Origin of the sequence: uncultured Thiohalocapsa sp. (assembly GCF_913063425.1) — a bacterium.
Classification (GTDB): domain Bacteria; phylum Pseudomonadota; class Gammaproteobacteria; order Chromatiales; family Chromatiaceae; genus Thiohalocapsa.
This window is the reverse complement of the sequence record NZ_CAJXYK010000003.1, coordinates 1-57,671: the sequence shown is the minus strand read 5'-3', so window position 1 is coordinate 57,671 and position 57,671 is coordinate 1. Positions and strand designations below refer to the sequence as shown.

The following is a 57,671-nucleotide window of genomic DNA, read 5'->3' as shown; positions in this document are numbered from 1 at the left end:
GGCCGGATGAGCGCCTGGGGCTGGCGGAAGAGCCGGCGCAAGAGCGAGTCGCAGTCAGTGCGGGCTGGCGAGCGCTTGCGCAGTGGCGCGCTCTGCACGCAGCGGGTGGTCCTGGGGATGCGACATCTTCGGAACCCGCGGCATGATCAGCTGCGACGCGACTGTGCCACAACCCTGTGTAGGTCGGGTCAGCGCGCCGTAACCCGACGCGGGGCTCGCGCAGTGCCGAAGTCATCGAACCTCTGCCGGTGTTGCGCAGGATATCGGTTATGTGTCCGAGCAGGTGGCCTTGCGCGGGCGGATGGTCCGCACAGCGGACCCTACGGGTGTCGTCTTGACCTTGCCGCGCAGGCGGCCAGGCCGCAGTGGTGCGCTTGCCTGGGGTGCTGCCGGAGCCAGGCGAGGCACGAGCTGGACGCTGCCGGCATCGCCGTTCGAGATGTCGACCTCTTCACCGGCTTGTGCGGCGTCGATGAGGGCCTTGCGACGGGTCTCGCCGGTGCGAAGGCCGCGGTCGTCCTGTCGCCTGCGCCGTTCTGGGGTCGCCGACGGCGGGGGCAACTCCGGCTGCAACGCCAGCAGCGGCGAGTATTGCGGCATGGGCGGCATGGGGATGATGTAAGCTCTGCGCTCTGGCGCCGCGCTCGCGGCGCTTGAGCCGAGTCCGGTACGGATGCTGGCCAAGAAGCCCCGCTTCGGCGGTCCGTCTGTTTTCGCTGAGCTCAGTCACGGAGGCGCTGCCATGACCGATTCCGAGTCGGCACAGGATTGTTACTTCTGCCGTGTCATTCGCGGCGAGACCGACCCGTTCATGTTCGAGAATGCCTCCTTCGTGGGCGTTTTCGACACCCATCCCGTGAATCCGGGCCATGCACTGCTCATCCCGAAGCGGCACGTCCTGTCGATCTTCGATCTCGATGACGCGGAGCAGGCGGACTATTTCGATGCGCTGCGGGGCGTCAGGCGCGTGATCGAAGCAACCGACCTGCGGGGTCTGTACCAGGAAATGCTTGGCCGGGATTACCTCAGGGACAGGCCCAAGGATCAGATCGAAACGGTCCTGGGGCTGGATTTCCTGGCGCGCAGGCCGGACGCGTACACCGTCGGCAACAACGATGGCAGAGCCGCGGGCAGGAGCATCGACCATCTGCACGTGATCGTCCTGCCGCGCTACCACGGTGACGTCGAGAATCCGAAAGGCGGCATTCGCAACGTGATCCCTGAGCGCGCGAGCTATCCGCGGCGCTGAGGCCTGTTTCCCTGCGCGGCGCTCGATTGCCGAACAGGCTCAATGACAACAAATCGGGTGAAGAAATACGGTGACTGAAGAAATACGGTGACGGTAACCCTATTTGTTGTCGATCGAGCACGCTGCCCCACAGCCTCCTGCCGCCGGCCCCAGGCTTGAGCGGGGCCGTTGGGGCAGTGCAGCTTAACGCCGTCAGCCGAGCACGGGCGTGCTCGGCCCCACCGCGATACGCGCGGGCTCCAGGGGCTTGCCGCTGTCGAAGGTCTCATCCATGAACTTAAGCGCCCGGTCTTTGGTGCGGATGAAGTGGGTCTCGTCCAGCAGGTGGAACATTCGCCCGCGGCGCAGGGTGTCGTAGACCTGGGCCTTGAGGCTTGAGAAGTAAATCTCCACGCCATTGTCCCGGAAGGTCTCGATGACATCGCGCAGGCGCTCTTCGCCGGTGACGTCCACGTCGTTGATGCTGCTGCCGTCCACCAGCACGGCCCGGGCCTGCGGGTTCTTGGCGCGGGCCTCCAGCAGCACGTCCTCGAAGCGCGAGGCGTTGACGAAGTTAAGGGAGCCGTCGAAGCGCACGACGATGTAATTCTGCCCGATGGGCGCCACGTCGTTCATGCTGACGCCGGCGAGGCGCCCTTCCGCGTCCAGGCCCAGAATGTCCGTGCGCGGCTTCATGGTGCGCACCAGGAAGAGCACGATGGCGAGCCCGGCACCGAGCAGAATGCCGTTGGCGAGCTGCGGCGCCATGGCCAACGTGGCGACGAAGGTGATGACGCCGACGATGGCCTCCTGCCGCTCGATCTCCCAGGCGCGCACCAGCGCCCGCACGTTGATGAGTCCGAAGACGGCCATCATCACGATCACCGCCAGCACCGCCTGCGGCAGGTGGTAGAGCAGCGGCGTCAGGAAGAGCAGCACCAGCATGACGCCGACGGCGCTGAAGATGGCGAACATACCGGTCTTGGCGCCGTTCTTGGCGGCCACGGCCGAGCGCGAGAACGACCCGCTGACCGTGTAGCTGCTGAAGAAGCTGCCGACGATGTTGGCGAGGCCCTGGCCCACCAGCTCCTTGCTGGTGTCCACCCGCTCCTTGGTCTGGGCGGCGATGGCCTTGGAGATGGAGGTGGCCTCCATGAAGCCGATCAGCGCCATCACCAGCGCCGACGGCAGCAGGGTCCAGAAGAAGTCCATGCGCAGCTCCGGCAGCTGGAAGCTCGGCAGTCCCGCTGGGATGGCGCCCACCACGGCGCCGCCGCCCATCATCTTCACCTCGTCGCCTGCGACCTGACTGATGCGCCAGGTGCGCCCGTCCGCGTCCAGGTTGGCCGGCACGTCGCCGCGTGGATAGAAGATGTCCTGCCCGTCCGCGGTGACCGCGTGCTCGAAGCGCAGATTGTGCAGCGCTACCTGCCGCTCGTTGTTGGCGCGCTTGCGTTGATCCAGCTCGCGGTTCAGCACCCGCAGGTCCGCCTCCAGCAGGGCGCGCTCGGCGAAGTGCTCCGGCTCCCCCGCGGCCTTGAGGCTGCGGATCTCCTGGTTGAGCCGGGCGGTGGTGCTGCCCAGCGTGTCGATGGCGCGGACGGTGCCGGCATAGTCCTGCGCCAGCTCCCGGGCCTCCTGGTCCTGGATGGCGCTGACGGGTACCGTCGCATTCCGCTCGAAGCCGATGGCCCAGCTCACCAGTGTCGTCAGCACCACCGCCAGCAGCACGCCGGGCACCTTGGGGATGATGCGGCGGGCGCCGAGGATGATGGCGAAGGTGGCCACCGCGAACAGCAGCGTCGGTAGGTGGGTCTCCGGCAACTGCTCGACGACGTTCCAGAGGTCCAGCACGAAGTTGTCCGTGCGCGGGAAGGGCACGTTCAGGAGCTTGCTCAGCTGCGACAGGCCGATGATCAGCGCCGCCGCATTGGTGAAGCCCACGATCACGGGGCTGGAGAGGAAATTCACCAGGATGCCCATGCGCAGCAGCCCGAGCAGCAGCCGCAGCACGCCGACCATCAGCGCCAGCATCACGGACAGGACGATGAAGTCCTCGCTCCCGAGCGCCGCAAGCGGCAGCACCGCCGCCGCCGACATGAGCGACAGCATGGCCACCGGCCCCGTGTGCAGCTGCGGCAGCGAGCCCCACAGGGAGGCCACGATCACGGGCATGAAGGAAGCGTAGAGGCCGTAGACCACCGGCAGGCCCGCGAGCTGCGCATACGCCATGCTCTGGGGCACCAGCACCAGCGCCACGGTGATGCCGGCGATGAGATCGCTGCGCAGCTTGTCCCCGGACAACGGGAACCAGCGCAGGAAGGGAAACAGGGTCGTCAGCAGGTTCGCGGGCATGATGGGTCTCGCGGCGCGTTCCTTGAAGAAAAACCCCAATGTTAGCGGAGCAAAACCTGACACGGCATTGATGATGCCGCTTTGTGCGATCGAGAATCGTCTATGGGTATGGCTGAAGCCTCGCGGGTCAGCGGGACTTGCGTCGCTGATGTCAGGCCATCCCGGCAGTCCGGCCAGGCACAGGCAAGCCCGCGCGCTGTGGCGCGAGCGGGCTCGGGCTGTCGGAGTCCGGTGCTGGGACCGTGATCAGAACCTGGTCACCACGACGTTCACACCGTCTTCGGCGCCGAGGTCGAAGGTGTTACCGGATACCTGGTTGATGGTGCCGATCTGCTCGACGACGAAGGCCGGGTCTGCGGCGGCGTTGATGACCAAGCCGTTGTCGGCGCCGTCGCTGACCACCAGGGTGGCCGCATCCGGGCGCGTTACCGAGATCCCTTCGGACGGCGACAGGATGGTGAGATTCGCGTTCAGGAAGCTCACCTGAAGCGACGACGGATCGCGGTTCGCCTCCACGAAGGACGACGCCGCGCCCACGGCGCCCGTGCGGACCTTCTCCACCAGGCTCGACGCCGTGGTCCTGGCCGTGGTCGCGATCTCCCGCGCCCGCTCGCTGTCCGCGGCCTCTTTGATCGAGGCGATGGCCTTGTCCAGTTGCTCTTTCCAGTTCATCGGTGACCTCCAGTTGGCTCTTGTGATGCGCAGGGCGCGCACCCTGCGCAGTGTAGTGCCTGCCGCAACGGCCGGTATCGGACGGAAGCTGATTCGCCGGATTTCCGGAAGACCGGTGTCACCGATGGCAGACCTGGCGAGCGCTGCGTCGGCGCCGAGCGCCTCTGCGCAGCAGCCGCGCGGACGCGGGGCCGAGCCGCAGCATTCCCGGCGCTGTTGCCCGGCCCGCAGGCTGCGTCACCCGTGCTCGGCGACCTCAGTCATCGTCGTCATCGTCGTCATCATCATCATCGTCGTCGTCATCATCCATCTCGCCGCAGCCGCCGACGGCGCCGGCGACGAAGACGGCGACCGCCGCCTGCGACACCCGGGTCAGGAATGCACGGCGATCAGCGCTACCGGCCACGTGCTGCTGGTGGGCCGGCGGGCTCTGTTCAGGCTTGGTCTCGGCGTTGGACATGATCAACACTCCACATGCGTTGGAATAAGGAGTCGTGCGGAACCGGGAGATTGCTCCGGGGCTCCTGAGTATGCCGCCGGCAAATACGACGTTGCAGCATGGCAACAGGGGCCTTATCGCATCCGCCGGCGTGCGTTCGCTGACTTAGCGCCCATGCGCCTTCGGCACCTGAATGCGCCGCCACAGGCGCCCGTCGCGCTTGAGCAGATCGCCGGCGGCGGGCGGTCCCCAGGTGCCGGCGGCGTAGTTGGGGAATTCGCGGGGCGGCAGGGCTGCCCAGACGTCAAGCACGGACTGGACGATCTCCCAGCCCTTCTCCACCGTGTCGGCGTGCTTGTACAGCGTCGCGTCGCCCTTCATGCAGTCGTAGATGAGGGTCTCGTAGCCGGTGGCGGGCTTGTTGCCGAAATAGTCCTCGTAGCAGAAGTCCATGTTCACGGCGCCGATGCGCATGGTGGGCCCTGGGATCTTGGCGCCGAGGCTCATCTGGATGCCCTCGTTCGGCTGAATGCGCAGGACGACCATGTCCGGCTCCAGGTCGTCCACCTCGGTGTCCTGGAACATGATGGTGGGCGCCTTCTTGAATTGAATGGCGACCTCGGTGTACTGCGCCGTGAGTCGCTTGCCGGTGCGTAGGTAAAAGGGCACCCCGGCCCAGCGCCAGTTGTCCATGCCGAGCTTGAGCGCGGCAAAGGTCTCCGTGTGGCTGTTCGGGTCGACCCCAGGTGAGGCGCGATAGGCCGCCACCTGCTCACCGCTCGGCATGGTGCCGGCACCGTATTGCCCGCGCACCGCGTGGGTCAGCACCTGTTCCGGGGTCAGCGGGGTAATGGCGTCCAGCACCTTGTTGACCTCGTCGCGGAGCGCCGTGGCCTCGAAGGAATTCGGCGGCTCCATGGCGAGGAACCCGAGCAGCACCAACAGATGATTCGGGATCATGTCGCGCATGGCGCCGGCTTCTTCGTAATAGGCGCCGCGGTGCTCGACACCGACGGACTCGGCGACCGTGATCTGCACATGGTCGATGTGATTGCGGTTCCACAGCGGCTCGATGAAGCCGTTGGCGAACCGAAACACCATGATGTTCTGGACGGTCTCCTTGCCCAGGTAATGGTCGATGCGGTAGATCTGGTCCTCGTCCAGGTTCTTGTGCAGATGGTTGTTGAGCGCGATGGCGGAGTCGAGATCCCGACCGAAGGGCTTTTCGATAATGACGCGTCGCCAGTCCTCTTCTGTCTCGTGCAGCAGGCCCACATCGCCGAGGTAATCCGCCACCCTGGAGAAGAGGCTCGGCGGGATGGCCATGTAGAAGAGATAATTCCCCTCGGTGGCGCGCTCGGCGTCGATGCGGCTCAGGCGCTCGCAGAGCCGCTCGTAGTCGTGTGGGTCCAGCATGTCGATCTTCATGTACTGGAGCCGCTCGCAGAGCTGATTCCAGACGCTGTCGTCGAAGACCTCCCCCACATGGTCACGGATCTGCTCCCCCATGAGGTTGCGGAAGGCGTCGTCGTCCATGTCCAGCCGATCGAGCCCAAGCATGACGAAGCTGTCCGGCAGCAGCTTGGCATTGCAGAGGTGGTAGAGCGCCGGCACCAGCTTGCGCTTGGTCAGGTCGCCGCCGGCGCCGAAGATGATCATGACATTCGGCGGCGCCGGCGGGGCCTCGGTGTAGTCGGTCTGCATCAGGGACATGGTGCGGGTCCTTGGGGTGTCTGGTTGGCGCTGCGCAAGCGCGCTTATCGGGCGTCTCGGTGTCAGTACGCAGGAGTACGAAGTGCGGAGTACGGTACGGCCGAGTCGGAGTGCGGCGGGTCAGCGTTGATTTCCAAGTGAGGAGTCGTGCGGCGTACACAGCCTGCAATGCCGAAGCCGCGCAGCCTCCGTACCCGTGCCCCGTACTCCGCACTACTTACGCCTCACTCTGAATCCCCGGTCCTCATCCGCAATCAGCACCACAATACCAAGCCCTCAGGACTCCGCTTTCTCATGATGCCCACCAAACTGGTAGCGCATGGCGGACAGAATCTTGTTGGCGAAGTCCGCCTCGCCGCGGGAGGTGAAGCGCTCGTACAGCGCGGTGGTCAGCAGCGGCGCCGGGGTGCCGGTCTCGATGGCGGCCTGGCAGGTCCAGCGGCCCTCGCCGGAGTCCGACACCCGCCCGCCGAAGCTGCCGAGGTCGTTGTCCTCGTGCAGGGCGATGGCGGTGAGGTCCAGCAGCCAGGAGGCCACCACGCTGCCGCGGCGCCAGACCTCGGCGACGTCGGCGAGGTTGAAGTCGTATTGATAGTGCTCGGGGTTGGCGAGCGGCGCCGTCTCGGCGTCGATGACCTGGTCCTCACGGCCGATGCCGGCATGCCTGAGGATGTTCATGCCCTCGGCGTAGGAGGCCATCAGCGCGTACTCGATGCCGTTGTGCACCATTTTGACGAAGTGCCCGGCGCCGCTCGGCCCGCAGTGGAGGTAGCCCTGCTCGGCGGGGGTGGGCTCGCCGCTGCGCCCGCGGGTGCGCTCGATGTCGCCCATGCCGGGCGCCAGATCTTTGAAGATGGGGTCGAGTCGCTCGACGGCATCGGTGTCGCCGCCGATCATCAGGCAGTAGCCGCGCTCCCGGCCCCAGACGCCGCCGGAGGTGCCGCAATCCAGGAAGTGGACCCCGATGTCACGCAGGGATTGCTGGTGGCGGATGTCTTCCTGGTAGTTGGAGTTGCCGCCGTCGATGATGGTGTCGTCGGCCTGCAGGTGCGGGCGCAGGTCGTCGATGACTTTATCCACCACCGCCGCCGGCACCATGATCCACACCGAGCGCGGCGGGGTGAGCTTGGCGCAGAGGTCCTGGATGCTGTCCGCACCCGTGGCGCCGTCCTGCGTCAACGCCTGCACCGCATCCGGATTCATGTCGAAGACGACGCAGTCGTGCCCGGCGGCCATCAGCCGCTGGACCATGTTGGCGCCCATGCGCCCGAGGCCGATCATGCCGAGTTGCATCTGCTTGGCTCCTCTAGTTGCCGGAGGTGAATGGAATCGGGCTGTGCGTGCGCAGGCGCTGGGTGGACGGCTTGCTTGCCGGGCGCTCTCGATGAGCCGATTCTTCGGCTCTATGCTCAGCGCCCTTCCAGCACCACCACGCTGCGCGGTCCGACGCGATAGCGCCCATTGTGCACGGCGGGCTGCTGCTCGGGTGCGTGCACCGCGGGGGCGCGCCCCGTATCCACGGCCAGGAACCAGCCGCGGCCGTCCAGCGGCGGCAGCGCGAAGTCCAGCTCGCCGTCCCACATGTTCAGCATCACATGCAGGTGCGGCTCGTCCTCGGCGAGGCCCGCCAGCATGAAGGCGAGGGTGCGGGTGTTGCCGTCGTCCCAGCCCGGGTCGTCCAGCCTCACGCCGTGCCAGCTGATGTCCGGCGGCGCACCCTCGCGGTCCGGCTTGCCCGTGAGGAAGCGGCGGCGGCGCAGCGTCGGATGGCGCTTGCGAAAGGCGATCATGGCCCGCGTGAAGTCGAGCATGTCGCGGTTGTCTTCCGCCAGGCGCCAGTCGATCCAGGACAGCTCGTTGTTCTGGCAATAGGTGTTGTTGTTGCCCTGCTTGGTGCGCAGCAGCTCGTCGCCGGCGAGGATCATGGGCACGCCCTGGCTCAGCAGCAACAGGGCCATCAGGTTCTTTGCCTGGCGGCGGCGCAGCGCGTTGACCGCCGGGTCGTCCGTCGGCCCCTCGACGCCGCAGTTCCAGCTCAGGTTGTGATTGTGGCCGTCGCGGTTGTTCTCGCCGTTGTCCAGGTTGTGCTTCTTGTTGTAGGCGACCAGGTCGTAGAGTGTGAAGCCGTCGTGGCAGGTGATGAAGTTGATGGAGTTGGCCGGCAGTCGCGCACGGTGCTCGTAGAGGTCGCTGGAGCCCGCGATACGCGTGGCCACCTGCTGCACCAGGTCCGTGTCGCCGCGCACGAAGCCGCGCATCACGTCGCGGTAGTGACCATTCCATTCCGCCCAGCGGAAGCCCGGGAAGTCCCCCACCTGGTACAGGCCCACGGCGTCCCAGGCCTCGGCGATGATGTGCGCGCGCCCGAGCTCGGGTGAGAGCTCGACTGACCAGAGCACCGGCGCGTGGTGCTCCGGCTCGCCGTCTTCGCCGCGGGCCATGGCGCTCGCCAGGTCGAAGCGGAAGCCGTCCACGTGCATGTCATGCGCCCAGTAGTGCAGGCTGTCGATGACGTAGCGGGTCACCAGCGGGTGGTTGCAGTTCACCGTGTTGCCGCAGCCGGTGTAGTCGCGGTAGCGGCTTTTGTCGCCGAAATCCAGGTGATAGAAGATCTCGTTGCCCATCCCCTTGAACGAGATGGTCGGTCCATCGGCACCGCCCTCCGCGGTGTGGTTGTAGACCACATCCAGGATCACGCCGATGCCGGCCTTATGCAGCGCCTTCACCATGTCGCGGAACTCGTCCCGCGCGTGCTTGGGATCGGTGGCGTAGTGCGGATGCGGCGCGAAGAAGCTGTGGGTGCTGTAGCCCCAGAAGTTCTCCAGGCCCAGCGAGGCCGTCTTGGGCGGCACGTCCTGAAGGTCGAAGGCCATCACCGGCAGCAGCTCCACGTGCGTGATGCCGAGGTCCTTGAGGTACGGGATCTTGTCGATGACGGCGCTGAAGGTGCCGGGGTGGGGCGTGTCCGCGGACGGGTGGCGCGTGAAGCCGCCCACGTGCATCTCGTAGATCACCGCCTCCGTCAGCGGCACGTGCAGGTGGCTGTCACCCTCCCAGTCGTAGTCGTCGCGCACCAGCTGCGAGCGCATGGCCGTCGCCAGGTTGTCGCCCGGGCGGCTCGCGGCGTCCCGGTCCCAGAGCCGGTCGTCCACGGCCACGGCCCAGGGGTCCAGCAGGAGCTTGTCGCGGTCGAAGCGGCAGCCGCTTGCAGCGGTGTCCGTGGGGCCGTCCATGCGCCAGCCGTAGCAGGTGCCGTCGGGGAGGTCTTCCACCAGCACGTGCCAGAAGAAAAAGGTCTTGTGGACGCGGGGGTCCAGCTGGATGACCTGGAAGGGCTTCGGGCTCGCCGGCCCGTCGAACAACAGCAGCTCCACGGCCGTCGCGTGCCGTGAGAAGCAACAGAAGTTGACGCCCCCGTCAATGAACCTGGCACCGCTCAGGTCCCAGGTGCCGGGTTGGGTGCTGTAGCTGCGTTTGGGCATGGGGCTCCGTGGCCTGGTCTGCTGTGGATGGGCGGGCCGCTTGAAACCGGCTGCCGCGCGGCAGGGGCCGACGGAGGCCGGCTGCCGCGAGGGGTTGGGGGCACTGGCCCGCGCTGCCGTGCGGCCCCATGTTAAGGCGCCTTGGACTGGACTGCATGTCCATTCGTTGACGACATCAGACGACGCGAGGCCGGCACCCGCCGGCGGCTGGAGGCGAGACGCAGATGAACTATTGCAGCCACTGCGGCGAGGCGGTGACGGTGCGCGTGCCCGCGGGTGACAACCTGCCGCGGCACGTCTGCGACGCCTGCGGTGCGGTGCACTATCAGAACCCGAAGATCGTTGTCGGCTGCATTCCGGAGTGGGACGACCGCATCCTGCTCTGCAAGCGCGCCATCGAGCCCCGTCTTGGCCTCTGGACCCTGCCCGCGGGCTTCATGGAGAACGGCGAGACCGTGCAGCAGGGCGCCGCGCGGGAGACGCTGGAAGAGGCCCGCGCCGAGGTCAGCGTCGGCGCGCTCTACGCGCTGTTCAATCTGCCGCACATCAACCAGGTCTACATGCTGTTTCGTGCGCGGCTGAAGAACCTGGACTTCGGGCCTGGTGCCGAGAGCCTGGAAGTCGAGCTGATGCGCGAGGAGCAGATCCCCTGGGACGACATCGCCTTCCCCGTCATCAGCGAGTCGCTCCGGCTCTACTACCGCGACCGCAGCGCCGGCCGGTTTCGGCTGCGCAGCGGCGCCATCGAGCGCCTGCCTGTCCCGGAGCGGCGCTACCAAATCCATGTCTATGACGACGACGCCCGCTGACCGCAACGGAAACCCGTCGGCCGCCGAGACCCACGCGACGACGGGACAGGGAACTTGCCGCCCGGCAAGGCCGCGGACTGCGGCGGGAGGGCGCCCGGCTCGGGTCCTTGTGAGTCGCGAGTCCGGCGTCGCGGGCAGTGGGGCAGGTTGCGGGCAGGTTGCGACGAAGACAGCTCGCCACGTACACCCACCCTCGGCTGCCTAAGGTCGATGGCGCGCGTGACCTGTGCGCGCCGCCGCGCCGGCGGCGGGCCGTTTCGTCGCGCGGCTTGAGCCCGTCAGGCGCTGGGTCAGGCGCTGGGTCAGGCGGTCTCGGCCTCCCGCTCGCGCAGCTCGGCAAGCCAGGCGCGCTGGGCCTCCCGGCGGCGTCGCTTCTCCAATGCCGCGCGGATGCGGTCCTTGACCTGCGGGAAGGGCAGGGCGCGGGCGGGCTCGATGCACTCACAGAGCAGGATGTGGAAGCCGAGCTCGGACTCCACCGGGGCGCTGACGGTGCCTGCATCCAGCTCGAACAGGGCGGCATCCACCTCCGGGTAGAGCCGGCCGCGGACGAGGTCGCCGAGCTTGCCCTCTTCCATGGCTGTGGGGCACTCCGAGTGGCGGCGGGCGAGGCGGGCGAAACGCTGCACCAGGTTGTCGGTGCCGCCCTCGTGCAGCTTCGCTGCGAGCGCGTCGGCGCGGGCGCGCGCGGCGTCGCGGGTGTTCTCGGCGTAGTCGGCGTTGACGGTGATGAGGATGTGCCGGGCGCTGCGGCGCTCGGGGGACTGGAAGCGATCCGCGTGGAGCTCGTAGAAGAGGCGGGCGTCGGTGTCGTTGACGGCGGCGTGGCGGGCGCCGACGCGCTGCATCACGGCGTCGAAGGTGAGCTCGCGGCGCAGGGCGGCGCGCAGCCCGTCGGGGGTGAGGCCGTTACGGGCGAGGTCGGCCTCGAATTCCGCCGGGTCGTCGAAGCGACCGGCGACGGCGTCCAGGCTCTGCTGGAGGCTGGCGCTGGGGATGACGATGTCGGCGGCCTCGTCGGCGCCCAGCACCAGGGTCTCCAGCGCGAAGGTCTGGTCCGCCTGGGCCGCGGCGGCGGCGCGCTGGGTCGCGTCGAGCGCCGGGATATTGCACTGGAAGCGCTCGGTGGCCGCGCGCAGCAGGTGGTAGCGGTAGGCGGCTTCGGCCTCGGTGGCGGCGGGGTCGGCTTTGCTCATGCGGCATCCTCCTGGGCGGCTGGGCCGTCAGCGGGCGGCGGAGCGTCGCCGACTGCTGTCGGTGGCGCGTCCAATGCGGATTCCGGCACCTGCAGCGTGTTACAGCCGGGGAAGTCCACATAGTAAGCGACATCGCCGGGGCTGCCGTCCGGGCGCGGGGCACCACGCAGCACCCGGGCGATCTCGCCGACGGTGCCGGGCTGCACCAGCACCCGGCCGCCGGCGCCGAGGGCCACCCGGGCGGCGACCTTCTCGCGGGCCTCGAACAGGCTCGGCGTCCAGGGCTCGGCGGCGGGCTGGAGCTCTTCCTCGCGGCAGCCGACGATGCGGTCCTGCTCCAGGAAGTGCACCGTGTAGATGATCTGGTCCTGCAGGAAAGTGCCGACGTCGCGCACGAAGCCGGTGCTGCCCCGGCGCACCAGCAGTGCGCCGGTGGCCGCGCCGGGGAAGGTGCCGTCGTTGCGCACATTGCGCAGGACGCGCACCTCGGCGCCGTAGTCGAACTTAGGACGCATGATCGGCAGTGCCCTCGGCGGCGGGCTGGAGCGGGGTCTGGGCCGGGGTTGGGGCCGGGGTTTGGGGCCGGGCCGCGAGCAGCTCGTCGAGGCCGACATTCAGGCTGCGCGGCTCGTGCATCCGGAACACGGCGAAGACCTTCTCGGTGCGGGCGTCGGAGCTGACGAAGTCCTGGTAGGCGGCGGTGAGCAGGGCGGCGTAACGCTCGAAGCGGGCGTTGGGGTCCGCGGGCGCGTCGTCCTCGGCATCCAGGTAGTCGTGAAAGCGCTGCAGGATGTGCAGGCGGTTCACATGCACCACCGCGGGGTCGAAGGGCACGGCGAAGAAGGTCAGAAAGTCCTCGGCGCTCTCCAGCTCGTCGAGGGCGTCGTCGAAGTCGTCCAGGGTCTCGGGCGGCGTGATGCTGGGCATGGCGGTTCTCCAGGCTGTGGTTGGCGGCGGGGGTGACTGGCTGTGGCCGCGGGCTGTGCTCAGGCGTGGGCGTGATGGGCCTCGGGTCATGAGGACGCGGGCTCCGGGCTGTCCGATGGCGCCGCGGCGCGGATCCAGCGCACCTTGTTGCCGTGCGCGGCGGCCGCCTCGCGGCCGACGGCGTCCTCGGCCCAGCGCAGCAGCACGGCGGCGCCGAGGCGGTCTTTGCTGTCGAAGGCGACGGCCTTGGCGAGACGCTCGCGGGCCGCGGCGGGCCGGTCCAGGCGCAGCAGCAGGTAGCCGGCGCCCTTCAGTGCCATGAGCAGAAAGCGTGTCAGGGGCATGGACTGCTGCACGGCGTGGCCGAAGCGGGCGTCGTCGAGCCGGCGCCAGTCGGGGTCGATGCCGAGCTCGCGGGCGGCGACGACGATGCAGCGCTCGGCGATGTCCAGCGCGGCCTCGCAGCGGTGACGATAGAAGAAGAACCGGTACAGGGCCACCAGCACGGTGAGGTGGTCCGGTACCAGGAGCTGCGCGCGCATGAGTCGCCGCTCGGCGGCAGCCGGGTCCTCGGCGTAGAGGTCCGCTGCCTCCTCGATGAGTGCGGCCACGGTCGCCGGCAGCGGCCGCTCGAAGTACATCTCATCGACGGTGATGTCGAGCAGGTCCATGGCGCCTGGGTCGGGCTCGGAGCGCTGAATGGGGACGCGCCGGCGCTCAGGCCGGGTCTGCCGCGGTGGCGGTGGTCGCTGCGACCGGCACCGGCGCACTCGCCGCCAGCTCGTCCAGGAAACGGCGCAGGTCGGCACCCTCCGGTGCATGCTTGGTCTGCGTCACGAAGCGGCGCACCAGCGGCAGCAGCCGTTCGGCCTGGGCGTCGTCGATGACCGTGGCCAGCAGCGAAGCATAGGCCATCTGCACCGCATGCCGGCCGGAGTGCTTGCCGAGCACCATACGGTGGCTGCGGCCCACCTCGGCGGGGTCGATGCCCTGGTAGTTGTGCGGATCCTTGAGCAGGCCATCCACGTGGATGCCGGCCTCGTGGGTGAAGGCGCCGTCGCCCACCAGGCTCTTGTGCCAGGCCACAGGGTGGCCGGAGGCGGTGGCGACGAGCTTGGACAGGGCCTCGAACCGGGTCAGGTCCACGCCGGTGTCGAGCTGGTGCACGTGCCGCAGGCCCACGACGACTTCTTCCAGCGCGGCGTTGCCGGCGCGCTCGCCCATGCCGTGGACGGTGGTGTTGACATGCGTGGCGCCGCCGCGCACCGCCGCCAGGGTGTTGGCGGTGGCGAGGCCGAGATCATCGTGGGCATGCATCTCGATCTCGCAGCTGCAAGCACTGGCGAGGTCGCGGATGTGCTCATGGGTGCCGAAAGGGTCCAGCAGGCCCACCGTGTCGGCGAAGCGCACCCGGCGGGCACCGGCGCGCTGGGCGGCGTCGGCCACCTGCTTGAGGAAGTCCGGGTCGGCACGGGAGGCGTCCTCCATGCCGACACCCACGCTCAGGCCGAGGTCCAGCGCCGTGGGCACGAGCCGCGCGATCTGTGCCAGCACCCAGTCCCGGTCCCGGCCGAGCTTGCGGGCGATCTGCTGGTCCGACACCGGCATGGACAGGTCCACCAGGCTCACGCCCAAGTCGCGGCAGGCGGCGATGTCCGCCGGCAGCATGCGCGCCCAGACCATGAGCCGGGCGCCCAGGCCGAGATCGGCCGTGGCGCGGATGGCCTCGCGCTCTTCCTCGCCCATGGACGGGATGCCGATCTCCAGCTCCGGCACGCCGAGGGCATCCAGACCGCGGGCGATGGCAAGCTTCTCCTCCACCGAGAAGGCGACACCGGCCGACTGCTCACCGTCGCGCAGCGTGGTGTCGTTGATGGTGATCAGCGTCCGCAGCGGGCGGTGGACGGCGGCGGCTGGGGTCTGCATCGGCCTGCTCCACGAAGGGGTTGCAGGGAGCTTAAGCAAGCCCTGGGCCAGCCGGGGAGAGCCCATGGAATCAGCGGCTTAGCCTGATGGAGCGGAGGTCGGTGGATGCTTTGCGACAGTGCCGGCGGGCCGTTGTCGGGGATGCGACGTGGGGCCTGTCAGGTCCGGCACGGCATCAATGCGGCAGCCAGTCCGGGGCGAGGATCTGATCAAGGCTCCAGGGGCAGGCGTCGGGCAGCTCCTCGAGCCCGGTGTCCGCAAGGGCCTTGACCACGGCGTCATCCCAGGCATCCGTCCACCAGTCCGGATCGCGCAGGGAGGTCTTCAGGCTCGGCGTGCGCAGCAGGCGCCGCTCGATGCCGCGGCGCTGGTTGCGGATGGTGAGCCGCCAGCTTTTGCCGCGCCGCTCCGGCTGATGCTGCCACTTGATCAGATGCGCCAGCAGCACCGCCATCCGGCTCGCCAGCTCCCGCTGCTCACTCCTGGCCACGTCCTCGATCTCGTCGGCAATGTGCTCGATGTCCAGCTCATCGAAGCGCCCGGCACGCAGCAGAGCCGCCTGGCGGTGGGCCCAGGCGATGACGTCCGCGTCGTGCTGCGCGGCTGGATCGCGGGGCTGGTCGGCGATGCGATACTCGGGCTTCATGGCCAGGCTCGGTGGCACCAGAAAGGTCAATCACAAGCGCAAGTGTAGCGAAAGCCGGACAGGGCTTCAGCGGCCTGTCCATTGTGCTTTCGCGGCCGAGCCTGGGCATGGACACCGATCACGCGCAAGCCCAGCACGATGGACTACGCTTGCTTTAGTCGCCGGCGGGGCCTCGCCCCCGTTGACTTCAAGATGACACAAGCACGGCTGGGCAGGTCGCAGATGTACGCAAGACTGACCGGCGAGGACATCGCCAACCGGGTGGATGGGCCGCTCCTGTTCCTGCGGCGCACCGTGGATGTGGGCCTGAACGAGGCCGTGGAGGTGGAGGACGCCGGTGGTGCCGTGCGCCTCGGGCGCATTGCCGCCCTGGATCAGGACAGCGTCACCGTCGAGATGCTGGACGATACTGCTGGCCTGCGCATCGACGGCTCGCGCGTGCGCTTCTTCGGCGAGCCGCTGCGCTTCCATGTCGGGCCGGGGCTCCTCGGGCGCATCTTCAACGGTGTCGGCAAGCCCCTGGACGGCGGCCCGCCCCTGGCGGCGGAGCGGGCCTATCGCGTGGACGGTCTGCCGCTGAAGCCGTCCGCCCGGCAGGCGCCGAGCGAGTTCCTGGAGACGGGCTTCACGGCCATCGATCTGATGAACTCGCTGGTGCGCGGCCAGAAGCTCCCGCTCTTTTCCGGCGGCGGCCTGCCGCATGACCGCATCGCCGTGGACATCGCCTGCAATGCCCGGCTGCCGGGTGCGCAGCGCGAGCGCGGCGCGGCGGATGCGCGCGGCGACGACGACTTCGCCATCGTCTTCGCCGGCATCGGCATCCCCCACGGCAGTGCCGAGTTCTTCCGCAGCACGCTGGAGCAGAGCGGGGCGCTGGCGCGCACGGTGCTGTTCCTGAACCTGGCCTCGGACGCCAGCGCGCAGCGACTGCTCACACCGCGCTTTGCGCTGACGGCAGCGGAGTACCTGGCCTTCGAGGAAGGCAAGCATGTGCTGGTGATCCTGACCGACCTCACCAACTACTGCGAGGCGCTGCGGGAGGTGTCCGCGAGCCGCGGCGAGGTGCCGAGCCGCAAGGGCTATCCGGGCTACATGTACTCGGACCTGGCGACGTTGTACGAGCGCGCCGGGCGCATCCGCGGCGTGCCGGGGTCCGTCACCCAGGTGCCCATCCTCACCATGCCCAACGACGACATCACCCACCCGATTCCGGACCTCACCGGCTACATCACCGAGGGCCAGCTGGTGCTCGACCGGGAGCTGCACCGCCGCGACCTCTACCCGCCCATCAAGGTGCTGCCGAGCCTGTCCCGGCTGATGAAGGACGGCACCGGCAAGGGGCTCACACACCCGGACCATCCGGCGCTTGCGGCGCAGCTCTATGCCGCCTATGCCCAGGCGCAGCAGACGCGGGTGCTGGCGAGCGTCGTGGGTGAGGAGGGGCTCTCGGAGACAGACCGGCTGTATCTGAGCTTCGGCGCGCGCTTCGAGACCGAGGTGGTCGCCCAGAGTGGACGGCGCAACCTGCACCAGAGCATGGAGGCCGGCTGGCAGGCCCTGCGCGGGCTGCCCGAGCAGGAGCTCACCCGGCTCTCGGATGCGCAGATCCGCGAGCATCTGCGCGACGGCGCCGCCGCCGCGGGCACGCGTTCGGCAGCACAGGTGTCGGCGGCCGCCGCACCGGCCCCCGCCTGAGGGCGCGGCGGGTGCTTTCAGGCCGAGGAGCAGTGCCATGACCGACCGCGAGCTGGTGCCCACCCAGAGTGCCTACCTGGAGCTCAAGGCGGAGCGCGCCGGCATGCAGGAGGGCTACCGGTTTCTGGACGAAAAGCGGCTCATCCTCGCCGGCGAGATCCTCGCCAACCTGCGCGACTACGACGCGACCATGGCCCGCTGGCGGGAGGCTGAGGCTGCGGCGCGGACAGCGCTGCGGGCCGCCGTCGGGCGCCATGGGCTGGATGAGCTTGGCGTCTATCCGCCGGCCGCCGCGGATTGCGGGCTCGTCACCACCAGCCGCTCGGTGCTGGGCGTGCGCGTGGAGGTGCCGGCGCGGGCGGGTGCAGAAACCGCGGGCGTCCAGGGCAGACCCGATGGCGCTGCTGCTGCCGACGGCGATGCCGATGACGGCAGTGACAGCGATGCCGGCGCTTCGGCTGAGCCCTGCGCCATCCAGAGCCCGGAAGGCGAGGCCTGCCGCGCGGCCTTCTCGGCCCTGCTGCCCATTGCCGCGCGGCTTGCGGTGCTGACGGGCAACCTGGAGCGGCTGCGGGTGGAATACCTGCGCACCTCGCGCCGCGCCCGGGCGCTTGAGGACGTGCTGCTGCCGGAGATCGACGCGCGCCTGGGCGTCATCGACACCGCACTGGAGGAGCTGGAGCGGGAGGAGGCGGTGCGGATGCGCCGCGGGCGCGGCGGACCCGGCTGAGCCCGCGTCGTTCCGGATTTTGTCTCACGCAAAGGCGCAAAGGCGCAACGGCGCAACGGGCGAACGGGGCCACGACCGAGCCGTTGCGAGCGTTGCGGCGCGGCGTTCGTTGCGCCAGACCCGGGTCCAACCTATACCGGATGCTTGCTTACTGCTGTTGGGCGGATGCGCCGTCGTCCTCGGCCCGCGCGCGCGCCATCGCCTGGCTGCGGGCGTAGCGCTGGTAGTTCCAGCCGCGCTCGTAGGCGCGCTCGGCGACGAAGCCGATGCTGTTGTGCATGCGGCCCAAGAGCACCACGGCATCGGTCTCCAGCACGCGGCGGCCGTCCGTGGCGAAGAAGGCGAGCGCCGGCAGCTGGGTGAAGCCGAGCGCTGCGTACCAATGCTGCGGGTTGGTGCGCTCGCCGTCCGGCGTGAGCACCGGGGTGGCGGTGTCCCCCGCATCCAGACGCACGATGTCGAAGCCGTCGAGCTTGGCACGGATGTCGGCGTCGCCCAGGACTTCGTCATGGAACCGCGGGCAGCGCTCGCAGTCGCCGCCCTCGAACAGTACCAGCAGCGGGCGCTCCGCCGGCATGGCCGCGCTGCGCACCAGGGCATGCGGCGGCGGCTCGAACAGGGGGTCGTCCGGCAGGGTCCAGCCGGCGGCGCCGTCGGCGTCGGTCTCGGTTTGGGCCAGATACTCCCGCAGGCCCACACGCGCATGATGGCCGTCCACCAGATAGTCCAGCACCCGCGCGAAGCGCTCCGGCCCGTAGTAGCCTGGCAGCTTCACCAGCGGCTTGCCCTGGGTGTCGTAGAAGATCATGGTGGGCGTGAACTGCACCCCCTGATCCAGCGCGAACTGCTTCACGCGGGTGGCGTCGCCGTCGAAGTCCGTCAGCTCCGCATCCGAGAAGACTTCCAGCCCCAGGGCATCGAAGTGCTCGCGCAGGCGCCGGGCAATGGCAGGGTCCCCCAGGCTTGCGTCGATGAACAGATGGCAGTAGGAGCAGCCCTGGGTGGTGAAGAAGATAAACAGCCCCTGCTTGCCGGCGTCCGCTGCCATGGCGGCGTCGTCCGGCAGATCGAGGAAGCTCTGCTTGAACCAGTCCGGGTAGTGCACCGTCATCACGTCCCTGTCGTCGAAGGCCGGGTCCATGGCAGCGGCGCTGCCCGGCAGCCCGAGCAGCAGGGTCAGGCGCGCAGCGAGTATGACCCCTGCGATGCGGTGCTGCGGTTGGGGCCGGGCGCAGCGGCGTTGCGGACCGGGCCGCAGCGCCGGTCGGAGGGTGGGGCGTCGGCTGGCGGATGGGGTTCTTGGCATGGCGTCACCTGTGCTTGGCCGGAGCTGGGGGCGGCAAGGCGGTACGGCTGCCCTGTGCTGGACATGGTGCCGGATTTGTGGCGCGCGGTCGCGGGGAGCCGCACTCGGACGCGATGCTCCGCGGTGGGGGAGGCGACTGAATGCACCGGACGCCGCACAGCGCAGCACGACGTCCGAGAACGCGCGCTCGCCCGGATGGCTGATTGCGTGACGTCCACACCCCGCGCCAGTGCACCACAGGGGCGCCGGGTCGTCAGCCGGTGGCGCGGTCGTCCTCGCGCACCACGGCGGTGGCCGGCTTGTCGCGGCGCAGGCCCAGGAAGCGCGGATGCCGCAGGCGGCCGTCCCGGGTCCACTCGGTGAAGGCCACCTCGCCCACCAGCTCGGGGTCCACCCAATGCACGCCCGCATCCGGCAGCTCGCCGCGGTCGAAGGGGGGATCGTCGCGGGTGTGTCGCTCCAGCTCCTCGCGCAGCTCGTGCAGGGTCTGGGTGTCGAAGCCCGTGCCCACCTTTCCCGCGCACACCAGGGCCCCGTCTTCGTAGTAGCCGATGATCAGGGCGCCGAAGCCTGGGCGACTGCCGCGGGGCTCGGTGAAGCCGCCGATGACCAGCTCCTGGCGATGCTCACACTTGAGCTTGAGCCAGTCCTCGGAGCGGCCGATGTGATACGGGGCATCGGCGCGCTTGGCGATGAGCCCCTCCCAGCCGGCCTCGCAGGCCTCGCGCAGCAGGTGCTCGCCCTCGGCGTTGCGGTGGCTGGTGAAGCGCAGCGGGTCGGCGAAGTCCAGCGCCCGGCGCAGCAGCTCCTTGCGGGTGCGCTGGGGCAGGCGTCGGCAGTCCTGACCGAGCAGGCAGGGGATGTCGAACAGGTACAGGAAAACGGCGACATCCACATCATCCGCGTCGCGGCGCTGCATGCGCTGCTGAAGCTTGCGGAAGCTGGTGCGCGGTCCGTCGAAGGCCACCACCTCGCCGTCCACGACGAAGTCGTCGCAGGCCTGGGCTGCGAGTGCCTCCACCAGCTCCGGGTAGGTGCCATTCAGCCGCTGCCCGCTGCGGGAGCTGAGCCTCACGTCGCCACCGCGGCAGATGGCGATGCAGCGCTCACCGTCCAGCTTGCGCTCGTAGACCCACTCGGGTCCGGTTACGACGTCGTGGGTGAGGGTGGCGAGCATAGGCCCGTGCGGGCCGGTGCGGCTCGGGTCCACCGGGCGGGGGGCATCCGGGTCCAGCGCCGTGAGATCGGCGCGCTCGGCGGTGTCAAGAAAGTCGAAGATCGGGTCCATGGGGTGTGCCTGCGCAGCACCGGCTGCAGCCGGTGGATCCGTTAGGGGAAGGGCGGCGAGCCGCCCGGGTCCGGGCCGAGCAGCAGAACCTCTGGGTGCCGTTCGGCGATCTGCGCCTCCACCCGCGGCAGGGCGGACTCCTCCAGGTCGGCGATGATCATGAGCTCGCCGCGGCGCAGTGCCTGCGCCTGGGCGGCCAGGGGCTCGCGCCCGCGTGGGCGCAGGCTGAGATGCCAGCCCGCACCGACGGCGGCGCCGACCAACGCGAACATCAGCCCTGAAAGGGCATCGAGGCCGCCGTAGAGTCCAATGGCCAGCGCAGGCAGCAGCAACGCGCCCACCAGCGCCGGCACAGCGAGCCGGGTCGCCGGCGGGCGCCAGCGACTGAATGCCACCGGCAGGTCCGCCGGCGCCCGGCGTCCGACGACCCGCAGGCGCGTCGGGTCCGTGCCCAGCTGCAGCAGCTCGCGCACGACACGCGCGCCGTTGTCCGGGTCGCGGGCACGGATGTAGATACTGGTTGTCATGCAGGACTCCTCGCGCTGCGGGCTGCCTGCGACCGCCTTGGTGCGACGCGGCGCCTCTGCTTTTCTCTGAGAGTTAAGCAACGCATATGCCGTGGCGTCGGCTGCTGTCGCCGCCGTGGCGACCGCCGGCAGCGTTCATCTGCCCATCGCACAGACCTGCACGGGCCGGCGTGCCAGGTCCCGGATGCAGGGGTCGGTGGACCGATTGACGGTCGTATCAGGGTGATGAGGTGGGTCGCCGATGGATTTCCTGGTGCCGGGGGATGACTTCCCGGTGCCCGGGGGATATCGTCCGCCGGCCTGCGTACCGCACCGTTGCCCGACTCCGAGCACGGCGTGTGACTGCACGGAGGCGCGCAGGCCCCGGCGCTGCGCTGCATCACTGCAGCGGCCCGCAACTGCGGTATCGTAGGCGGCGGGTCGCGGCGTCCGCCGCGCTGGACTCATGCATCGCTCCCGGAGGACTGTCCATGCGAGAGCTGACCTGGGACAAGACGCTCAGCGTCGAGGTGCCCGAGATCGACGAAGACCACCGCCGGCTCGTGGACCTGTACAACATCCTCAATCATGCGGTGGCCGAGGCCGAGTCCCAGGCCTACATCGACGCCGTGACCGAAGAGCTCATCGCCTGCACCCGCTGGCACTTCTGCCACGAGGAGCGGCTGATGCTGAAGCACGGCTACGACGGCCTGGCCGAGCACAAGGCCGAGCACGATGAGCTGATTGCGAGTGCCGAGGCACTGCAGGCGCGCCTGCGCGGCGCCGGCAAGGCCGTCTCCACCGACGAGGTGGAGTTCCTGGAGCGTTGGCTGATGGGGCACATCTACGGCGCCGACATGCAGATGGGCGCGTATCTGTCGCAGGCCATGTAGCCGCGGTATGGCCTGGATCTATCTCGTCGCCGCCGGCCTGTTCGAGTGGGGCTGGCCGGTGGGCCTCAAGCTCGGCACGAGCAATGGGGATCTGCACTGGGGCTGGATCGCCTTCTCCATCGGCTGCATCGCCGCCAGCGGCACCCTGCTGCTGCTGGCCCAGCGGACCATCCCCATGGGCACGGCCTATGCGGTGTGGACCGGCATCGGCGCGGTGGGGACCTTCCTGCTCGGGCTGCTCCTGTTTGGTGAATCGGCGACCCTGGCGCGGTTCTTCTTCGTGGGGCTGATCGTGGTGGGAATTGTGGGGCTCAAGCTTGCCTCGCCGGAGTGAGCCTCTGCGCCCGTCGCGCTGAGCGCGCCTCCAGACAGCAGAAAACCGGGAAACGGCGCCCGTTTCCCGGTTTCCTGTGCTGCCAGCCGGCCATCAGGGCCGGCGATGCGCTCCAGCGTCAGCCGCCGAAGTTCGCGGCAACGAAGTCCCAGTTGATCTTGTCCCAGATCGCGTCAAGGTACTTCGGCCGGGCGTTGCGATAGTCGATGTAGTAGGCATGCTCCCAGACGTCCACGGTCAGCAGGGGCGTCAGGCCCTCGGTGAGGGGGTTGCCGGCGTTGGAGGTGTTGTGGATGTCCACGCCGCCCTCCGCCGTCTTCACCAGCCAGGTCCAGCCGGAGCCGAAGTTGGTAGCCGCGGACTGGCTGAAGGACTTCTTGAATTCGTCGAAGGAGCCGAACTTGGCCTTGATGGCCTCGGCCAGCGCGCCCGTGGGCTCGCCGCCGCCGTTGGGGCTCAAGCAGTTCCAGTAGAAGGTGTGATTCCACACCTGGGCGGCGTTGTTGAAGACGCCGCCGGAGGCGTTCTTGATGATGTCCTCCAGGGACATGCTCTCGAACTCCGTGCCCGGAATCAGGTTGTTCAGGTTGTTGACATAGGTCTGGTGGTGCTTGCCGTAGTGGTACTCGATGGTCTCCGCGGAGATCACGGGCTCGAGGGCGTTCTTCTCGTACGGCAGGGCGGGGAGCTCATGGGCCATGGTTCGCCTCCTGGTTGACGTGTGGGTGAGACATCGGCGGCAAAGCCGGTGCTGTCGCTCGCTGCGGCAATCTTGTGCCCGCCATGGGGTATCTCAAGCCGCCCGCGCCCCGCCGCCGGCACGACCCGTACGGCTTTGCCGCGGGGCGGGCGACGTGTGACGATAGCCGCAGGTGCCATGCCGGTGCCGCCTTGTCCGCCACGCCCGAGGCCGCCGTGAACGCCATCCAGCTGAGCCTCTTCGTCAGCCGCCTCACCGCCGTCTGCGACGAGATGGCCGCGGTGCTGCGCAACGCGGCCCTGTCGCCGAACATCCGTGATCGTCTGGACTTCTCCTGCGCCGTCTTCGATGCCGACGGCGCCCTTTGTGCCCAGGCGGCGCACATCCCCGTGCACCTCGGCAGCATGGCCTATGCCATGGCGGACCTGGTGGCGCGCTTCGACTGGGCCGACGGTGACATGGTCATCGTCAACGATCCGTACCTCGGCGGCACCCATCTGCCGGACGTAACCCTCATCGCACCGGTGTTCGCCGCCGCCGGCAACGGACGGCAGACGCTGCTGGGCTTCGTCGCCAACCGCGCCCACCATGCGGACATCGGCGCCAGCACCCCGGGCTCCATGCCCATCTCCGCGCGGCTGGAGGAGGAGGGCGTCGTGATCCCACCGCGGCTGCTGGTGCGCGCTGGCGTGCCGGATGCGGAGGTGCTGGCCGAGATCACCGGCGCCACGCGCAGCCCCCAGCATGCGCGCGGCGACTTCTTTGCGCAGATTGCCGCCAACCGCGCCGGGGTGGCCCGGGTCGCGGCGCTGGTGGATGCCGCCGGCATGGACGCGTTCCGCGCCGGGCTGGGCGCCATGAACGACTATGGCGAGCGCCTGGCCCGGGCCGCCGTGCGTGCCATCCCGGACGGCCGCTACGCGTTCGAGGATATGCTGGACGACGACGGCCGCGGGCAGCAGGACATCCCCATCCGGCTCGCACTCACCATCGCCGGCGACAGCGCGCTCTGCGATTTCACCGGCACCGCCCCACAGGTGCAGGGCAACGTCAACTGCCCGCTGGCGGTGGTCGCGGCGGCGGTGTTCTATTGCTTCCGCTGCCTGATGCCGCCGGAGACGCCCGCCTGCGCCGGGGCACTGCGCCCGCTGGCCCTGCATGCCCCCGAAGGCTCGCTGCTCAACGCCAGGCGGCCCGCGGCGGTGGCGGCGGGCAATGTGGAGACCAGCACCCGTATCGTTGACGTGGTGCTGGGGGCCCTGGCGCAGGCGGAGAACGGCCACTGGCACGGCCGCATCCCGGCGGCGAGCCACGGCAGCATGAACAACCTCGCCATCGGCGGGGTGCGCGACGGTGCCGCCTGGGACTACTACGAGACCATCGGCGGCGGCATGGGTGCGGGCGCCGTGGGCGGCGGCCTGTCGGCGGTGCAGACCCACATGACCAACACCCTCAATACGCCCATCGAGGTCATCGAGTCCCGCTTTCCGCTGCGGGTCACCTGTTACGCCATCCGGCGCGGCTCTGGCGGTGCGGGTGCAAGACCCGGCGGCGACGGCCTGATCCGGGAGCTCGAATGCCTCGCGCCGGCGCATGCAACACTCATCGGCGAGCGCCGCCGGCATGCCCCTTGGGGCATCCAGGGGGGCAAGCCCGGCCAGCCCGGCGCGCAGTGGCACAACCACCGGCCGCTGCCCGGCAAGATCGCCTTGGATCTGGCGCCCGGCGACCGGCTGCGCATCGAGACGCCGGGTGGGGGTGGCTGCGGCGCGGGGTCCTAGGGAAACGCCGAAGTCTTCGGCGTTTCCCGTGCGAGATCGGTACGTCGATCCCAAGCCCCTGTTTTGTTAGCCTTGACGCAGCGCACCAGCCGAGGCAGAGCCATGCCCCCCACCGCCATCGCCGACGCCCCGACGGCGCCCATCCCGGACCCGGAAAGGTCCGACACCGGGGACTCCGCGGACGGCCGCATGGTGTCCGAGGCCGAGTACTGGCGCGACTGGTACCACGTCTCGGACATCACCTACGAATGGAACAACGGCCGCTTGGAGGAGAAGCCGGTGTCGGAGTTCGAGACCCTGCTCGTCTACAAGTGGCTCCTGTTGCTGCTGGAGCACTTCCTGGCCGAGCGGCCCATCGCCGCGTCGTTGCCGTTGGAGATGGGGTTTCGGCTTGCACTGCCCACGGGCACCGTCATCCGCCGGCCCGACCTCGCCGTGGTCCGCCACGACAACCCCACACCCATCTCCGGGCGCGACTGCTCCTACCGGGGCGTCTACGATCTCTGCATCGAGGTACTGTCCGACACCAAGCCCAGCCACATGGCCCGGGACACGGTCAACAAGAAGGCCGAGTACGCCGCCGGCGGCGTCAACGAATACTGGATCATTCACCGCAGCCGCGAGCGGCAGGCCTTCTACCGCCGCACTGCGGACGGCCGCCACCTCCCCATCCAGCCCAGCGACGGGGTGATCGAGTCCGTGGTTCTGCCGGGCTTTCGCTTCCGGCTCGACGACCTGGAGCGCCAGCCCAGCTGGATCGCGCTGCGCGACGACCCCGTCTACGCCGATTTCGTGCTGCCGCAATGGACCCGTGACCGCCAAACAGCGGCGGCCGGTGCGGCGCGTGCGCTCGCGGCGGAGACCCGCGCAGCGGAGGCGGAGGCGCGTGCGGCAGACGCCGAAGCCCGCGCCAACGCCGAGGCCGCGGCGCGCCGAGCGCTTGAAAAGCGGCTCGCGCGGCTCGAGGCGGCGCGGTCGGCCGATGACGGTCCCCGGGACGACTGAGCGAGACCGCTGCCCTGCATGCTGAAGGCCTTGGCCGCGCATGCAGGCTTGTGCGGGCCCGGCGCACCACTGGAGCGATGCCGCGACGTGCCTAGGTTGGAGCCGGGAGGCGCGGCAAGCGGGGATGCATTAGTCTGTGGTCGTCGGTCGTCGGTCGTCGGTCGTCGGCCCTGAGCGAGGTCTGCGCCCCGGACAGGCTATACAGCCGGCCGCGTCCCAACCCCACCAAGGAGACCTGCCATGTGCGGCATCTGCGGCGAGCTGCGCCTTGACGGCGCCCCGGCGGACCTGACGGCCATCGGCCGCATGCTCGGGCCCCTGGCGCGGCGTGGGCCGGACCATGGCGGCAGCTACAGCGACGGGCCGCTCGGCTTCGGACATCGGCGGCTCAGCATCATCGATCTCTCGGTGCGGGCCAACCAGCCCATGGTGGACCAGGGACTCGGGCTGGCGCTGGTGTTCAACGGCAGCATCTACAACTACCCGGAGCTGCGCCGGGAGCTGATCGGGCTCGGTTACCAGTTCTTCTCCGACGGCGACACCGAGGTCATCCTCAAGGCTTGGCACGCCTGGGGCGAGGACTGTGTGGCGCGGCTGCACGGCATGTTCGCCTTCGCCGTCTGGGACGCCAACCGCAAGTGCCTGTTTCTGGCCCGGGACCGCTTCGGCATCAAGCCGCTCTATTGGACCGAAAGCGCCGAGCGCATCCGTTTCGCATCCAATACGCAGTCCCTGCTGGCGGGCGGCGGCGTGGATACCAGCATCGACCCGGTGGCGCTGCACCATCTGTTCACGCTGCACGCGGTGGTGCCGGCGCCGCGGACGGTGCTGAACGGCGTGCGCAAGCTCCCGCCCGCCCACTGGCTGCGCATCGACGCCGACGGGCGCCGCACCGAGCGCGCGTACTGGCAGCTGGACGCCACCCGGCCCGCGCCGGGCTCGGGCTGGCCCGAGTCCGATGAGGCATGGGTGGAGCTGATCCACGAGCGCCTGCAACGGGCGGTGCAGAAGCGGCTCGAGATCGCCGACGTGCCCGTGGGCGTGCTGCTCTCGGGCGGGCTCGACTCCAGCCTGCTGGTGGCGCTGCTGGCGGAGCAGGGCGCCCGGGACCTGCACACCTTCTCCGTCGGCTTCGAGGACACCCCGGAGGAGGCGGGCAGCGAGTTCGAGTACTCGGACCCGGTGGCCGCCCGCTACGAGACCCGCCACCACCGTTTCCGGGTGCCGAACAGCCAAGTGCTGCGCCGCCTGCCGGAGGCCGTGGACGCCATGGCGGAGCCCATGTTCGGGCAGGACGCGGTGGCCTTCTATCTGCTGGCCGAGCAGGTGTCCCGCGACATCAAGGTGGTGCAGTCGGGGCAGGGCGCCGACGAGGTCTTCGGCGGCTATTTCTGGTACCCGCGCATCGCCGCGGATACCGCGGGCAGCCCGGCCGAGAAGCTCCGCCGCCACTACTTCGACCGCGACCACGACGAGTACCTGCAACTGGTCACGGACACCTATGCCGGCCCCGACCACACCGGCGCCTGGGCGGCGGACCGGCTCGCCGAGCCCCTGGCGGACGAGGTCATCGACGCGGTGCTGCGGCTCGATGTCACCACGCTCATCGTCGATGACCCGGTGAAGCGCGTGGACAACATGACCATGGCCTGGGGCCTGGAGGCCCGCGTGCCCTTCCTGGACCATCAGCTGGTGGAGGCCGCCGCGCGCTGCCCGCCTGCGCTCAAGCTGCGCGATGAGGGCAAGTGGCCGCTCAAGGCCATCGCCCGCGGGCGGCTGCCGGATGCGGTCATCGACCGGCCCAAGGGCTACTTCCCGATGCCGGCGCTGAAATACGTCCGCGGCGAGTTCCTGGACTTCATGCGCGACATCCTGGAGTCCACCGCCTGCCGCCAGCGCGGGATCTACCGCCGGGAGTACGTGGATACGCTCCTCGCCGCACCGGACCAGCACCACACCCGCATCCAGGGCAGCAAGCTCTGGCACCTGGCGCTGTTGGAGTATTGGCTCACGCGGCAGGTGGACGGGCGCTCCGGCTGAGGCCCGCTCGCCGGCTTGCCGACGCCGGTCGCGGCAGGGATGCCGCTCCCACAAGCGCACTGGCCGTCGGAGCGGCTTCCAGCCGCGACAGCGCCGCACAGGCCGAGGAAGCGGCTTCCAACCGCGCTGATCCGCCGGCCAGCCCATGACCTGAACGTCGCCAGGCGTCACCCACGCGCGCAACCGGCGAGCGACGCTGACTCCACCCGCGATGGTATCAGCGCTTTTTACAGTCTCTGCTTCAGGCGATTCGCTGTCTTTCGCCTAGGGGAGGAACAGTGTTTGCATCAGTCGAGGCGCTCAGCAGCGCAAAACCCCTGTCTGTAAAAAATGTTGACACCGGCGCAAGTGCCGCGCCCGCAATCGAGAGGATAGACAAGCCATGCAAGCCTCGCTGAAACAACGCCTTGCGATGACCACCGGCGCCGCCGCGGCGGCCTTCGGCCCGGCCGCGGTGCAGGGCGCTGTGGTTTACAACAACACGAGCCCGATCACCGCCACCTTTAACACGGCGGACAACAGCCACGACTGGGATGTGGACGGCGACAATCAAGCGGACTTCAGGCTGGTCGGATCTCGATATGGGTACACCACGAGTTACTACGACTCGGCGGCCGGTATCAAATATTACTCCGCCGAAGCGGATGCCACCGTCCGCCTGAACTCCGGGGGCGCCCTCGTCCGTCAGGGCGGATTGGCCGCCGACTTCAGGGCGCTGACGGCGGGCCTGACGGTCGGCCCGCTCTTGGCCGGCGGGTACACTTGGGGCGCATCCAATACTCAGCGAATCGTCGTGTCGGATGCCACTCGCGTTACCGATACGAACGCTATTCCTATTCCTTATGACAACCTGTCCGGGTCTATCGGGAACAATTTCCAAGCCGGCGGCTTCGGCAACAACTTTATCGGCTTTCGCTTCGACATCTCCGGAGCGACCCACTACGGGTGGGCGGAGCTGCTCGTCGACGACGGCACCGGCACCGGCGGGCGCGGCGATGTCACCATCACCCGCTGGGCCTACGAGGACACCGCCGACTGCGCCATCGACGTCGGCCAGACCAGCGGCGACAACTGCGCCAATGACGTCCCCAACCCCGGCACGCTGGCGCTGCTCGCCGCCGGCGCCGCCGGGCTGCGGCGCTGGCGCGGCAGGGCCAAGGCGGCCTGATCCCCTGACCGCACGCCGACCGCGGCCGGAAGCCGCTCCCACCCCGACCGCCCGAGACGCACCATGAACAAGACACTCTTGATCGGCTGGGACGCCGCGGACTGGAAGGTGATCCACCCCTTGATGGAAGCCGGCGAGATGCCGAATCTGGAGCGCTTCGTATCCGAAGGCGCCATGGGTAACCTGATGACCCTGCAGCCCATCCTCTCGCCCATGCTCTGGACCAGCATCGCGACAGGCAAGCGGGCGCACAAGCACGGCATCCACGGCTTCTCCGAGCCGGACCCGGCCTCCGGCGGTGCGCGGCCCGTGACCAACCTGGGCCGCAAGGTGCGCGCGATCTGGAACATGCTCCAGCTGCATGGGCTCAAGTCCAACGTGGTGGGCTGGTGGCCGTCCTTCCCACCGGAGCCCATCAGCGGTGTGATGGTCTCGAACCACTTCCATACGGCGCCGAAGCACCACCAGGCGCCTTGGCCGGTGCCGACGCAGCAGGTGCACCCGCAGCGCCTCGCCGCCCCTCTGGCCGAGTTCCGCATCCGCCCGGAGCAGCTGACCGCCGAGCAGCTCCTGCCCTTCGTGCCCAGGGCCGCGGACATCGACCAGGACAAGGACAAGCGCTTGTTCAGCGTGGCCAAGATCCTCGCCGAGACGGCCACCGTGCACGGCGCCGCCACGGCGCTGATGCAGCTGGAGCCCTGGGACTTCATGGCCGTCTACTTCGACGCCATCGACCACTTCGGCCACGGCTTCATGAAGTACCACCCGCCGCGGCAGGCGTGGATCGACGCGCACAGCTTCGAGCTCTACAAGGACGTCGTCGCCGGCGCCTATCGCTTCCATGACATGATGCTCGGCACCTACATGCAGCTGGCCGGGCCGGACACCAATATTCTCATCTGCTCCGATCACGGCTTCCACCCGGACCACCTGCGCCCACGGGAGCTGCCGAACGAGCCCGCCGGGCCTGCCGCGGAGCACCGCCAGTTCGGCGTCTTCGCCGCCTGGGGGCCGGACATCGCCCAGGATCGGCTGGTCCATGGGGCCTCGCTGCTGGATATCACGCCCACCATCCTGCAGCTCTACGGCCTGCCCATCGGCCGCGACATGGACGGCAAGCCACTTTTGGCTGCCCTGCGCGCACCCGGGGAGGTCGAGCTCATCGATTCCTGGGAGGACCTCCTGGGGGACGACGGTCGCCACCCGGCCGACGTCAGCGTGGACCCGGTGGACGCCCGCGAGTCGATGCAGCAGCTGGTGGATCTGGGGTACGTGGAGGCGGTGGACGAGGACCGCGACCAGGCCGCCCGCCAGACCGTGCGGGAGCTGCGCTACAACCTGGCCCGCGACCTGATGGACGCGCACAAATGGGTAGACGCGGCCGAGATTCTGCATGAGCTCTGGGAGGCCGAGCCCGCGGAGGTCCGCTTCGGCGCCAAGCTCTTCGACTGCCGGCTGGCACTCGGCGACACCGCCGCCGCGCGCGCGACGCTGGACCTTCTGATACAGCGCAAGACCGAGTCCGCCAAAGCCGCGGGGGAGGAGCTTGGGCAGATCCGCGCGGGCTGGGAGCAGGACGACGCGGGCCGCGCCAAGGCGCCGGAGGACCTGCCGGAGGGCGAGCAGCGGCGCCTGCGCAAGCTGCGCAAGCGCGCCGGCGTGAACCGCAGCACGCTGGCCTTTTTCCGCGGCCGGCTCCTGCGCGCCGAGGGGCGCCATGCCGAGGCACTCGCCGCCCTGGAGCAGGCCGCCGGTGCCCAGATGCACAATCAGCCGAGCCTGCTGCAGACCAAGGGCGAGCTCTTGCTGCGGCTGCATCGCCACCAAGAAGCGGAGCGGGTGTTCCAGGAGATTCTGGACATCGACCCGGTGAACGCCCGGGCGCAGTTCGGTCTCGCGCAGAGCTGTCTCGGCCGCAGGGGGCTGGAGGCGCCGGCGTTGGCGGCGCTGTCCGCGTCGTTGGCGCTGGTCTTCCACAATCCGCGCGGGCATTACCTGCGCGGCGCGGCGCTGATGCGCCTGAAACGTTACGAGGAGGCCATCAATGCCTTCGAGACCGCAGTGGCGCAGAACAGCGTCTATCCCGCCGCCCACCGCCGGCTCGCCCGGCTGTACCAAGGCTTGCGACAAGACCCCGAGGCCGCCGAGCGGCAGCGAGCACTGGCGCGCGCTGCCTTACAGCGCCTCGCCGAGCACCGCGCCGGCGTGCCGCTGCCGAGCAGGAGCGAGTCGGCGCTGGCGCCCGTCGCCGCGGGCGATCTGGCGTCCCTGGCCGACCTGAGCACCCGGGAGGCGCTGCCGGCCATGGCGGCGGAGACGGTGGTCATCGTCTCCGGGCTGCCGCGCTCCGGCACCTCCATGGCCATGCAGATGATCGCCGCCGGCGGCCTGCCGGTGCTCACCGACCAGGAGCGCCCGGCAGACGAGGACAATCCCAAGGGCTACTTCGAGTACGCGCCCGCCAAGGCCACGGCCAGCTCGCCCGACTGGCTGCTTGCGGCCCGAGGCAAGGCCGTGAAGCTGGTGGCGCAGCTGCTGCCGCGCATCGGCGCCAACCTGAAGTACCGCATCGTCTTCATGGAGCGCCCGCTGAACGAGGTCATCGCCTCCCAGCGGGTGATGCTGGATCGCGCCGGCAAGCAGGGCGGGCGGCTCACGGACCGGCGCCTGGCACAGACCTATCTGAAGCAGCTCGCCGGCGTGCGTGCGGTGCTGAAGCGCTGGCCGGAGCAGGTGGCGCTGTTGTCGGTGAGCTACCACGAGGCCCTGGCGGACCCGGCAGGCACCGCCGGGCGGGTCAATGCCTTCCTCGGCGGCGGCCTGGGCGAGGCGGCCATGGCCGCCGCCATCGATCCGGCGCTGCGTCGGCAGGGCATCGAGAGCGCGGCCGACGAGGCGGCATGATCGGGGCCGATGCCGCCGCGGCACCGTTGGGCGCGGGCGAGGCGGCCTTCCGCGGCTATCGGCTGACGCCCGTGTATCTTTGCATCACCGACGCCGAGCGGGCGGAGGTGATCGCGATGTGGCGGGATGCCAATGCCTTGCGCAACCTGGACGTCGCCGAGCAGCGCAGCCGCGAGGTCGTGCTCTTGGTGCGTCACGCGGCGAGCGGTGTGCTGGCGGGGGTCTCGACCGTGGGGCTGAAGCCGCGCCCGGCGGACGGGCGGCTGCTCTATCACTACCGGATGTTCGTCCGACCGGAGCATCGCCAGCCGCATCTGATGCGCGCCGTGACCAACGCCACGCGGGATTATCTGCGCGACTTCCGGCACCCGGACGCCGAGCCCGCCGGCATGCTCATCGTCACCGAAAACCGCAAGCTGATGCGCCCGGGGCTGAAGCGCCTGCTTGGGCGCCACGGTTACGAGTACCGCGGGCGGGAACGGCGAGGGCTGGACGTCTGGCTGGTGCGGTTTTGAGCGCAATGCGCGCGTGCCCACCCATTGAGGTCCGCCCACAAAAACCTACTAAAATACTCGGAGTCTTGATAAGCCGTGCGGCAATCCCACCTCCCCCCGCACGTAACAACGCTCCTGCCGAGGTAATGTGATGGACGTGCTCGAACGCATCGACCAACAGGTCAAGAACAACCCCGTCGTCATCTACATGAAGGGGACGCCGCAGATGCCCCAGTGCGGCTTCTCCATGCGTGCGGCGCAGGCGCTCGGCAGCACGGGCGTGCCCTTCGCCTACGTCAACGTGCTGCAGGACCCGGAGATCTTCGAGAACCTGCCGCGCTATGCGGACTGGCCCACGTTTCCGCAGATCTACATCGACGGCGAGCTGGTGGGCGGCTGCGACATCACGCTCGAGATGTACGAGAGCGGCGAGCTCAAGACCATGATGGAAGGGGCCGCCGCCAAGGCCGAGGGCAACGACAGCGCCGCCTGAGCGCAGCCCCGTCCCAGAGTCCGGTCCGGGCTCGAACCCGAGTCCGGCCAGATTCGCACCGGACCCCGGTCGCCCTGTCTTGGCCGGGGTCCACCTGCCCATCGAAGCTGAGGTCCTGGGCTCAGCCTCCGGGCGGGTCCGCCAGCTCCCCCCACCGGTTGACGATGCCGCAGAACAGCGCCGCCGTCTTGTCGGCGTCGTAGATGGCCGAATGCGCCTCGGCGTCGTCCCAGCCGAGTCCCGCCGCCTGCGCGGCCTTTGCCAGCACCGTCTGGCCATAGGCAAGCCCGGCCAGGGTCACGGTGTCGAAGACGCTGAAGGCGTGGAAGGGATCGCGCTTGTAGCCGGTGCGCTCCACCGCCGCCTTCAGGAAGCCCAGATCGAAGTGGGCGTTGTGCCCCACCAGGATGGCCCGCGTGCACCCCTGACTGCCCACCGCCTTGCGTACCGGATTCAGCACCTGGCGCAGCGCATCGCGCTCCGATACGGCGTCCCGGAACGGGTGCTCCGGGTCGATCTTATTGAAGGCCAGCGCGCGTGGGTCGAGCTCCGCGCCGATGAAGGGCAGCACGTGGCACGCCAGCCGTTGCCCGGGCACCAGGCGCCCGTCCGCGTTCATGCGGATGATGACGGCTGCGATCTCCAGCAGCGCATGGCGGCGGGCATCGAAGCCCGCCGTCTCCACGTCCACCACCACCGGCAGGAAGCCGCGGAAGCGCTGGGCGATGCTCGGCGGCGCATCGGGGTCGGGCAGGGTTGGCACCTCTGGGTCCATGCGGGCAGCATACGGAGTCGCTGCGCTGAACGCCAAGCGGAAACGCAGGCCTGCTGCCGGGACAGCTGGGCGTGGCGGCTGGCGCAGCCCGCTTGCGGGCGCTTGCGGCGCACGCCGACGACGACAATGACAACACACCGAGGAGGAGTCCATGTGCCACGCCGATGCGCGCAGGCAGACGCGTCCGTGGTGGCTGCTGCTGGCGCTGGTGGCTCTGGCCGGCGCCGCCGCCGCGCAGCCACCGCTGCCGCAGCCACGCGGCGAGGGCCTGCTGTTTGAGCTGACGCCGCCCCGCGGCGGCGCACCGGGCTGGCTGTTCGCAACCATCCACAGCGAGGACCCGCGGGTGCTGCAACTGCCGCCGCCGGTGGAGGCGGCCTTGAGCGCGGCGGATGCGCTGGTGTTGGAAGTGGTGCCGGATGCGGATTCCGTGCGCGCGGCAGCGGGCGCCATGCGCCTGCCGGAGAATACGGAGCTGCGCGATCTGCTGGCTCCGGAGCTGTACCGGGCCTGTGTGGAGGCGCTGGCGGCACGCGGCATGCCCGAGGGCGTGCCGCGCAAGCTGAAGCCCTGGGCGGTCATGACGCTGCTCAGCATGCCGCCGGCGCGCACCGGGGAGTTCCTGGACCGACGCCTGTACCAGCGCGCCCAGGCTGACGCCAAGCCCACCCTCGGGCTTGAGACCTCGCAGGAGCAGCTCGCGGTGTTCGAGGCGCTCACCATCGAGGAAGAGCGCGCGCTGCTGCGCGCGGCACTCGCGGCCCAGGACGAGCGCAAGCGCGTGCTCGAGGCACTCATCGACGCCTACCTGCGCGGGGCACTGGGCGAGCTTCTGGCCTTGAGCGATGACCGTACGCCAGGGATCGCGCCGGCGCTGCAGCAGCGTCTGCGGGAGCTGCTGATCCGCAGCCGCAACGCCCGCATGTTGGAGCGCATCCAGACGCTGCCCGCGGACCGGCGTCATTTCATTGCCGTCGGCGCATTGCACCTGCCGGGGGCGGGCGGCCTGCTCGCCGGCCTGGAGGCTGCCGGATATGGCGTGCGGCCCCTGTACTGAGGGCCGCGCACGCGGCGCGGGTCGGTGCGCACACGCCCACGGCATGCGGGGTGGCACGCCGACGCTGTGTTACCATCCGCGGCGCCGTGCCGCAGGGAGCCGGCCAATCCCGGGGAGACAGAGTGCACATGGGCAGATGGCTCGACCGCGCCGCCACCGTGCTGCTGACGGTGTCGCTCTTCGTCGGCGGTTGCGCTTCGGTACCACCCGAGTACCGGGATCCACGCGATCCCTGGCAGCCGTTCAACCGGGCCGTGTTCAAGTTCAACACGGACTTCGACAACGCCTTCCTCAAGCCCGCGGCGCAGGCCTATCAGTTCATTACGCCGGAGCGCCTTGACGAGGGCATCACCAATTTCTTCAACAACATCGCCGACGCCACATCGGCGGTGAACAACGTGCTCCAGTTCAAGCTCTCCCGCGCCGGCAGCGATGTGGGACGGGTGTTCGTCAACACCACCGTCGGCTTTGTCGGCTTCTTCGATGTGGCGAGCAACGTCGGTCTGCCGAGCTACAAGGAGGACTTCGGGCAGACCCTGGGCTATTGGGGCTTTGGTGCCGGTCCCTATTTCATGCTGCCGATCCTGGGGCCGAGCACCGTGCGCGACACCTTCGGCCTCGCCGGCGATATCGTGCTGGACCCCTTCTTCAGCCTGGAAGAGGACGAGATCTACTGGGGCTTCGTCACACTGCGCGTGATCGATCGTCGTGCCGGTCTGCTCACCGCGGGTGAGCTGGTTGATGAGGCGGCCATCGATCGCTACACCTTCGTACGTGACGCCTACCTCCAGCGGCGTCAGAATCTCGTGCACGACGGCAATCCGCCGGAGAGTGACGAAGAGGACGTGATCTGGGAAGATTCGCCGCCGGCCGCGCCCTGAGTGGCTGCTGTGCGATCATTGGTGCCCCGGGGCGGGCGGTTCGGTGCGGTTGCTGTCCGGCGGCGGCAAGATGTTGGAAACCAGATGGTCATGCGCTCGCCCGGCAGATGCCGATAGACTGCTCGTGACGGTGGCCTGAGCGTCGGGGCCTGGAGTGTCAGGTCTCTTTACAGAGCGCACACGTTTGTCGGTCGCCGGGCCTGCATCGTCGGCGCAATGACGCGCTGTCATCGCCCGCCGGCTGTTGTAACGCATTGCAGCACAGAGCCTTACGCGGGTAGGCGGTAGACAGCCGGGGCAATGGTCTGATTCGTGCATGCTTACGGGCATGCGGCGGCGGCCTGGGCCGCTGGTGTAAACTTCTGGGATCATATACGGACTGCGAGGCGGCAATCGATGTTCGACCACCAACCAGCGTTGAGGCGCGGCGCAGCGGCAGTGCTGACCTGTGCGGCGTTGCTCGGCGCTGGCACCGCATCGGCCAAGATCTTCACCACCAGCGAAAGCGTCCAGGATTTTCGCTTCGATCAGGACAGGGTGCTTTACACCACGCCCTCGCTGGACCAGGTGTCCTGGGAGCTCACGGAAAGCAACCAGATCGTGATGACCTCCATCGACGAGGCGGAGCTTCGGACCGGCCTCGGCAACGACGGTGAGGCGGTCGGCACGCTGAACCTCGGCGGCGGCATGGGCCCCGACGGCTACCAGGGCCAGTACGAATACACGATGTTCGGGAGTCTGGTCCCAGCGGAGCAGACCTCCACCGGCGATCTGGTGTGGGGCTCCCTCGATGCCATGCAGAGCGCGCCGGATGAGCAATCCCTGGCGTTCCTGTTCAGCGGCGGGCCCGCCACGGGCAGCGCGGGCACGCTGTACCAGAGCGTCGGGATCTTCGCGGTGGTCTACGGCATCAGCGATATGGACTGGCTGGCCCAGTACGTGCGGGGCGGTCAGAGCCCGTTGGCGTTCACGACTGCGGCGGTTGAGGGGCCGGATAACCTGCCGGCTGCGCCGCTGCCGGCGACGCCTCTGCTGCTGCTCGCCGGCCTGCTCGGTCTGCGGCTGGCCCAGCGGCGCCGTTGACGGCACCTTACCTGGCCCACCTGCCGAGCCCGCTTCACGCAACTCCCACCTGACGCGTCGGCACCCGCCGACGCGCGCACGCGCCGGAGCCACGCCGCGAGCCATCGCCAACCGGCCCGTTCCGCCCGCAATCCGCGGCGCCGGCGCCGTTCGGCCATCCACGCCCGCCGTCCCCCGCCGGATCATCCAGCGGCATGCTCGTCCGGGCCGACGACAGTGTTGCGTCGTTGCTGCCCAGGCGCCGAGGGGGTGCCCGCTGGCCCTCGTCGCATGACGGCGTCTGCACGCCTCCGCCGAGCCGCCAAGTCCCACACCGGTCGCCGCGCTGCGGACAAGCCACAGAGGCGGCGCTAAACTGTCTTTATCGACAGTTTCTTGGCCGTCCCCGCGTGGTTTCCACATCGTCTCCGCCCTACGCGGAGCTTTACTGCCGCAGCTGCTTCAGCTTCCTGTCGGCGGCGTCGCAGCCGCAGGAGCTGGTGCGCACTGCCGCCGGGCTCGGCTACCAGGCGCTGGCCATCACCGATCTCTGCTCGCTGGCGGGGGTGGTGCGCGCCCACGAGGAAGCCAAGGCCCAGGGCCTGAAGCTCCTCATCGGCAGCGAGCTGCCCATCGCGGACGGCCCGCGGCTGGTGGCGCTGGCGGCGGACCTGGCGGGCTATCGCAACCTCGCCCGGCTCATTTCCCGTGCCCGCCGGCGGGCGCCCAAGGGCCGGTGGCGGCTGCTCGCCGAGGATCTGGACGACGGACCGGACGGCTGCGTCATCCTCTGGCTCGCGGCCCCCGACGCCCCGGAGGGCGCCGAGGACGAATGGGGGCACCGCCTGGCGGCGCGGTTCGCCGGCCGCTGCTGGATCGGCGTCGCGCTGCATCGCACCGGGAACGACGCGGCACGGCTCAAGCGGCTGCGCCGGCTCGGGGCGCGTATCGGGCTGCCGCTCACGGCCGCCGGCGGCGCGCTGATGCATGTGCCGGAGCGCCGGGCGCTGCTGGACGTGATGGCCGCCATCCGCAGCGGCACCAGTGTTGCGGAGGGTGCCGCCGAGCGCCAGAACCGCGAGCAGTACCTGCGCCCGCTGGATGTGCTCGCGCGCTTCTACCCCCAGGACCTGCTGGCTGAGACCACCCGCATCGCCGCGCGCTGCGGCTTCACGCTGGATGCGGTGCGCTACGAATACCCGCAGGAGCTGGTGCCCGCGGGCGAGACGCCGAGCTCCCACCTGCGCAGGCTCACGCAGCAGGGCGCTGCCGAGCGTTTTCCTGACGGCGTGCCGGACAAGGTGCGCGGGCAGATCGCGCACGAGCTCGGTCTGATCGAAGAGCTGGCCTATGCGCCCTTCTTTCTCACGGTGCACGACATCGTGCGCTTCGCCCGCAGCCGCGGGATTCTGTGCCAGGGGCGGGGCTCGGCGGCCAATTCGGCAGTCTGTTACTGCCTGGGGATCACCGAGGTGGACCCGGCGCGCATGGACATGCTGTTCGAGCGCTTCGTCTCCCGGGAGCGGGGCGAGCCGCCGGACATCGACGTGGACTTCGAGCACCAGCGCCGGGAGGAGGTGATCCAGTACGTCTACGCCAAGTACGGCCGCGACCGCGCCGCGCTGGCAGCCACCGTGATCTCCTACCGCCCCAAGAGCGCCGTACGCGACGTGGGCAAGGCGCTCGGCTTCTCGGCGGATCAGGTGGACCGGCTCGCGCGCAACATCAACTGGTGGGACGGCCAGCAGGTGCCGCCGGAGCGGCTCCGCGAGGTGGGCCTGGACCCCTTCAACCCGCAGATCCTGACGCTGATGCGCCTGGTGCACGAGCTGGTGGGCATGCCCCGGCACCTGTCCCAGCACGTGGGCGGCTTCGTCATCGCCCGCGGGCGTCTGGACGAGCTGGTGCCCATCGAGAACGCCGCCATGGACGGGCGCAGCGTCATCCAGTGGGACAAGGACGACCTGCACGCGCTCGGGCTCCTGAAGGTGGACTGCCTGGCGCTCGGCATGCTGAGCGCCATCCGCCGCGCGCTCGGGCTGGTCAACGCCCACCGCGGCAGCGCCCTGACCGTTGCCGACATCCCGCCTGAGGACCCGGCTGTCTACGCCATGATCCAGCGCGGCGAGACCACCGGCGTGTTCCAGATCGAGTCCCGCGCGCAGATGGCCATGCTGCCGCGCCTGAAGCCCGCCTGCTTCTACGACCTGGTCATCGAGGTGGCCATCGTCCGCCCCGGGCCCATCCAGGGCGACATGGTGCATCCGTATCTCAGGCGCCGGCAGGGCCTGGAGCCCGTGACCTATCCCTCACCGGCGGTGGAGGCGGTGCTCGGGCGCACCCTGGGCGTGCCCATCTTCCAGGAGCAGGTGATCCAGGTGGCCATGGTGGCGGCCGGCTTCGACGCCGGCGAGGCGGACCAGGTACGCCGCTCCATGGCCGCCTGGCGCCGCCGCGGCGGGCTGACGCACATCCGCGGGCGGCTCATCGACGGTATGGTGCAGCGTGGCTACAGCAAGGCATTCGCCGAGCAGATCTACAAGCAGATCCTGGGCTTCGGCGAATACGGCTTCCCGGAGTCCCATGCCGCGAGCTTCGCGCTCCTGGTCTATGTGTCCGCCTGGCTCAAGCACCATGAGCCCGCAGCGTTCTTTGCGGCGCTGATCAACAGTCAGCCCATGGGCTTCTACGCCCCGGCACAGCTGGTGCGGGAGGCCCGCCGGCAGGGTGTGGAGGTGCGGGCAGTGGATGTGCGGGCGAGCCATTGGGACTGCACGCTGGAGCCGCGGACGCCGCAACCCGGGCAATCACAGGACGGCCAGCCGGCGCTCAGGCTGGGTCTCAGGCTGGTGAAGGGCTTGTCCCAGGCGGGCGCCGGGCGCCTCGTCGCCAGCCGCGCCGAGCCCGGCTGGCAGACCCTGGACGAGCTGCGCGAGCAGGCACAGCTCGACAAGCGCGACCTCAAGGCCCTGGCCGGTGCCGATGCGCTGGCGGGCCTCGCCGGCAACCGCCACCAGGCGGGCTGGCGCGTGTCGCGTCAAGGCGTTGCGGCGGCGGTGCAGCGCCCACGGGCGGGCGTTGCCGAGCAGACCACGCTGCCGCTGCCGCTGCCGCCCGAGCCTGCGGTGCCGCTGCTGCCTAGGCCCACGGAGGGCCGTGACATCGTCGCCGACTATGCGAGCCTGGGGCTCAGCCTGCGCCGCCACCCGCTGGCCCTGCTGCGCAGGCGCCTCACCGAGCTTGGCCTTGCCACCGCCGAGGCCGTGCACGCCACCGAGCCCGGCGCCACCGTCAGCACCGCCGGCCTGGTCATCAACCGCCAGCGCCCGGCGTCCGCCAACAACGTCACCTTCGTCACCCTGGAGGACGAGACCGGTCAGGTGAACCTGGTCATCTGGAAACGCCTCGCCGAGCGCCAGCGCCGCACCCTCATCGGCGCCCGGCTCATGGGCGTGCAGGGCGAGATCCAGCGCGAGGCGGGCGTCACCCACCTGGTGGCCAAGCGGCTGCTGGACTACTCGCACCTGCTGGGCGGGCTGGTGATCAGGTCGCGGGACTTCCACTGACCGTCGCTCAGTGGCCCGCGGGTGAATCGTCGAGCCTGGGCTGAGGGCCGGCGGCAAGGTGTCGGAGCGCCGTCCCCTCGCCGCAATGCCCGCCGATGAAGTCCCGCGCCGCATCGCGCAGTTGTACCGCCGCCTGCCAGTCGTCGCCGGTGGGCTCGAGCGGCGCGCCGATGCTGATGGCGACCCGTCCCCAGTGCGGGAAGAAGGTCTCGCCGGGGTAGAGCTCCCGGCTGCCGCGGATGGCCACGGGCAGCACGGGCACGCCGGTGCCGGCGGCGGCGATGAAGGCGCCCATGCGTAAGGGCAGCAGCCCGGGCTGGCGGCGGAAGGTGCCTTCCGGGAAGAAGCCGAGCGGGCGGCCGGCAGCCAGTGTCGTGCGGAAGCGGCGCATGTCCTCGGCCCCGCGCAGCAGGTCGAAGCGATCCACGAAGAGGCTGTCCAGCCGCTGCATGGGCCAGCGGATGAAGCTGTTGCTGCGCAGGCGCTCGGCGGCGATGAAGACCACGGGCCAGCGCACCGGATCGACGGCCTGGATCAGCAGGCCCACGTCCAGATAGCTCTGGTGGTTGGACACCAGCACGAAGGGCCGGCCCGGGGGCGGGATGTGCGCGCGGCCCTGGACCTTGAGCGGCACAAGGCAGAGCCGCCGCAGCAGGCCCACGCCGGTGCGGGCAAACCACCAGCGCAGCCGCAGTCGCGGTGCCGCCACCATGCCGAGCCAGCAGGGCGGCGCCAGCAGCGCGAACAGCAGCCAGGCCCAGCCGGCGAAGGCGAGGGCCGGCAACCGCCGCAGGGACCGCTGCGCCAGGTGGCCGAGCCCGGCGGCACCCACGCGCAGCAGCTGCCAGGCGGGCTTGGGGGCGCCCGCCGTGAGCTTGCCTGCGGCCCAGCGCTCCCGGGCGCTGCCGCGGCGGAGCTTGCCGCTGGAGGTCTTGGGGATGGCCCGCGGCGGCGCCAGCAGGATCTCCTCCGGCGGCAGGCCGAGCACCTCGGTGGCGCGCTCGCGCACGCGTCGCGCCAGGGTCTTGCGCCGGGCGGGGTCGCGCTCGCGGGTCTCGGCCACCAGCACCAGCCGCTCGCTGCCGCGCTGCGGGTCCGGCGCGGCGAAGGCGACGACGCAGCCCTTGCGCACGCCGGGCAGCTCGCCGATGGCCTGCTCCAGCTCGTAGGGGTAGAGGTTGCGCCCGCCGCGGATGATCATGTCCTTGACCCGTCCCGTCAGGTGCAGCTCGCCGTCGGCGAGGTAGCCGCGGTCGCCCGTGTCGTGCCAGCGCTCGCCGTCCTGCACCTGGATCAGGCGCGCGGTGGCCTCCGGGTTGCGGAAATAGCCCTGGGTGGCGGACGGCCCCTGGAACCAGACGCGGCCTTCCCGGCGCTCCGGCAGTGCGCGGCGCTGCGCATCCACGATGCGCAGCCCATAGCCCGGCAGCGCTCGCCCGCAGCTCACCACGCGCTGGGCGTCCGGGTCGTCGCAGGGCACCGGCAGCGCGCTGCCGGTGGTGGCGAAGCGCTCGCGGTCGATGCAGTCGATGGCAGGCCCGCGGCTGGCGGGCGGAAAGGTGAGGCCGACGGCGGCCTCGGCGAGGCCGTACACCGGCGCCGGCGCCTCGGGCCTGAGCCCGCAGCGGGCGAAGCGCGCGGCGAAGCGCTCCAGCGTCTGTGGGCTCACGGGCTCGGCACCGTTCAGGGCCCGGCGCCAGCAGCTCAGGTCCAGGCCCCTCAGCTCATCGTCGTGGATGCGCTTAAGGCACAGCTCGTAGGCGAAGTTGGGCGCCGCGGACAGGGTGCCGCGGTGGCGGTGGATGGCCGCAAGCCACTTGAGCGGACGCGCCAGGAAGGCGAGCGGGGACATGGACACCAGCGGGATGCCGAAGTAGAGGCTGCCGAGCCAGGCGCCGATGAGGCCCATGTCGTGGTAGAGCGGCAGCCAGCTCACGAAGACATCGTCCGGACTCGCCGCCACCGCCTCGCACATGGCGCGGATGTTGGCGAGCAGGTCGGCATGGGTCAGCACCACGCCCTTCGGCTGCCCGGTGCTGCCGGAGGTGTATTGCAGGAAGGCGATGTCATCCGCCTGCCGCAGCCTTGGTGCTTGCAGGGGCGCGGCGGCGGCGAGGTCCGCCGGCGTCAGCACCGCCCGCAGTGACGGTACCCAGGCCCGCAGCAGGCGTGCCACCAGGCGCGCCGCCGGCACGGTGAGCAGCAGCACGGCGCCGGCGTTGGCAAGGATGCCGGCATGCCGGCGCAGATGATCCTCCAGCAGCGCCGGGCGCGCCGGCGGGTAGATGGGCACGGGCACGCCGCCCGCGAGCAGCACGCCGAAGAAGCCGGTGAAGTAGTCCATGCCCGTCGGCAGCATCAGTGCCACGCGCTGGCCGGGCTCCAGACCCGCCGCCGTGAGGCCGCCGGCGACGCGCAGGGCGCCCTGGCGGAGTGCAGCGTAGGTGATGGGCTCGGGGTCCGGCGCGTCGCCGTAGAGCAGGATGTGCACCTGGCTCGGCGCGCGCTCGGCGTACCAGGCCAGCACCTCCGGCAGGGTCTCGGCTGCGGCCGGGACGGCGTGCGCTCCTGCGGCTGGTGCGGCGGCTGCCGGTGCACTGGCTGTTGGCGGCGGCGCCTCGGCCCGCACCGGGCCGGCGGCGACCGGGCGCAGCAACGCGAGCAGCTCCCGGGGTGTGGACACCAGCAGGGCCTCATCCGGCAGCCGTCGGTCCAGACCGCGCTCGACCCGGGCGATGAGCTCCGAGCGGCCCAGGCTGTCCAGACCCAGGTCCGCCTCCAGGCGGGTATCCAGGCTCACGGCGTCCCGCGCGATGTCGAGCCCGGAGTCCAGAGCCAGCCCGCGCAGGATGTCCAGCAGTCGCTCGGCATCCGGTGCCGGTGTTGCCGGCGGCTCCGTTGTCGGCGCTGCCGGGGCAGCGCCCGGCGCTGTCTGCGGCTCGGTGGGTGCCGGCATCAGTGGCTGGGCCGGAGGGGCTCGCGGCCGCGCTGCGGCGGTGGCCGCCGGTAGAGTGCGTCCAGGGCCGGCGCGAACCTCGCCATCAGCGCATCGCGCTTCAGCTTCATGGTGGGCGTGATCAGGCCGTTGTCGATGGTCCAGGGGGTACGGGTCAGGTGCAGGCCGTGCACCTGGGCGTGGTGCGGGAAGTCCCGCAGCCGGTGGTCCACCTTGTCCTGTGCGGCGGCGAGCACGAAGGGGTCGGTCAGCGCGGCGGGGTCCTCGGCGTCGTGCCCCAGCTTGTCCGCGAGCTGCCGCCATGGCTGCTCGGCGAGCACCAGTACGGCCGTCAGATACGGGCGGCCTTCGCCCACCACCATGGCCTGGTCGAACAGCGGCTCCATGGTGAGCGCCGTCTCCATGTCCGTGGGCGGCACCTTCTCGCCGGTGGAGGTGACGATGATCTCCTTGAGCCGCCCGCGAATGCGCACGAAGCCGTCGGCGTCCATGGCGCCGACGTCGCCGGTATGCAGCCAGCCGTCGGCGTCGATGGCCGCTGCCGTGGCCTCCGGCTGGCCCCAGTAGCCTTTGGTGACGTTCGGACCGCGGACAAAGATCTCCTGCTGCGGGCCGAGCTTCAGCTCTACGCCCGGCATGGGCAGGCCGACGCAGCCCGGGCGGAAGCGCTCCAGCTCCACGTTGGTCACCACCGGGCCCGCCTCGGTGAGCCCATAACCCTCCGTGAGCGGCACGCCGAGTGCGACGAAGCATTTCGCCACGGTTTCCGACAAGGGTGCGCCGCCGCTCACCGCCACCCGCAGCCGCCCGCCGAGGCGTTCCAGCACGGGTGCCGCCACCAGCCGCCGCAGCAGCGGCCAGAGCAGCCGCGCCAGCGGACCCGGCGGCGCCCGGCGCCCCTGCGCGGCGGCGAAGCGCCGCCAGCCGATGGCCAGGGTGGCTTCGAACAGCAGGCGCTTCAGGCCAACGCGCCCGAGCTTCTCCTGGAGGGCGAAGTAGATCTTGTCGTACACCCGCGGCACCGACAGCAGCACCGTCGGGCGGATGGTCAGCAGGTCCTCGCGCAGCTGCTCGATGGAGCGGGCATAGGCCACGGTGCAGCCCGCCATCATGGGCAGGTAGTAGCCCACGGTGCGCTCGAAGGCGTGTGCCAGCGGCAGGAAGGACAGAAAGACGTCATCGGGCCGCGCCGGGATACGCACCAGGATGGCCTCGGCGTTGCTCAGGATATTGCGGTGGGAGAGCATCACGCCCTTGGGCGGGCCGGTGGTGCCGGAGGTGTAGACCAGTGTGGCCGTGGCGTCGGGGTCGGCGTCGGCGTGCTCGACGGGCCCGTCCGCGGCGTCCACGGCGGTGGCGGCGTAGGGTGCGGCGTCGCCGTCGCTGCGCCCGGGCAACCAGTCCTGCATGCTGCACACGCGGGCCTCGTTGCAGGCACCGGTGCGGCTGCGGCAGAGCACGCGCTTGAGCGCCGGCAGCGGCGTGCCGTGCTCCAGCAGCGCCTGCCACTGGGCATCGCTGTCCAGCAGCAGCAGCCGCGCGCCGGAGTCGGCGAGGATGTGCGCCATGTTGCCCGGGCTGTCGGTGGTGTAGAGGGGCACCGTCACCAGGCCCAGCGCCAGGGCCGCCTGGTCGAAGCAGACCCAGTCGATACCATTCGGCAGACTCAGGGCCACGCGCTCGCCGGGTGTCAGGCCCTCGCCCGCGAGGCCCGCGCGCCAGCGTGAGACGGTGCGGGCTATGTCGGTCCAGCTGTGGGCGCGCCAGGCCCCGTCAGCGAAGTCGCGGTAGGCCACAGCGCGGGGCGTGCGGTCCACACGCTGCGCGAAGAGCCCCGCAAGGGTGCGTGCGCCGGCGGCCGGGATCGGCCCTGCTGCGGACTGCCCCTGGCTCTGCGGCAAGGCACCGCCGGATGCCGGTACCGCAGCAGCGGGGGTCCCGTGCTTGCTGGTGATTGGAGCGTGATCGGGCACAGATGCGTTCACGACTGTCCCCCGCCGCCGCCGGGCGGCAGTGCGGTACGGCGGCGGCAGCCAAGCGTTTCAGGTCTGTTTCGAGTATAGGCCCGCAGCGCGGCGGGGCCGGCTGCGCAGGGCGCCGTGCGACTGCCCGGGGGCGCTCGGGTGACGCGCGGTCGCCCCGGACGGCGCTGCGGTTGCCCGGGCCGGCCGCCGGTGGGGGGGGTCTGTGCAGAGGGCTCCGCCGGGGCCGGCGGCGCACTCCGTCTGTACATCGACGATGGCGCCGAAGGCGCCGCCCATCGTGTAAAGCCAGCGCTGTGCGCGCGGATCGTCCAGCAGGTGGGCCTGCAGCCGGAAGCTGGTCCAGCGGGCGATGGCTATGACGTGGTCGGGTGTGGCCCAGCCCTGCCGGAGACTACCGCGTGCCGCGGTGGTGCCGAGGGGCAGTCACAGGTCCCGGGCCAGGCGGAACCCGAAGAACTCGCGGAAATAGTGGTGCGAGAGCGGCACCCGCTGCGACACCCGCAGGTCGCGGGGCTCGAAGTTGTAGGAGCCGCCACGGACGATCCGGCTGTGGCAGTCGCCGTTGTCTTCATCCTGCCATGCGCCGCCGTCCAATGGTGCGCCCGCGTAGTCAGGATGCCAACAATCCAGCACCCATTCGAAGACGTTGCCCGCGGTGTCGTACAGGCCGAAGGGGTTTGGCTTAAGCGAGCCGACGGGGATGGTCCTGACGGCGAAGCCGTCGATGTCCAGCGTCGTGGTGCAGCCGGCACAGTTCGCCACATCCGCTGTCACGGCGCAGTTGGGCTCGGTGTCTTTGCACCACCAATGGCGGCCGGTGGTGCCGCCCCGCGCCGCGTACTCCCACTCCGCCTCGGTGGGCAGCCGGTAGGGCTCGCCCGTGCTTTCGGCGAGCCAATGCGCGTAGGCGGCGGCGTCGTCCCAGGAGACATTGATGATGGGGCGCCGCTCCCGGCCCCAGCCCTCGTCGGGCGGCACCGGCCGGCCGGTGAGACGGGCGAACAGCTCGTACTCGTCGAAGGTGACCTCATAGCGGCCGATGGCGAACGGCCGGGCCAGGCTGACCCGATGCCGGGGCTGCTCATTGGCTGCGGCAACCGGGTCGCCGGGGACGCTGCCCATCCAGAAGGACTGCGGATGGGGCGGCTCACCCGGTCGCAAATCGATCATCTCGGGCTGTTTGAGGATCCAGCCTGCCTTGCCCGCCAGCACGTACAGGGCCATCGCCGGGCGCATCTGCGTGCGCTCGATCCAAAGGGCGAAGGTTGCCAGGATGCCGGCGCCGACCAGGAGCACCGCGAGGCCGCTCAGCGCACCCAGAAGACGCATCCGGGCCATGCGCATGCTGAGCCGCAGGTAGCGCTCTGCGCACGGGCTCAGTGCCGCACAGCCTTTCAGCAGCGTGCGAAAGGCCCGCAGCTCGCGGCCGCGGGCGAGCCCCGTCTGACCGGCGCCGAAGCCGGACGCCAGGCGTTCCAGGAGCTGGCGCAGCTCCAGCTCCTTGCGGGCGGCCTCCACCCAGGTGCTGAGCTTCGCCCAGTAGGGGTTGCCGTTGCGGTCGCTGCGCAGCAGCGCCTCGTGGGCCAGGTCCACGCACACCTGATCGTCATGCGCCGCTGGCGTGCTGGCGTCCGCCGGCGCCGATGTGGCTGCTTCGGGCCTCGCGGCGCGCGGCGGGGCGACCCTATCCTCGTTGTCCGAGGCCGACTTGGCGCCCTCGGCCGCCGCCGGTGCGCCCTCGCTCGCGTGCGTCGAGAGGCTGATCAGCCGCGGCGCTGCCCAGGCCTGCTCCGGTGTGCCCGCGGCGCGTCCGCCGGCGAGCCGGTAGAGCACCTGCTCGGCCGCAGGGCCGCCCCGCGCGGCGCGCAGTGCCGCCGCCTTGCTGATGGTCCGCCGCACCGCCTGCCCGTGCGGGATGGGCTCCACCAGGGCCAGCAGCAGGCAGCGGGCGCGCTACTCGCCGTCCGCAGGCCCCAGGGTCGTCAGCAGGCGGTCGGCGCTCGTGGCCAGTGCCCCGCCGACGCCGCCGAGCTCGGTGTACAGGTGCCTGCTCAGCACGCCCTCGGGGCTGCGCCGCTGCCACATGAGCCGGAGCAGGTTGGCCACCAGCGGCAAGGCACCGGGCTCGTCCGCGGCCTCGGCGACGATCTCCTGCGGGAGCTCCTCGTCGCTCCAGCGCAGGCCCGCGGCGCGGACCGCGCTCCCGACGACGACGGTCAGCCCCCGGGCATCGATGGGCAGCAGCAGGTAGCGGCCCATGCTGCTCTCGGCGAGCATGCGGCGCAGCTGGGGCAGCTCGCACAGCCGATGCAGGAAGTCCGTGCGGATGGTGGTGATGAGGTGCAGGGGGCCGTCGAGATCTGCCAGGGCGTTGCCGAGCAGCGCATCGAAGCGCGTGCGCAGGTCCGGGTCCCGGACCAGGGTGAAGAGCTCCTCGAACTGATCCACCACCAGCACGACGTCGTGGTCCGGCGGCACACGGCGCCGGTCGCGCAGCGCGAGCAGGAGCGCACGGCCGGCGTCATCCGTGCTGTCCCGAAAGGCGCGATCCAGGGTCTGGACATCGACGCCGAGGGGCTCTGCCAGCGTGGTCGCCAGGTTGAGCAGCGGCTGGGTGCCGGGCCGCATGGGCACGGCGATATCCCAGTGCAGGTTCGGCCGGCGACCCTCGTCCTCCCCGAGCCAGCCGCCGCTGATGGCGGGGAGCAGCCCCGCGCGCACCAGGGACGATTTCCCTGTGCCACTGCCGCCTTCCACCTGCAGCCAGCGGTTGTAGCCGCCGCCGGGGGTCGGGCCAAAGAGCTTGAGTGCCTGCAGGGTCTCGAGCTCGCGGCCGAAGAAGAAGGGGGCATCCGCGCGCTGATAGGCCTCCAGGCCGGGGAAGGGCTCCCGTTCCGTGGTCTGCGCGGGGACGGCTGGGGCAGGCGGCCGCGGTCGCTGCAGGGCCTGCGCCAGGGCTGTGAAGTCCGCCGCCGACGGATCGAGCGGGATGGCACGGGCCTGCACCGTGGCGAGGAAGGGTGGCAGATCCTCCGGGCGCACGCCGGGCAGGAGGAGGGTGAAGATGGGCAGGCCGTCATCGACATGGCGCTTCAGCGCGACGTCCAGCTCCAGCTTGACCCAGCGCCGGATGCCGCTCCTGCCGACGAGAATGAGATAGGCCGCGGCCTGGGTGAGCCCCTGTTGCAGCTCGTCGATCCAGTTGCCGCCCCAGTCGATGCGCCCGCGGTCCCACCAGACGCTGACGCCGGCCTCCAACAGGCCGGCGACCACCATGGCCGCCGTCTCGGCATCGGCGCCGGCATAGCTCAGAAAGGCCGTGCTGTGCTGCGCTGCCATGGTCGGCGGCTCGCTGCTCGGGTCCCGCAGGGTCGCTGGGTGCGCCTGGGTGGCGCAGGTGGCGCAGGTGGCGCGTGCTGTGACGGGCGCGGCGGGGGGCACGGATGCAGTTGCCGCGCCGTCTCACCCGTCCGGCGCGGCTCATGCAGTCCCTGCGTGCGGGCGACCCGCGCGGCTAAGGGCCACACACCACGCGGCACTCGCCCCCAGGCGGCAGATCGACGCCGGGCCCGATGACGCGCGCGTCGCCGTCCTCCAGCGTGCGCAGGGTGTCCTGGCGGTTGCGGCTGTCCACCGCCGCGTCCGATGCAACGGTCTGGTCGTCCAGGAAGTTCTGCGTCTCGATGGCGGTCAGGACCGCATGCATGTCCGCAACCAGCGGCAGGCTGCTAGCCGTTTGCGGCAGGCCCCGCCAGGCCGGGGTCGGACCACGGTCGGTGCCCGCGAGGCTGGTGAGGGTCCGGTCGAGCCAGGCCCGTTCCTGCAGCAGCGGAAAGTCTTCGATGCGGCCATCCGGTGTGAAGCGCAGACACTGCTCGTTTGCGGTCACTTCCGCGCGTGCGCCCGAGCGGCTGTGTGTCCCCCGGAGCGTCTTGCCGAAGATCAGGCAGGCGACACTGTCCTGTGCAGCGTCGCGGCTGTCGACCAGGATAATGGCGCCCGTGCCTTCCACCGTGCCGAGCGGGGTGTCCACCAGCAGGCGGCCGGCGTCGGCCTCGGTGATGTCGCCGCCGACGAGCTGCATGATCCCGAGCAACCGCAGCCTGAGCTCACCGGCGCGCCGGACCGGGCTGTAGGTCCAGCGCGTGATGTCGAGCCTGGAGCTCGGCCCGAGCGTGGTCCCCGTATTGTCGACAAAGAGCAGATGGGTCCTGCCGTCGGCGCCGGTCAGGATGGATTGACCCTGCACCAATCGGGCGCCCCGCGCGAGGTCCTGCGCAGGGGCGCCGGCGATGCTGCTGGTGACCTGGGGCTGCACGGAGGCAACCGCGCCGGCGATCTCCTGGGCCCCGGCGGCGCCGGACAGCACGGCCATGAGCGCCAGTGCAAGCGTCGCCGCTGCGGATGCGTGCAGTGCCACCGCCGCCGACGCACGGCATTGGGTCTTGTGCATGAATGACACTCCCTCAGAACTGGCGCCGCACGCCAACCGTGACCAGCGTATTGCTTGCGTCGTAGTTGGGAAGGTTTGAATTGCGCTCGGCCTGCTCGGCACGCAGCTCCAAGGCCCAATCCTTGGCGAAAGGGGCGCTGCCGACGATGCCCAGGCGCCATTCGTCATCGCTGCGGGTCAGGTTGGGTGCGATGGCCGGATCGGCACCACCGTAATCCGTGGTGCGCCACAGGGCGTAGGGTGTCACCGCCATGGCCGGGCGGTCCGGGAAGAGCAGGTTGCGCACCCGGAACAGATAGCGCAGCGTCGCCTCCAGCTGCTCTTCCTCATACCAGGGGCGGCCCGCATTCATTTTGCGACCGAGCAGCCGCAGGCCCAGGACCTGACCGGGGACGATCTCGTGCGCGAAATCCAGATCCAGTCGGTGCTCATCGCCGGCCCGCGCGGCGCCGTCGATGAAGGCGTCATCGGAGAAGTCGCGATGACGGAACTGGTAGGTCGCCGTGACAGCGCTTCTGGGGCCGTGGCGAAAGCCGAAATCGATGCCGAGACCCAGGGTCTTCTCATCCACCGCGTCATCGAAGTAGGAGACGAGGCCGATGGCGTGCGGACGCACCCGCCAGCGCCTGTGCTCCCGCGCCGGGCGCTCGTATGCCGGCCCCGTGGTGAGCTCGATGACGCCATAGCTCAGGCTGCTGTCCTCGGCGTACAGGGCACCGTAGAGGTCGATGTCGGAGGCGAGGACCACCTGCGGCGAGAGGCGATAGCGGTGGTGGATGCCGGAGCTGACCTGTGCATTGTTGTCGGCCTGCTCGTCGAGCGCGTCGGGCACCGCGATGCGCAGGCCGCCGGCCAGAATCTCATTGGATTCCGAGGACAGGCTCGGATTCGTCTGGTAACGCAGACCGAACAGCACGAAGCCCGACCAACGACTGCGGCTCGCTTCTGCCGCCGCGGAGCGCAGATAGTCCTCGGCGGTATCGGCGATGTTGCGGTTGCCGCCTGCGAGCCGCCTGGCGCGGCTCAGGTAGGACTCCGCCACCGTGGGCGCGCCCATGCGCAGGTAGAGGGCGCCGAGGGTGAGCAGCAACGCGGGCTCCTCGCCGGCCTCCACCAGAAAGCCCTCCAGCATGGCGGCCGCGGCCTCGAGCTCGCCGGCTTCAATGGCCTCGCGTGCACGGATCAGCACGGTGCGGGCCTCGCTGGCCGAAGCGCTTGCGCGCACCGGTGTTGGCGCGGCGGCGGCGGATGGCGGGGTGTCAGCGTGGACGGCGGCCGCCAGCGTCAGCGTCGCAAGCGCAATGGCGATGGGCGTGCAGCCCGCTCGAAAAAGGCGCATTCCTGAGACCTCCCGTCGCTGTTGAGCGCAGTGGTCTGTCTGCGCGGCCAGGCCGAGCATCGGCCTGCGGCGTCAGCGGGGAGCACCCCGGCAATGTCCTTCAGGCCGATGAATGACCGGCGGCCAGGGCAGCGTGACGATATGACGTCCCGCGGCAAACAATCGTGACACGGCGGCGCAATGCGCGATTGTGTGACGCCGTGGCACCCTGCGCTGCCAAGGTCATTCGCGCATTCCCATTGCTGATCGTCTCATCCCCATTGATGAGTGGTGAATGAGACTGCGGCTTGCGAGCCACACTATAACAGCCGCTGCGCAGCTTCCCGTCGGTGGACTTCCGCGCTCCGCCTTCGGGGAAAGACAGCGTTGCTGGAACTGTGTGTGCTGCCGCGGCATGCGGCGGCGGGGGGAGCCAGGGGCTGTCAGCGGGCGTGGTGCGGATTTGCGGTATCCGTGCCCTGATCGATGCGCCGGATCAGGGCATCGAGATCGGCGGCCTTATTCGGGTCGAGGCGCTTGGCCTCGGTGAAGGCGGCTTTGGCCGGGCCGTTCCGGCCGCCGTGCAGATAAGCCATGCCGATGCCGATGAAGGCAGCGCTGTTGTCGTTGTCCAGCGCAATGGCCTGCTGAAACTGCTTGATGGCCTCGCTGTAGCGCTGGCCCAGCAGGTAGGCGCCGCCGAGGCGGGTGTGGGCGAGGGTGGAGCTCGGGTCTGCTGCGATGGCCTGGTGCAGGGTGGCGATGGCCGCGTCTACATCCTGCTCAGCGAGCTGGCTCTCGCCGCGGCTGACGAGCTCGGCGGTGGTGGCGGCCTCGGCCTCTGCGGCCAGCGCCGCCGTGAGCAGGGCGACGGTGAGTGCCGTGACGATTCTCAGTGTACTCAGCATTTTGTCCTCCAGGTAGCGATGTCTGGGGCGCTGTGGGCGTGGGAGGGGCATCCCTGCCGCGATGCCTTCCAGGGCAGTGGCAATTGCCCGTCGCGGCGAGGACGCCGCTCCCACGTGCAGGCCCTACTTCAGTGCCCCTTCACCATAGCGCTGCTCGAAGGCGGCGCGCACCTTCTCGATCTGCTCCTTGCCCATGCCGCTGAAGTACCAGTCGTGGCCCTCGATGGGCTTGAAGTGCTCCTCCAGCAGGGCGACGGCGTAGTCCTCGTTGCCGTCCTTCTTCATGACGGTCTCCTTCAGCTCGGGAATCCACTTGAAGTAGGTGTGCTTGGCGACGTCGTAGATGCCGTGCCACCAGGTGTAGTCCGGACCGCTCATGCTGGCGCCGTGGCGGGCACGCCGACCCTCGTGGTGCCAGATCTCCCACCAGGTCCATTCGATCTTGTCGTCGAAGGGCGAGCTGGTGATGTAGCCGCCGTCCTTGAGCTTGCCCATGATGGCCGCGATGGGCTTGGCGAACTTTTCGTTGTAGAGGACCACCACGTCGTCGAACTGCTTGTAATGGCCGTCGATGACGCTCTGCTCATGGCAGGCGTAGCAGACGTCCTCCATCTTCCGGCGCCGGTCCTCCCAGGTGAGCACCTCCACCACCGTGGAGCCGCGGGCCTCGTCGCCGACCGCCGGGATCTCCTCGCCTTCGGGCACGTCGAACTCGTTGCCGTCGTCCAGCTTCACCAGATTGATCTTGGTGGAGATGGGCGGCCTGAGCGTCCATGAAATGCGCTCGCCGACGTTATGCGTGCTGGCCTCGTTGGGGGCTGCGCTCATGTGGCAGGTGGCGCAGGTGGGGGCGGCGGTGTAGTCGATGCCGGCGACCCACTTGTCCGACTCCAGGTTCATCTCCGCCACCTTGGCGCGGTAGATGATGCCGTGCTTGGACTCGTTGTAGACCTCGATCTGCGGATGGTCCGGGCCGACGTGGCACTTGCCGCAGGTGTCCGGCGTGCGCGCCTGGGCCTTGCTGAAGCGATGGCGCCCGTGGCAGGCGGTGCAGGAGCCCAGGGACCCGTCCGGATTGATGCGGCCGATGCCGGTGTTGGGCCAGGTGCCGGGCTTGGGCCGGCCGACCTCTTTGCGGCTGCCCTCGGTGACGAACTCAAGCTTGCTGCCGTGGCACTGCTTGCAGCCGGCGTTGACGGCCGCCGGGCCGCCGACCACCTCGCCCAGCAGGTTGTCCAGCGATCCTAAGATCTGTCCGCCCTTGGCGTGGTGGGAGCCGTCCATCTCCTCGAATTCCTTTTCATGGCACTTGGAGCAGTCCTTGGGCGTGACGACGATGGAGACATAGGTGTCCTCGTGGCGCCAGGCGTCGATCTCGCCTTCCTTCGCCTCGTGGCAGTCCAGACAGGTGACGCCGTTCTGGCCGTGCTGGCTGTGGTTCCACTCCCAGTACAGGCCCGGGTTCTCGCTCATGTGGCAGTCCACGCACTCCTGCCCCTCGGGGGCGCCCCAGTCCACGCCGGGCTGACCTGCCGGGCGGACCGCGTGCGCCTGGGCGGCGAACAACAGCAGCAGCGCCAGCAGGGACAGGGTGCGGAGCGCATGACAGGGAATGCGCAGGACCGGGGGCGGCAGCGGGCCGCAGCTTGAATGCTTCATCTGGCTATCCTCGGACGTTGAGAGAGGGTCACACCCCGCAGGGGCAGCGGGCAGCCTGCGGGCAGGTGCATCGGCCACCGCGGCCGTCCCATCGGGACCCTGCGAGTCTTGACCGTGGATGGGCTGCCGACCTTGAGGCGGCTCAAGGCCGTGGTCAGGGGGGCCACTGACAGGCCGCGCATTGACAGGTGTCAATCCATGCTGCGACGGGCGATGCAGATCATGGGCTTTGTCAGGGCTCTGACAGGTGCCGGCTTCTGCCGATACTGCTGCCGACGCCGGGCCGAGCAGAGCTCGGCGCCCCCAGGTGGCCGAGCCAGGCGCGGCCTCCTGAAAAAAATACGGTGACGGTATATTGAACTGAATACTCAGCGTCCAAAGACGAGGGACCGAAGACAAGGGGTCGAAAGAAAAGGGGACGAAGAAAAGGGGACGGTATACTTTACTGACGAGTCTCTTGTTCGGCACCTGCGGCGCTGCCCCAACCCTGTGCGGCATGACGCTGCTGCTGCTGACCCCTCGCACCGGTGCGGCATCCATGCGCCGAGCCGGATCAATCCCGGCGTCGGAACAGCCCGGTGCCGCCCGAGCGCTGCGCACTCGCCAGAATCCCCGCGGCGATCAGCACCGCCCCCAGGGCGTGGAACCATGCGAGCCGCTCGCCCAGCACCAGCGTCCCGAGCAGAATCCCGAACACCGGCACCAGATGCATGTACTGCCCGGTGCGGTTGGCGCCGAGCTCCGCCACAGCACGGTTCCAGAAAACGTAGGCCAGCACCGACGGGAACAGCGCCACGTAGCCGATGGCGGCGAGGTTGGCCACATTCAGCGTGAGCCCGATGCCGCGACTGAGCTCCCAGGCGTAGAGTCCGGCCAGCGGCGGCAGCCCGAGCGCCACCAGCGCGGTCAGGAAGGCCACGGGGCTGAGCCCGGCCGGGCGCCGACGCAGCAGCACGGAGTACAGCGCCCAGTCCAGCGCTGCGACGAGGACCCAGGCATCGCCCGGGCTGAGCCCGATGTGGAGAAGCCGCGCCGGCACGCCGTCGGAGACGATGAGCCAGACGCCCGCGAGCGACAACGCAAGCCCCAGCAGCACCGGCAGGCGCAGCCGCTCACCCAGCAGCAGGAAGGACAGCGCCACGATGAGCACAGGGGTGGCCGAGGACAGCAGCAGCGCGTTGCTGGCCGTCGTCTCCTGAAGACCGCTGTAGACCAGGGTGTTGTAGCCGGTGATGCCGAACAGGGCCAGGATCAGCAGCAGCCGCCAATGCCGGCCGAGCAGCGCGCGCTGGCGCCACAGCGCGGGCAGGCCGAAGGGCAGCAGCAGCCCCAGCGCGAGCGTCCAGCGCCAGAAGGACAGCGCCAGCGGCGGCAGGTCCGCATGCAGCGCCCGCGCCAGCACGAAGTTGCCGGCCCAGAACAGCGGCGGCAACGCCGCGAGCAGCCAGATGGGGGGGCGCGTCAGGCGCATGGGCGCGGCTCCGGGCATGCAGGTCAGGGGGAAGCATCGCGGCGCGGCCAACCGCCGAGCCGACAGGGTCGTTCCGGCGCCGGCGGGCGAGGCGAGTGTGAGCTGCCGCAGCCCGCCGGTCGCGACCGGCGCCGTCAGCGCGCCAGCCTGTGGTCTGCGCAACAGGGGCAAATCCGCGACAACCGCTGCATTCCTGCCACGCCATCCCAATGATGTGCCATAATCACGTTACTTTGCCCCGTGGAAACAAACGGCTGGCGGGAAGACTTGAGATGATTTCGCAAACCAAGGCACGCCGCATGCTCGCCGCGGCCGTCGCGGTCTGCGCGCTGCTCGCCGGCATTGCGCCGGCGCTCGCGGGTCCGGACATCCGCTCCGCGGTGGCACTCATCATCGACCACAACGGCAACCGTCTCTACAGCCGCAACGCCAAGGAAGTCCGGCCCATCGCGAGCATCACCAAGCTCATGACGGCCATGGTGGTGCTGGATGCCGAGGTCCCGCTCGACGACCCGGTCACCATCACCGAGCAGGACCGCGACCGCATGCGCTGGAGCCGCTCCAGACTCTATATCGATGAGGCGACGCTGTCCCGACGCGACATGTTGCGTGTTTCCCTCATGTCGTCCGACAACCGCGCCGCGCACGCACTCGGCCGCACCACCTTCGCCGGCGGCACCGAGGCCTTCGTCGCCGCCATGAACCAGAAGGCCCAGGCGCTCGGCATGCGCGACAGCCGTTTCGCGGACACTTCCGGTCTCGACGCGCGCAACGTGTCCACCGCCGAGGACCTGGTGCGGCTCATCCATGCCGCCTCCCAATATCCGCTGATCCGGGAGATCACCTCCACCGGTGAGTTCACCGCCCATCCCTACGTGGAGACCAAGCGCGGGCCGCTTCAGTATCGCAATACCAACCCCCTGGTGCGCGACAGCCGCTGGACCGTGGAGCTCAGCAAGACCGGCTACATCCACGAGGCCGGCCGCTGCCTGGTCATGCAGGCCGTCGTCGCCGACCGGCGGCTCTACATCGTCCTGCTCAACGCCCAGGGCAAGCTCACACCGGTGGGGGACTCGAACCGGCTGCGGGACTGGCTGCGCACCAGCGGCGATCAGCGCACCGCCGGGCTCGATCCGAGCCGTCGCTGACCGGCCACGCCATCGGCTTCGCAGCCGCCACCCCGGCATCCGACACCGCACCGGCCGCATGCAGCTCCTTGTGGACATCGGCAACAGCAGCGTCAAATGGGCGCTGCAGGCCGGACAGGGTGGGGCGCTCGAAGGCTTCGGCTCCGCGCTGCACAACGGCGCCCTGCCGCTGGACCTGCTCGCCGTCTGGGACGAGCTGAGCCACATCGACGCCGTTATCGCCGCGGGCGTCGGCCCCCAGGCGGTGAAGGACGCGGTCACCCAGGTCTGCACGTCCCGCTTCGCCCGTACCCCCAGGTGGATCAGGACCCAGGCGCAGGCCCAGGGCATCCGCATCGCCTATCCCGTGCCCGAGCGCCTCGGCGTCGACCGCTTTCTCGCCCTCATCGCCGCCCACCGCCTGAGCCGAGCGGCGGCCGAGCCCGCCCCCGTCCTCATCGTTGATGCCGGCACCGCCGTCACCTACGACCTGCTCGACACAGCCGGGCAGCACCTGGGGGGACTTATCCTCCCCGGCATCCGCATGATGCGCACGAGCCTCCTCACCGGCACCCAGATCCCGCTCCACGAGCCCGTCGACGCCGACCTCCCCTGGGCCACCGACACCGGCGAGGCCATCGCCGCCGCCAGCATCCAGGCCCCGGCGGCCCTCTTGGAGCGGCTGCACCGGCGCCTCGCCCACCAAACCGGCACCGCGCCCAGGCTCATCCTCACCGGCGGCGACGCCGAGCGCCTTGCCGCCGCCATCGCCCTCCCGGCGGAGCAGCTCCCGGACCTCGTGCTGCGCGGCCTCGCCGCCGTCGCTGCCGATTGAGGGCGCGGCCCGCCTGACATACAATGTCGCGTTGGTCGCCGGCACCGTCCGGCGCCAGTCCCTCCCCCGCTGGCGTAGCTCAGTTGGCAGAGCAGCTGATTTGTAATCAGCAGGTCGTCGGTTCGAATCCGTCCGCCAGCTCCATGTTTCGAAAGGATCTTGCTGCATTTCCGGAGGCTCAGAAATCCCGCTTTGGCCCAATTGGGTAACTCCCTGGGTAACAACGGCGCTCGCTGGGTAGTGGCAGGGCCGAGCAGACCTTCCGGAGCCGGCGCGAAGGGCCCACGGAATCAGGCGGGCCGGCGGCTTTGTTCAGGTTCCGGCAGATTGTCAGGATCGCTTAGGAACATGACCCAGGTGAGGATGGGTAGGCGGTCCAGCTCGCCGGAGAGGCCCTTGTCTTTGCGCATGATCTGGCGCGCGGACTTGACGATGTTGCCCGGTTGCCGGGCGGTGATCTCGGGTTAGGCCGGCTTCTTGGCTCTTGGCCTGGGGGCGGTGGCTCCTTGATGGTGGGAAGCGGCGGGTGTCGCTTTAGGCTCAGGCCGGAAAGAGGCCCTGCTCGACGAACAGGGATTTGACCCGAGCTCGGAAGCGCTTGCCGTACAGCCGGTGATCATCCGTCTCGTGGCGCATGCGCCCGGCGATGATCTCAGGGGCAAGGTTCAGCTCCCGTGCGAGGGCCTCGACACCGGCGGTGTCGTGGGGGCGTCGCGTCTGCCAGATGGTGGACGGGATCAGTGCCTCGCCGGCCCAGTCGTCGGCCTCGTGTTCCAGTTGCTCGTTGGCCGCGGCGTCCAGGTCGTCCACGAACCAGTCGGTGCCCCCGTCCAGATGCCGGGCAACATGCGCCAGCTCGTGCATCAGGGTGAACCAGAAGTGGTCCAG

47 protein-coding genes and 1 tRNA gene are annotated in these 57,671 nt (G+C 69.8%); 20 read left to right on the top strand and 28 right to left on the bottom strand.

Translation table 11 applies throughout. The annotated features are described in order from the left end of the window. Positions 1-267: 267 nt before the first annotated feature. Positions 268-609 (bottom strand): hypothetical protein, encoded by a 342-nt coding sequence (locus QZ607_RS02070; RefSeq protein WP_295879091.1) that lies wholly within the window; start codon positions 607-609, stop codon positions 268-270. 133 nt (positions 610-742) lie between these two features. On the opposite strand from QZ607_RS02070, the gene QZ607_RS02065 reads away from it, so the two are divergent. Further along, entirely contained in the window at positions 743-1,249 is a 507-nt protein-coding gene (locus QZ607_RS02065) for an HIT family protein (protein ID WP_295879342.1), read from the top strand. Positions 1,250-1,441: 192 nt separating this feature from the next. Here QZ607_RS02065 and QZ607_RS02060 read toward each other — a convergent pair whose 3' ends face one another. From QZ607_RS02060 to glgX, 6 genes are all read right to left on the bottom strand, one after another. Beyond that, the gene (locus QZ607_RS02060; RefSeq protein WP_295879089.1) at positions 1,442-3,583 is read right to left on the bottom strand and encodes a SulP family inorganic anion transporter; all 2,142 of its coding nucleotides are present in this window, start codon (positions 3,581-3,583) and stop codon (positions 1,442-1,444) included. A 246-nt stretch (positions 3,584-3,829) separates the two neighbouring features. Further along, positions 3,830-4,255: a hypothetical protein gene (locus tag QZ607_RS02055; RefSeq protein ID WP_295879087.1), complete on the bottom strand. Its 426-nt coding sequence runs from the start codon at positions 4,253-4,255 to the stop codon at positions 3,830-3,832. Between the two features lie 256 nt (positions 4,256-4,511). Next, positions 4,512-4,715 (bottom strand): hypothetical protein, encoded by a 204-nt coding sequence (locus tag QZ607_RS02050; RefSeq protein ID WP_295879085.1) that lies wholly within the window; start codon positions 4,713-4,715, stop codon positions 4,512-4,514. 144 nt (positions 4,716-4,859) lie between these two features. Beyond that, positions 4,860-6,407: a glucose-6-phosphate dehydrogenase gene (gene zwf / locus QZ607_RS02045; protein ID WP_295879083.1), complete on the bottom strand. Its 1,548-nt coding sequence runs from the start codon at positions 6,405-6,407 to the stop codon at positions 4,860-4,862. Between the two features lie 276 nt (positions 6,408-6,683). Next, a complete protein-coding gene (gene gnd, locus QZ607_RS02040; protein WP_295879080.1) occupies positions 6,684-7,700 on the bottom strand; it encodes a phosphogluconate dehydrogenase (NAD(+)-dependent, decarboxylating) in 1,017 nt (338 codons plus the stop codon). Positions 7,701-7,816: 116 nt separating this feature from the next. After that, positions 7,817-9,889: a glycogen debranching protein GlgX gene (gene glgX / locus QZ607_RS02035; protein ID WP_295879077.1), complete on the bottom strand. Its 2,073-nt coding sequence runs from the start codon at positions 9,887-9,889 to the stop codon at positions 7,817-7,819. A gap of 224 nt (positions 9,890-10,113) precedes the next feature. On the opposite strand from glgX, the gene QZ607_RS02030 reads away from it, so the two are divergent. Next, positions 10,114-10,698 (top strand): NUDIX hydrolase, encoded by a 585-nt coding sequence (locus QZ607_RS02030; RefSeq protein ID WP_295879074.1) that lies wholly within the window; start codon positions 10,114-10,116, stop codon positions 10,696-10,698. Positions 10,699-11,000: 302 nt separating this feature from the next. Here QZ607_RS02030 and nifM read toward each other — a convergent pair whose 3' ends face one another. From nifM to QZ607_RS02000, 6 genes are all read right to left on the bottom strand, one after another. Next, positions 11,001-11,894, bottom strand: coding sequence for a nitrogen fixation protein NifM (gene nifM, locus QZ607_RS02025; protein WP_295879071.1), 894 nt, complete (start codon positions 11,892-11,894; stop codon positions 11,001-11,003). After that, on the bottom strand, positions 11,891-12,409 hold the full coding sequence (locus QZ607_RS02020; protein WP_295879068.1) for a nitrogen fixation protein NifZ: 519 nt from the start codon (positions 12,407-12,409) through the stop codon (positions 11,891-11,893). Before QZ607_RS02020 ends, nifM begins: the two co-directional genes overlap by 4 nt. Beyond that, positions 12,399-12,821: a nitrogenase-stabilizing/protective protein NifW gene (gene nifW / locus QZ607_RS02015; RefSeq protein WP_295879065.1), complete on the bottom strand. Its 423-nt coding sequence runs from the start codon at positions 12,819-12,821 to the stop codon at positions 12,399-12,401. Before nifW ends, QZ607_RS02020 begins: the two co-directional genes overlap by 11 nt. Positions 12,822-12,907: 86 nt before the next feature. Then, entirely contained in the window at positions 12,908-13,492 is a 585-nt protein-coding gene (locus QZ607_RS02010; RefSeq protein ID WP_295879063.1) for a hypothetical protein, read from the bottom strand. A gap of 46 nt (positions 13,493-13,538) precedes the next feature. Further along, the gene (gene nifV, locus QZ607_RS02005) at positions 13,539-14,747 is read right to left on the bottom strand and encodes a homocitrate synthase (RefSeq protein WP_295879061.1); all 1,209 of its coding nucleotides are present in this window, start codon (positions 14,745-14,747) and stop codon (positions 13,539-13,541) included. A 175-nt stretch (positions 14,748-14,922) separates the two neighbouring features. Next, on the bottom strand, positions 14,923-15,393 hold the full coding sequence (locus tag QZ607_RS02000) for a DUF29 domain-containing protein (RefSeq protein ID WP_295879060.1): 471 nt from the start codon (positions 15,391-15,393) through the stop codon (positions 14,923-14,925). A gap of 222 nt (positions 15,394-15,615) precedes the next feature. On the opposite strand from QZ607_RS02000, the gene QZ607_RS01995 reads away from it, so the two are divergent. Together QZ607_RS01995 and QZ607_RS01990 are read left to right on the top strand one after the other, a co-directional pair. Beyond that, entirely contained in the window at positions 15,616-17,088 is a 1,473-nt protein-coding gene (locus tag QZ607_RS01995; protein WP_295879057.1) for a V-type ATP synthase subunit B, read from the top strand. Between the two features lie 37 nt (positions 17,089-17,125). Next, positions 17,126-17,818: a V-type ATP synthase subunit D gene (locus QZ607_RS01990; RefSeq protein ID WP_295879053.1), complete on the top strand. Its 693-nt coding sequence runs from the start codon at positions 17,126-17,128 to the stop codon at positions 17,816-17,818. A 148-nt stretch (positions 17,819-17,966) separates the two neighbouring features. Here QZ607_RS01990 and QZ607_RS01985 read toward each other — a convergent pair whose 3' ends face one another. From QZ607_RS01985 to QZ607_RS01975, 3 genes are all read right to left on the bottom strand, one after another. After that, a complete protein-coding gene (locus tag QZ607_RS01985; RefSeq protein WP_295879051.1) occupies positions 17,967-19,124 on the bottom strand; it encodes a thioredoxin fold domain-containing protein in 1,158 nt (385 codons plus the stop codon). 253 nt (positions 19,125-19,377) lie between these two features. After that, positions 19,378-20,412, bottom strand: a complete 1,035-nt coding sequence (gene ligD, locus QZ607_RS01980) for a non-homologous end-joining DNA ligase (protein ID WP_295879049.1) — start codon at positions 20,410-20,412, stop codon at positions 19,378-19,380. Between the two features lie 41 nt (positions 20,413-20,453). After that, on the bottom strand, positions 20,454-20,939 hold the full coding sequence (locus QZ607_RS01975) for a hypothetical protein (protein WP_295879048.1): 486 nt from the start codon (positions 20,937-20,939) through the stop codon (positions 20,454-20,456). A 470-nt stretch (positions 20,940-21,409) separates the two neighbouring features. Here QZ607_RS01975 and QZ607_RS01970 point away from each other — a divergent pair, with 470 nt between their 5' ends. Further along, the gene (locus QZ607_RS01970; RefSeq protein WP_295879045.1) at positions 21,410-21,811 is read left to right on the top strand and encodes a bacteriohemerythrin; all 402 of its coding nucleotides are present in this window, start codon (positions 21,410-21,412) and stop codon (positions 21,809-21,811) included. A gap of 7 nt (positions 21,812-21,818) precedes the next feature. Next, positions 21,819-22,145 carry a multidrug efflux SMR transporter gene (locus tag QZ607_RS01965; RefSeq protein WP_295879043.1) on the top strand — a complete coding sequence of 109 codons (327 nt, stop codon included), beginning with the start codon at positions 21,819-21,821 and terminating at the stop codon, positions 22,143-22,145. 118 nt (positions 22,146-22,263) lie between these two features. Here the strand turns inward: QZ607_RS01965 and QZ607_RS01960 are convergent, their stop codons facing one another. Next, a complete protein-coding gene (locus QZ607_RS01960) occupies positions 22,264-22,845 on the bottom strand; it encodes a Fe-Mn family superoxide dismutase (RefSeq protein WP_295879040.1) in 582 nt (193 codons plus the stop codon). 215 nt (positions 22,846-23,060) lie between these two features. On the opposite strand from QZ607_RS01960, the gene QZ607_RS01955 reads away from it, so the two are divergent. From QZ607_RS01955 to grxD, 7 genes are all read left to right on the top strand, one after another. Next, positions 23,061-24,626, top strand: a complete 1,566-nt coding sequence (locus tag QZ607_RS01955) for a hydantoinase B/oxoprolinase family protein (RefSeq protein WP_367268144.1) — start codon at positions 23,061-23,063, stop codon at positions 24,624-24,626. Positions 24,627-24,728: 102 nt separating this feature from the next. After that, complete coding sequence (locus QZ607_RS01950; protein WP_295879034.1) at positions 24,729-25,631, top strand: Uma2 family endonuclease; 903 nt, start codon at positions 24,729-24,731, stop codon at positions 25,629-25,631. A 240-nt stretch (positions 25,632-25,871) separates the two neighbouring features. Then, positions 25,872-27,671 (top strand): N-acetylglutaminylglutamine amidotransferase, encoded by a 1,800-nt coding sequence (locus tag QZ607_RS01945; RefSeq protein WP_295879031.1) that lies wholly within the window; start codon positions 25,872-25,874, stop codon positions 27,669-27,671. Positions 27,672-28,053: 382 nt separating this feature from the next. Further along, entirely contained in the window at positions 28,054-28,839 is a 786-nt protein-coding gene (locus QZ607_RS01940; RefSeq protein WP_295879029.1) for a hypothetical protein, read from the top strand. A 63-nt stretch (positions 28,840-28,902) separates the two neighbouring features. Then, entirely contained in the window at positions 28,903-31,743 is a 2,841-nt protein-coding gene (locus QZ607_RS01935; RefSeq protein WP_295879027.1) for an alkaline phosphatase family protein, read from the top strand. Next, on the top strand, positions 31,740-32,258 hold the full coding sequence (locus QZ607_RS01930) for a hypothetical protein (RefSeq protein WP_295879024.1): 519 nt from the start codon (positions 31,740-31,742) through the stop codon (positions 32,256-32,258). The genes QZ607_RS01935 and QZ607_RS01930 overlap by 4 nt, the downstream gene beginning before the upstream one ends. Positions 32,259-32,388: 130 nt before the next feature. Further along, positions 32,389-32,730 (top strand): Grx4 family monothiol glutaredoxin, encoded by a 342-nt coding sequence (grxD, locus tag QZ607_RS01925; RefSeq protein WP_295879022.1) that lies wholly within the window; start codon positions 32,389-32,391, stop codon positions 32,728-32,730. Positions 32,731-32,851: 121 nt separating this feature from the next. Here grxD and rnt read toward each other — a convergent pair whose 3' ends face one another. Then, positions 32,852-33,493, bottom strand: coding sequence for a ribonuclease T (gene rnt, locus QZ607_RS01920; protein ID WP_295879020.1), 642 nt, complete (start codon positions 33,491-33,493; stop codon positions 32,852-32,854). Between the two features lie 163 nt (positions 33,494-33,656). Here rnt and QZ607_RS01915 point away from each other — a divergent pair, with 163 nt between their 5' ends. The 4 genes from QZ607_RS01915 (at position 33,657) to QZ607_RS01900 (ending at position 40,071) form a co-directional block, all read left to right on the top strand. After that, positions 33,657-34,562, top strand: coding sequence for a TraB/GumN family protein (locus tag QZ607_RS01915; protein ID WP_295879017.1), 906 nt, complete (start codon positions 33,657-33,659; stop codon positions 34,560-34,562). Positions 34,563-34,690: 128 nt separating this feature from the next. Further along, a complete protein-coding gene (locus QZ607_RS01910) occupies positions 34,691-35,443 on the top strand; it encodes a VacJ family lipoprotein (protein WP_295879014.1) in 753 nt (250 codons plus the stop codon). A gap of 396 nt (positions 35,444-35,839) precedes the next feature. Continuing rightward, complete coding sequence (locus tag QZ607_RS01905) at positions 35,840-36,526, top strand: hypothetical protein (RefSeq protein WP_295879011.1); 687 nt, start codon at positions 35,840-35,842, stop codon at positions 36,524-36,526. Between the two features lie 389 nt (positions 36,527-36,915). Next, positions 36,916-40,071 (top strand): error-prone DNA polymerase, encoded by a 3,156-nt coding sequence (locus tag QZ607_RS01900; protein ID WP_295879009.1) that lies wholly within the window; start codon positions 36,916-36,918, stop codon positions 40,069-40,071. Between the two features lie 7 nt (positions 40,072-40,078). Here QZ607_RS01900 and QZ607_RS01895 read toward each other — a convergent pair whose 3' ends face one another. The 9 genes from QZ607_RS01895 to QZ607_RS01855 form a co-directional block, all read right to left on the bottom strand. Then, positions 40,079-43,027: an AMP-binding protein gene (locus QZ607_RS01895; RefSeq protein WP_295879006.1), complete on the bottom strand. Its 2,949-nt coding sequence runs from the start codon at positions 43,025-43,027 to the stop codon at positions 40,079-40,081. Continuing rightward, entirely contained in the window at positions 43,027-44,928 is a 1,902-nt protein-coding gene (locus tag QZ607_RS01890; protein WP_295879003.1) for a long-chain fatty acid--CoA ligase, read from the bottom strand. Before QZ607_RS01890 ends, QZ607_RS01895 begins: the two co-directional genes overlap by 1 nt. Positions 44,929-45,435: 507 nt before the next feature. Continuing rightward, on the bottom strand, positions 45,436-46,938 hold the full coding sequence (locus QZ607_RS01885; protein ID WP_295879000.1) for a formylglycine-generating enzyme family protein: 1,503 nt from the start codon (positions 46,936-46,938) through the stop codon (positions 45,436-45,438). A gap of 27 nt (positions 46,939-46,965) precedes the next feature. Then, complete coding sequence (locus tag QZ607_RS01880) at positions 46,966-48,351, bottom strand: toll/interleukin-1 receptor domain-containing protein (protein WP_295878998.1); 1,386 nt, start codon at positions 48,349-48,351, stop codon at positions 46,966-46,968. 175 nt (positions 48,352-48,526) lie between these two features. Then, complete coding sequence (locus tag QZ607_RS01875) at positions 48,527-49,465, bottom strand: hypothetical protein (RefSeq protein WP_295878996.1); 939 nt, start codon at positions 49,463-49,465, stop codon at positions 48,527-48,529. 13 nt (positions 49,466-49,478) lie between these two features. Further along, positions 49,479-50,804: a hypothetical protein gene (locus QZ607_RS01870; RefSeq protein WP_295878993.1), complete on the bottom strand. Its 1,326-nt coding sequence runs from the start codon at positions 50,802-50,804 to the stop codon at positions 49,479-49,481. Between the two features lie 422 nt (positions 50,805-51,226). Next, a complete protein-coding gene (locus QZ607_RS01865) occupies positions 51,227-51,691 on the bottom strand; it encodes a tetratricopeptide repeat protein (protein WP_295878991.1) in 465 nt (154 codons plus the stop codon). A 123-nt stretch (positions 51,692-51,814) separates the two neighbouring features. Further along, positions 51,815-53,350 (bottom strand): multiheme c-type cytochrome, encoded by a 1,536-nt coding sequence (locus QZ607_RS01860; RefSeq protein WP_295878988.1) that lies wholly within the window; start codon positions 53,348-53,350, stop codon positions 51,815-51,817. Positions 53,351-53,903: 553 nt separating this feature from the next. Next, a complete protein-coding gene (locus tag QZ607_RS01855) occupies positions 53,904-54,821 on the bottom strand; it encodes a DMT family transporter (protein WP_295878985.1) in 918 nt (305 codons plus the stop codon). Between the two features lie 272 nt (positions 54,822-55,093). Here QZ607_RS01855 and QZ607_RS01850 point away from each other — a divergent pair, with 272 nt between their 5' ends. The 3 genes from QZ607_RS01850 to QZ607_RS01840 all read left to right on the top strand — a co-directional run bounded on the left by QZ607_RS01850 (position 55,094) and on the right by QZ607_RS01840 (position 56,927). After that, positions 55,094-55,969, top strand: coding sequence for a serine hydrolase (locus QZ607_RS01850; protein ID WP_295878984.1), 876 nt, complete (start codon positions 55,094-55,096; stop codon positions 55,967-55,969). Between the two features lie 58 nt (positions 55,970-56,027). Beyond that, positions 56,028-56,783, top strand: a complete 756-nt coding sequence (locus QZ607_RS01845; RefSeq protein ID WP_295878981.1) for a type III pantothenate kinase — start codon at positions 56,028-56,030, stop codon at positions 56,781-56,783. Positions 56,784-56,851: 68 nt separating this feature from the next. Then, a tRNA-Thr gene (locus tag QZ607_RS01840) sits at positions 56,852-56,927 on the top strand. Positions 56,928-57,323: 396 nt separating this feature from the next. Here the strand turns inward: QZ607_RS01840 and QZ607_RS01835 are convergent. After that, positions 57,324-57,671: ImmA/IrrE family metallo-endopeptidase (locus QZ607_RS01835; protein ID WP_295878979.1), on the bottom strand; the 348-nt coding region annotated here is incomplete at its 5' end.

Bases quoted from the DNA above. Each gene is read 5' to 3' on its own strand.
- QZ607_RS01910 (WP_295879014.1), top strand. From the start codon at position 34,691: ATGGGCAGATGGCTCGACCGCGCCGCCACCGTGCTGCTGACGGTGTCG.
- QZ607_RS02050 (WP_295879085.1), bottom strand. From the start codon at position 4,715: ATGTCCAACGCCGAGACCAAGCCTGAACAGAGCCCGCCGGCCCACCAG.
- QZ607_RS01940 (WP_295879029.1), top strand. From the start codon at position 28,054: ATGCAAGCCTCGCTGAAACAACGCCTTGCGATGACCACCGGCGCCGCC.
- QZ607_RS01990 (WP_295879053.1), top strand. From the start codon at position 17,126: ATGACCGACCGCGAGCTGGTGCCCACCCAGAGTGCCTACCTGGAGCTC.
- QZ607_RS02020 (WP_295879068.1), bottom strand. From the start codon at position 12,409: ATGCGTCCTAAGTTCGACTACGGCGCCGAGGTGCGCGTCCTGCGCAAT.
- QZ607_RS01905 (WP_295879011.1), top strand. From the start codon at position 35,840: ATGTTCGACCACCAACCAGCGTTGAGGCGCGGCGCAGCGGCAGTGCTG.
- QZ607_RS02060 (WP_295879089.1), bottom strand. From the start codon at position 3,583: ATGCCCGCGAACCTGCTGACGACCCTGTTTCCCTTCCTGCGCTGGTTC.
- QZ607_RS01860 (WP_295878988.1), bottom strand. From the start codon at position 53,350: ATGAAGCATTCAAGCTGCGGCCCGCTGCCGCCCCCGGTCCTGCGCATT.
- QZ607_RS01950 (WP_295879034.1), top strand. From the start codon at position 24,729: ATGCCCCCCACCGCCATCGCCGACGCCCCGACGGCGCCCATCCCGGAC.
- QZ607_RS01855 (WP_295878985.1), bottom strand. From the start codon at position 54,821: ATGCGCCTGACGCGCCCCCCCATCTGGCTGCTCGCGGCGTTGCCGCCG.
- nifV (WP_295879061.1), bottom strand. From the start codon at position 14,747: ATGCAGACCCCAGCCGCCGCCGTCCACCGCCCGCTGCGGACGCTGATC.
- QZ607_RS01975 (WP_295879048.1), bottom strand. From the start codon at position 20,939: ATGACAACCAGTATCTACATCCGTGCCCGCGACCCGGACAACGGCGCG.
- QZ607_RS02000 (WP_295879060.1), bottom strand. From the start codon at position 15,393: ATGAAGCCCGAGTATCGCATCGCCGACCAGCCCCGCGATCCAGCCGCG.
- QZ607_RS02030 (WP_295879074.1), top strand. From the start codon at position 10,114: ATGAACTATTGCAGCCACTGCGGCGAGGCGGTGACGGTGCGCGTGCCC.
- nifW (WP_295879065.1), bottom strand. From the start codon at position 12,821: ATGCCCAGCATCACGCCGCCCGAGACCCTGGACGACTTCGACGACGCC.
- QZ607_RS01870 (WP_295878993.1), bottom strand. From the start codon at position 50,804: ATGCGCCTTTTTCGAGCGGGCTGCACGCCCATCGCCATTGCGCTTGCG.
- QZ607_RS01995 (WP_295879057.1), top strand. From the start codon at position 15,616: ATGTACGCAAGACTGACCGGCGAGGACATCGCCAACCGGGTGGATGGG.
- QZ607_RS01865 (WP_295878991.1), bottom strand. From the start codon at position 51,691: ATGCTGAGTACACTGAGAATCGTCACGGCACTCACCGTCGCCCTGCTC.
- QZ607_RS01895 (WP_295879006.1), bottom strand. From the start codon at position 43,027: ATGCCGGCACCCACCGAGCCGCAGACAGCGCCGGGCGCTGCCCCGGCA.
- QZ607_RS02070 (WP_295879091.1), bottom strand. From the start codon at position 609: ATGCCGCCCATGCCGCAATACTCGCCGCTGCTGGCGTTGCAGCCGGAG.
- glgX (WP_295879077.1), bottom strand. From the start codon at position 9,889: ATGCCCAAACGCAGCTACAGCACCCAACCCGGCACCTGGGACCTGAGC.
- QZ607_RS01845 (WP_295878981.1), top strand. From the start codon at position 56,028: ATGCAGCTCCTTGTGGACATCGGCAACAGCAGCGTCAAATGGGCGCTG.
- QZ607_RS01850 (WP_295878984.1), top strand. From the start codon at position 55,094: ATGATTTCGCAAACCAAGGCACGCCGCATGCTCGCCGCGGCCGTCGCG.
- QZ607_RS01875 (WP_295878996.1), bottom strand. From the start codon at position 49,465: ATGCACAAGACCCAATGCCGTGCGTCGGCGGCGGTGGCACTGCACGCA.
- nifM (WP_295879071.1), bottom strand. From the start codon at position 11,894: ATGAGCAAAGCCGACCCCGCCGCCACCGAGGCCGAAGCCGCCTACCGC.
- gnd (WP_295879080.1), bottom strand. From the start codon at position 7,700: ATGCAACTCGGCATGATCGGCCTCGGGCGCATGGGCGCCAACATGGTC.
- QZ607_RS01985 (WP_295879051.1), bottom strand. From the start codon at position 19,124: ATGCCAAGAACCCCATCCGCCAGCCGACGCCCCACCCTCCGACCGGCG.
- QZ607_RS01915 (WP_295879017.1), top strand. From the start codon at position 33,657: ATGTGCCACGCCGATGCGCGCAGGCAGACGCGTCCGTGGTGGCTGCTG.
- ligD (WP_295879049.1), bottom strand. From the start codon at position 20,412: ATGGACCCGATCTTCGACTTTCTTGACACCGCCGAGCGCGCCGATCTC.
- QZ607_RS02055 (WP_295879087.1), bottom strand. From the start codon at position 4,255: ATGAACTGGAAAGAGCAACTGGACAAGGCCATCGCCTCGATCAAAGAG.
- QZ607_RS01965 (WP_295879043.1), top strand. From the start codon at position 21,819: ATGGCCTGGATCTATCTCGTCGCCGCCGGCCTGTTCGAGTGGGGCTGG.
- QZ607_RS01970 (WP_295879045.1), top strand. From the start codon at position 21,410: ATGCGAGAGCTGACCTGGGACAAGACGCTCAGCGTCGAGGTGCCCGAG.
- grxD (WP_295879022.1), top strand. From the start codon at position 32,389: ATGGACGTGCTCGAACGCATCGACCAACAGGTCAAGAACAACCCCGTC.
- QZ607_RS01945 (WP_295879031.1), top strand. From the start codon at position 25,872: ATGTGCGGCATCTGCGGCGAGCTGCGCCTTGACGGCGCCCCGGCGGAC.
- QZ607_RS01930 (WP_295879024.1), top strand. From the start codon at position 31,740: ATGATCGGGGCCGATGCCGCCGCGGCACCGTTGGGCGCGGGCGAGGCG.
- zwf (WP_295879083.1), bottom strand. From the start codon at position 6,407: ATGTCCCTGATGCAGACCGACTACACCGAGGCCCCGCCGGCGCCGCCG.
- QZ607_RS01935 (WP_295879027.1), top strand. From the start codon at position 28,903: ATGAACAAGACACTCTTGATCGGCTGGGACGCCGCGGACTGGAAGGTG.
- QZ607_RS02010 (WP_295879063.1), bottom strand. From the start codon at position 13,492: ATGGACCTGCTCGACATCACCGTCGATGAGATGTACTTCGAGCGGCCG.
- QZ607_RS01880 (WP_295878998.1), bottom strand. From the start codon at position 48,351: ATGGCAGCGCAGCACAGCACGGCCTTTCTGAGCTATGCCGGCGCCGAT.
- QZ607_RS01960 (WP_295879040.1), bottom strand. From the start codon at position 22,845: ATGGCCCATGAGCTCCCCGCCCTGCCGTACGAGAAGAACGCCCTCGAG.
- QZ607_RS02065 (WP_295879342.1), top strand. From the start codon at position 743: ATGACCGATTCCGAGTCGGCACAGGATTGTTACTTCTGCCGTGTCATT.